Source organism: Mameliella sp. MMSF_3455 (assembly GCF_030733205.1).
In the GTDB taxonomy this organism is placed as follows: Bacteria; Pseudomonadota; Alphaproteobacteria; order Rhodobacterales; family Rhodobacteraceae; genus Antarctobacter.
The window spans coordinates 109,073-154,829 of record NZ_JASHJL010000009.1 but is presented as its reverse complement, the minus strand read 5'-3'; the positions used below and the strand labels follow the sequence as shown (position 1 = coordinate 154,829).

Annotated in this window: 42 protein-coding genes (1 of these 42 only partly in view); 15 read left to right on the top strand and 27 right to left on the bottom strand. The window is 64.4% G+C overall.

All coding sequences use genetic code 11. The annotated features are described in order from the left end of the window. Positions 1–132: 132 nt before the first annotated feature. Positions 133–1,197 (bottom strand): Mrp/NBP35 family ATP-binding protein, encoded by a 1,065-nt coding sequence (locus RBB42_RS09305; RefSeq protein WP_305972087.1) that lies wholly within the window; start codon positions 1,195–1,197, stop codon positions 133–135. Positions 1,198–1,421: 224 nt separating this feature from the next. On the opposite strand from RBB42_RS09305, the gene RBB42_RS09300 reads away from it, so the two are divergent. Both RBB42_RS09300 and RBB42_RS09295 read left to right on the top strand, forming a co-directional pair. Continuing rightward, positions 1,422–1,640, top strand: a complete 219-nt coding sequence (locus RBB42_RS09300; RefSeq protein WP_305972088.1) for a DUF1127 domain-containing protein — start codon at positions 1,422–1,424, stop codon at positions 1,638–1,640. An 823-nt stretch (positions 1,641–2,463) separates the two neighbouring features. Then, positions 2,464–5,643, top strand: a complete 3,180-nt coding sequence (locus RBB42_RS09295) for a valine--tRNA ligase (protein WP_305972089.1) — start codon at positions 2,464–2,466, stop codon at positions 5,641–5,643. A gap of 133 nt (positions 5,644–5,776) precedes the next feature. Here RBB42_RS09295 and RBB42_RS09290 read toward each other — a convergent pair whose 3' ends face one another. From RBB42_RS09290 to metZ, 5 genes are all read right to left on the bottom strand, one after another. Then, entirely contained in the window at positions 5,777–7,363 is a 1,587-nt protein-coding gene (locus RBB42_RS09290) for a 5-guanidino-2-oxopentanoate decarboxylase (protein ID WP_305972099.1), read from the bottom strand. Next, positions 7,363–8,811 carry a TrkH family potassium uptake protein gene (locus RBB42_RS09285; protein ID WP_305972090.1) on the bottom strand — a complete coding sequence of 483 codons (1,449 nt, stop codon included), beginning with the start codon at positions 8,809–8,811 and terminating at the stop codon, positions 7,363–7,365. The genes RBB42_RS09290 and RBB42_RS09285 overlap by 1 nt, the downstream gene beginning before the upstream one ends. 70 nt (positions 8,812–8,881) lie before the next feature. Further along, entirely contained in the window at positions 8,882–9,109 is a 228-nt protein-coding gene (locus RBB42_RS09280) for a hypothetical protein (protein WP_305972091.1), read from the bottom strand. Between the two features lie 155 nt (positions 9,110–9,264). Next, a complete protein-coding gene (gene folE2, locus RBB42_RS09275) occupies positions 9,265–10,365 on the bottom strand; it encodes a GTP cyclohydrolase FolE2 (RefSeq protein WP_305972092.1) in 1,101 nt (366 codons plus the stop codon). 121 nt (positions 10,366–10,486) lie between these two features. Beyond that, positions 10,487–11,680, bottom strand: coding sequence for an O-succinylhomoserine sulfhydrylase (gene metZ, locus RBB42_RS09270; protein ID WP_305972093.1), 1,194 nt, complete (start codon positions 11,678–11,680; stop codon positions 10,487–10,489). Positions 11,681–11,932: 252 nt separating this feature from the next. Here metZ and RBB42_RS09265 point away from each other — a divergent pair, with 252 nt between their 5' ends. Both RBB42_RS09265 and RBB42_RS09260 read left to right on the top strand, forming a co-directional pair. Further along, positions 11,933–12,841, top strand: coding sequence for a T6SS effector phospholipase Tle3 domain-containing protein (locus RBB42_RS09265; RefSeq protein ID WP_305972094.1), 909 nt, complete (start codon positions 11,933–11,935; stop codon positions 12,839–12,841). Between the two features lie 121 nt (positions 12,842–12,962). Beyond that, the gene (locus RBB42_RS09260; RefSeq protein ID WP_305972095.1) at positions 12,963–14,846 is read left to right on the top strand and encodes a monovalent cation:proton antiporter-2 (CPA2) family protein; all 1,884 of its coding nucleotides are present in this window, start codon (positions 12,963–12,965) and stop codon (positions 14,844–14,846) included. A gap of 69 nt (positions 14,847–14,915) precedes the next feature. Here the strand turns inward: RBB42_RS09260 and RBB42_RS09255 are convergent, their stop codons facing one another. From RBB42_RS09255 to RBB42_RS09235, 5 genes are all read right to left on the bottom strand, one after another. Continuing rightward, positions 14,916–15,422: a CarD family transcriptional regulator gene (locus RBB42_RS09255; RefSeq protein WP_305972096.1), complete on the bottom strand. Its 507-nt coding sequence runs from the start codon at positions 15,420–15,422 to the stop codon at positions 14,916–14,918. A gap of 276 nt (positions 15,423–15,698) precedes the next feature. Continuing rightward, the gene (fdxA, locus tag RBB42_RS09250) at positions 15,699–16,037 is read right to left on the bottom strand and encodes a ferredoxin FdxA (protein WP_043137766.1); all 339 of its coding nucleotides are present in this window, start codon (positions 16,035–16,037) and stop codon (positions 15,699–15,701) included. Between the two features lie 55 nt (positions 16,038–16,092). Further along, positions 16,093–16,473 carry an RNA-binding S4 domain-containing protein gene (locus RBB42_RS09245; protein ID WP_305972097.1) on the bottom strand — a complete coding sequence of 127 codons (381 nt, stop codon included), beginning with the start codon at positions 16,471–16,473 and terminating at the stop codon, positions 16,093–16,095. Beyond that, positions 16,474–19,437 carry a helicase-related protein gene (locus tag RBB42_RS09240; RefSeq protein ID WP_306043414.1) on the bottom strand — a complete coding sequence of 988 codons (2,964 nt, stop codon included), beginning with the start codon at positions 19,435–19,437 and terminating at the stop codon, positions 16,474–16,476. A 58-nt stretch (positions 19,438–19,495) separates the two neighbouring features. Next, positions 19,496–20,047, bottom strand: coding sequence for a tetratricopeptide repeat protein (locus RBB42_RS09235; protein ID WP_371931785.1), 552 nt, complete (start codon positions 20,045–20,047; stop codon positions 19,496–19,498). Between the two features lie 89 nt (positions 20,048–20,136). Here RBB42_RS09235 and RBB42_RS09230 point away from each other — a divergent pair, with 89 nt between their 5' ends. Both RBB42_RS09230 and RBB42_RS09225 read left to right on the top strand, forming a co-directional pair. Further along, complete coding sequence (locus tag RBB42_RS09230) at positions 20,137–20,427, top strand: SCP2 sterol-binding domain-containing protein (RefSeq protein ID WP_305971515.1); 291 nt, start codon at positions 20,137–20,139, stop codon at positions 20,425–20,427. After that, the gene (locus tag RBB42_RS09225) at positions 20,427–21,389 is read left to right on the top strand and encodes an alpha/beta fold hydrolase (RefSeq protein ID WP_305971516.1); all 963 of its coding nucleotides are present in this window, start codon (positions 20,427–20,429) and stop codon (positions 21,387–21,389) included. Before RBB42_RS09230 ends, RBB42_RS09225 begins: the two co-directional genes overlap by 1 nt. Before the next feature lie 29 nt (positions 21,390–21,418). Here RBB42_RS09225 and RBB42_RS09220 read toward each other — a convergent pair whose 3' ends face one another. Further along, positions 21,419–22,192 (bottom strand): HpcH/HpaI aldolase family protein, encoded by a 774-nt coding sequence (locus RBB42_RS09220; RefSeq protein WP_305971517.1) that lies wholly within the window; start codon positions 22,190–22,192, stop codon positions 21,419–21,421. 98 nt (positions 22,193–22,290) lie between these two features. On the opposite strand from RBB42_RS09220, the gene RBB42_RS09215 reads away from it, so the two are divergent. The 3 genes from RBB42_RS09215 to RBB42_RS09205 all read left to right on the top strand — a co-directional run bounded on the left by RBB42_RS09215 (position 22,291) and on the right by RBB42_RS09205 (position 25,857). After that, a complete protein-coding gene (locus RBB42_RS09215) occupies positions 22,291–23,301 on the top strand; it encodes a ligase-associated DNA damage response exonuclease (RefSeq protein ID WP_305971518.1) in 1,011 nt (336 codons plus the stop codon). Continuing rightward, positions 23,298–24,890: an ATP-dependent DNA ligase gene (locus RBB42_RS09210; RefSeq protein ID WP_305971519.1), complete on the top strand. Its 1,593-nt coding sequence runs from the start codon at positions 23,298–23,300 to the stop codon at positions 24,888–24,890. Before RBB42_RS09215 ends, RBB42_RS09210 begins: the two co-directional genes overlap by 4 nt. A 67-nt stretch (positions 24,891–24,957) precedes the next feature. Then, on the top strand, positions 24,958–25,857 hold the full coding sequence (locus RBB42_RS09205; RefSeq protein ID WP_306043502.1) for a hypothetical protein: 900 nt from the start codon (positions 24,958–24,960) through the stop codon (positions 25,855–25,857). 40 nt (positions 25,858–25,897) lie between these two features. Here the strand turns inward: RBB42_RS09205 and RBB42_RS09200 are convergent, their stop codons facing one another. Next, complete coding sequence (locus RBB42_RS09200; RefSeq protein WP_305971521.1) at positions 25,898–26,872, bottom strand: hypothetical protein; 975 nt, start codon at positions 26,870–26,872, stop codon at positions 25,898–25,900. A 172-nt stretch (positions 26,873–27,044) separates the two neighbouring features. Here RBB42_RS09200 and RBB42_RS09195 point away from each other — a divergent pair, with 172 nt between their 5' ends. Next, on the top strand, positions 27,045–28,868 hold the full coding sequence (locus RBB42_RS09195) for a M3 family oligoendopeptidase (protein ID WP_305971522.1): 1,824 nt from the start codon (positions 27,045–27,047) through the stop codon (positions 28,866–28,868). Between the two features lie 258 nt (positions 28,869–29,126). On the opposite strand, the gene RBB42_RS09190 is transcribed toward RBB42_RS09195, so the two are convergent. Further along, entirely contained in the window at positions 29,127–29,429 is a 303-nt protein-coding gene (locus RBB42_RS09190) for a DUF4389 domain-containing protein (RefSeq protein WP_305971523.1), read from the bottom strand. A gap of 128 nt (positions 29,430–29,557) precedes the next feature. Between RBB42_RS09190 and RBB42_RS09185 the strand changes: the two genes are divergently transcribed. Continuing rightward, positions 29,558–30,640 carry a dipeptidase gene (locus RBB42_RS09185; protein WP_305971524.1) on the top strand — a complete coding sequence of 361 codons (1,083 nt, stop codon included), beginning with the start codon at positions 29,558–29,560 and terminating at the stop codon, positions 30,638–30,640. A gap of 1 nt (position 30,641) precedes the next feature. Here RBB42_RS09185 and RBB42_RS09180 read toward each other — a convergent pair whose 3' ends face one another. Then, complete coding sequence (locus RBB42_RS09180) at positions 30,642–30,911, bottom strand: DksA/TraR family C4-type zinc finger protein (protein ID WP_305971525.1); 270 nt, start codon at positions 30,909–30,911, stop codon at positions 30,642–30,644. Between the two features lie 143 nt (positions 30,912–31,054). Between RBB42_RS09180 and RBB42_RS09175 the strand changes: the two genes are divergently transcribed. Further along, a complete protein-coding gene (locus RBB42_RS09175) occupies positions 31,055–31,573 on the top strand; it encodes a glutathione peroxidase (RefSeq protein WP_305971526.1) in 519 nt (172 codons plus the stop codon). Between the two features lie 61 nt (positions 31,574–31,634). On the opposite strand, the gene RBB42_RS09170 is transcribed toward RBB42_RS09175, so the two are convergent. The 8 genes from RBB42_RS09170 to RBB42_RS09135 all read right to left on the bottom strand — a co-directional run bounded on the left by RBB42_RS09170 (position 31,635) and on the right by RBB42_RS09135 (position 38,651). Next, complete coding sequence (locus tag RBB42_RS09170) at positions 31,635–31,871, bottom strand: HP1242/YdcH family protein (RefSeq protein ID WP_305971527.1); 237 nt, start codon at positions 31,869–31,871, stop codon at positions 31,635–31,637. 110 nt (positions 31,872–31,981) lie between these two features. Continuing rightward, on the bottom strand, positions 31,982–32,653 hold the full coding sequence (locus RBB42_RS09165) for a thermonuclease family protein (RefSeq protein WP_305971528.1): 672 nt from the start codon (positions 32,651–32,653) through the stop codon (positions 31,982–31,984). Between the two features lie 84 nt (positions 32,654–32,737). Continuing rightward, positions 32,738–34,390, bottom strand: a complete 1,653-nt coding sequence (gene betA / locus RBB42_RS09160) for a choline dehydrogenase (protein WP_305971529.1) — start codon at positions 34,388–34,390, stop codon at positions 32,738–32,740. Positions 34,391–34,428: 38 nt separating this feature from the next. Beyond that, positions 34,429–35,937, bottom strand: coding sequence for a choline-sulfatase (betC, locus tag RBB42_RS09155; protein ID WP_305971530.1), 1,509 nt, complete (start codon positions 35,935–35,937; stop codon positions 34,429–34,431). Next, positions 35,934–36,500: a choline-binding transcriptional repressor BetI gene (betI, locus tag RBB42_RS09150; RefSeq protein ID WP_305971531.1), complete on the bottom strand. Its 567-nt coding sequence runs from the start codon at positions 36,498–36,500 to the stop codon at positions 35,934–35,936. Before betI ends, betC begins: the two co-directional genes overlap by 4 nt. Positions 36,501–36,807: 307 nt before the next feature. Next, positions 36,808–36,987, bottom strand: a complete 180-nt coding sequence (locus RBB42_RS09145) for a hypothetical protein (protein ID WP_371931786.1) — start codon at positions 36,985–36,987, stop codon at positions 36,808–36,810. Positions 36,988–37,118: 131 nt separating this feature from the next. Then, positions 37,119–38,018: a DMT family transporter gene (locus tag RBB42_RS09140; RefSeq protein WP_305971533.1), complete on the bottom strand. Its 900-nt coding sequence runs from the start codon at positions 38,016–38,018 to the stop codon at positions 37,119–37,121. 39 nt (positions 38,019–38,057) lie between these two features. Then, positions 38,058–38,651 (bottom strand): LysE/ArgO family amino acid transporter, encoded by a 594-nt coding sequence (locus RBB42_RS09135; RefSeq protein WP_305971534.1) that lies wholly within the window; start codon positions 38,649–38,651, stop codon positions 38,058–38,060. A 124-nt stretch (positions 38,652–38,775) separates the two neighbouring features. On the opposite strand from RBB42_RS09135, the gene RBB42_RS09130 reads away from it, so the two are divergent. Continuing rightward, entirely contained in the window at positions 38,776–39,486 is a 711-nt protein-coding gene (locus tag RBB42_RS09130; protein WP_305971535.1) for a DUF5765 domain-containing protein, read from the top strand. A 6-nt stretch (positions 39,487–39,492) separates the two neighbouring features. On the opposite strand, the gene RBB42_RS09125 is transcribed toward RBB42_RS09130, so the two are convergent. Next, positions 39,493–40,248, bottom strand: a complete 756-nt coding sequence (locus RBB42_RS09125) for a hypothetical protein (RefSeq protein ID WP_305971536.1) — start codon at positions 40,246–40,248, stop codon at positions 39,493–39,495. Positions 40,249–40,430: 182 nt separating this feature from the next. On the opposite strand from RBB42_RS09125, the gene RBB42_RS09120 reads away from it, so the two are divergent. Continuing rightward, a complete protein-coding gene (locus RBB42_RS09120; RefSeq protein ID WP_305971537.1) occupies positions 40,431–41,528 on the top strand; it encodes a hypothetical protein in 1,098 nt (365 codons plus the stop codon). A 102-nt stretch (positions 41,529–41,630) separates the two neighbouring features. On the opposite strand, the gene RBB42_RS09115 is transcribed toward RBB42_RS09120, so the two are convergent. Then, complete coding sequence (locus tag RBB42_RS09115) at positions 41,631–42,380, bottom strand: YebC/PmpR family DNA-binding transcriptional regulator (protein WP_305971538.1); 750 nt, start codon at positions 42,378–42,380, stop codon at positions 41,631–41,633. 135 nt (positions 42,381–42,515) lie between these two features. On the opposite strand from RBB42_RS09115, the gene RBB42_RS09110 reads away from it, so the two are divergent. After that, entirely contained in the window at positions 42,516–43,250 is a 735-nt protein-coding gene (locus RBB42_RS09110; RefSeq protein WP_305971539.1) for a glutamine amidotransferase, read from the top strand. A 10-nt stretch (positions 43,251–43,260) separates the two neighbouring features. On the opposite strand, the gene RBB42_RS09105 is transcribed toward RBB42_RS09110, so the two are convergent. Both RBB42_RS09105 and RBB42_RS09100 read right to left on the bottom strand, forming a co-directional pair. Continuing rightward, positions 43,261–45,039 carry an SLC13 family permease gene (locus RBB42_RS09105; protein ID WP_305971540.1) on the bottom strand — a complete coding sequence of 593 codons (1,779 nt, stop codon included), beginning with the start codon at positions 45,037–45,039 and terminating at the stop codon, positions 43,261–43,263. Positions 45,040–45,064: 25 nt separating this feature from the next. Beyond that, on the bottom strand, positions 45,065–45,757 hold the 3' portion of the coding sequence (locus RBB42_RS09100) for a DMT family transporter (protein ID WP_305971541.1). 228 nt of this gene lie beyond the right edge of the window; only the last 693 of its 921 coding nucleotides appear in the window; the start codon falls outside the window, past its right edge; its stop codon occupies positions 45,065–45,067.

The window sequence follows — 45,757 nt, the reverse complement described above, 5'->3', positions numbered from 1 at the left end:
GGTCCCAGAACTCACCGGCGTAGCGCCCGGACCCGTCTTGATAAAACCTTGGCCCACCGGGCGCCCCGCCCCGGCTTCTTCTCTCCAAAAATACTCCAACGGCGCGCCGCAGGCGCGCGCCCCGGGCAGGGATCAGACGATCCCGCCCTGGATCAGCCGGTCGGCAAGCTGTGCATAGGCCTGCGAGATCGGCCCGTCGCCCATCGCCACCGGCGTTCCACCGTCGCCGCCCAGCCGCGTGTCCAGGTCGATCGGAAGCTGCGCCAGCAAGGGCACGCCGATCTTCTCGGCCTCTGCCGCCACGCCGCCATGACCGAAGATATGGCTGTCCTTGCCGCAATGCGGACAGGTAAAGACGGCCATGTTCTCGATCAGGCCCAGCACAGGTGTCTTGAGCGTGGCAAAGGCATCCAGCGCCTTGCGCGCATCCAGCAGCGCCACGTCCTGGGGCGTCGACACGACGATGGCCCCCGCCACCTCGGATTTCTGGCACAAGGACAGCTGCACGTCCCCGGTGCCCGGCGGCAGATCGACGATCAGCACATCCTGCGTGCCCCAGTCCACCTGCATCAACATCTGCTGGAGCGCGCCCATCAACATGGGACCACGCCAGACCACCGCCTTGTCCTCGGCCAGCATCGAGCCGATGGACATGACGGTGACCCCATGCGCCTTGAGCGGAATGATCGTCTTGCCGTCCGGGCTGGCGGGCTTGTCGGTCAGGCCAAACATGCGGGGCTGACTGGGGCCGTGAATATCCGCGTCCAACAGGCCCACGCGTTTGCCCGCCCGCGCCAGCGCGACGGCCAGGTTGGCAGAGACGGTGGACTTGCCGACGCCGCCCTTGCCGGAGCCGACGGCCAGGATCGTCTTGACACCTGCCGGTTTCATCACGCTGTCCTGCGGTTTCGGGTGGCCGCCCATCTTCAACTGGGGCGGCGCCTTGGCTTCGGTCGGCGCGCTCAGCACCACGCTGGCCGAGGTCACACCGGGCACCGCTTCCGTCGCCTTCTGCGCGATGGCCCGCAGCGGCTCCATCCGGCGCGCCAGTTCTGCGCTCGGTGCCTCGATGACAAAGCGCACAACCCCGTCCTCGACCCGCAGCGCTCGAATCATGTCCCTGGAAATCAGGTTTCCCCCGTCCGGCAGATCAACCCGCTCCAGCGCCGCCTCGACCGCTTCCTTCATCTCCGACATGTCTTACCCCGTGGTTTTGCCATTTTCAGTGGCGCTTCCCTTGCGTTAGCGCAACCTCAGATCACGCAGCTGCCTAGCAATCAACCTTAACTGCCAAGAATTGAACAGTTTTCATATGCACTTTCTGCATAGCAGAAATGACGCCGTGACCATTGTGCACTTGCAGCATTTGCCCCATCTTTAGCGCAACCAAGGCAACGCACAGACACTGAGGCACGGAAACAATGGCACATGCAACGGCGAACATCACCAATGCCCAAAGCGGTTTGGGCGCCCGCATCTCCGGGCTGGTCGCAACCTTCCAGGCGCGTCGCGCCCGCCGCCGGGTCTACAAGCAGACCTATGCAGAGCTGGCTTCGCTGAGCAACCGCGACCTGGCCGATCTGGGCCTAGCACGCAGCGAAATCTCGCGCATCGCGTGGCAAGCAGCCAACGAGAACTAAGTCTTTCAGGCGGGACGTTCCTCCTCCCAGTCCCTCCTGTTCCGGTGCCGGCTCCACTCTCCTCCCTTCGGAGCCGGCACCCAAAAGTTTCGGGGCATGACCCCAACATCATATGCGGGCCCTCCTCCCATTCGGCCCGCAGACAGAGCGGCGGCACCTCTCCTCCTCCCTAGGTGCCGCCGCACGAAACACCGGGTCTCGTGACCCAAACGCAATGTTGGATCCCTCTCCTCCTCCCTGGGATCTCGCATAAGCGGCGGTGCCTCTCCTCCTCCCTGGCACCGCCGCACAGGAATTCGGGTCACACGGCCCACAGATATGTCTGGTCCCTCTCCTCCTCCCTGGGACCTTTCATAAGCGGCGGCACCTCTCCTCCTCCCTGGTGTCGCCGCACCAGATTTCCGGGCCGCTTGGCCTGAACGATATGTCGGGTCCCTCTCCTCCTCCCTGGGATCTTGCATAAGCGGCGGTGCCTCTCCTCCTCCCTGGCACCGCCGCACAGGAATTCCGGGTCACGCGACCCGACCAAGTTGTCAGGCCCCTCTCCTCCTCCCTGGGGTCTTTCAACGGCAGCGGCGCCTCTCCTCCTCCCTGGCGCCGCTGCCCAAATAAGTTTCGGGGCCCCTCTCCTCCTCCCTGGGGTTCCGTAGCCTCAGCCCGCGATGCATCGCATCGCGGGCTTTTTTCTGTGCCGCGCAAGGTCGACGGGATAGGTGCGTGTCCACATCGTCCGCGGCCCCACGCGCGCGCCTTCACCGGCCCCCTTCCCCTTGGCGCGCCCTTGTCGTAGACCCTCCGCCAACACTGGACGAGGACAAGACCCATGCCCCTGGAAAAGAGCTTCAACGCCGCCGAGGCCGAACCGCGCCTCACCCAGAAATGGCTCGACACTGGCGCCTTCCGCGCCGGCGCCAACAAGAGCCGCGACGAAAGCTTTACCATCATGATCCCGCCGCCGAACGTGACCGGCGCGTTGCATGTGGGTCATGCCTTCAACAACACCCTGCAGGATATCCTGGTCCGCTGGCACCGGATGCGCGGCTTTGACACGCTCTGGCAGCCCGGGCAGGATCACGCCGGCATCGCAACCCAGTTGCAGGTCGAGAAGAAACTAAAGGCCGAAAGCAACCTGCGCCGCACCGACCTGACGCGGCAGGAATTCCTCGACAAGGTCTGGGAATGGAAGGGCCAGTACGGCGGGACGATCGTCAACCAGCTGCAGCGCCTCGGCTGTTCCTGCGATTGGGACCGCAACGCCTTTACGATGGCCGGCGCGCCAGGTGACCCGAAGACCGGGCATGAGAACAGCCCCAACTTCCACGATGCGGTCATCAAGGTCTTTGTCGACATGTACGACAAGGGGCTGATCTACCGGGGCAAGCGGCTGGTCAACTGGGATCCGCATTTCGAAACCGCGATTTCCGATCTCGAGGTCGAGAACATCGAGGTCGCGGGCCACATGTGGCACTTCAAGTACCCCCTCGCCGGCGGCGAGACCTATGAATATGTCGAAAAGGACGAGGACGGAAACGTCACCCTGCGCGAAACTCGCGACTATATCTCGATCGCCACCACCCGCCCGGAAACCATGCTGGGCGATGGCGCCGTGGCCGTGCATCCCGACGACGAGCGTTATGCATCTATCGTGGGCAAGCTGTGCGAGATCCCTGTTGGCCCGAAGGAACACCGCCGCCTGATCCCGATCATCACCGATGAATACCCCGATCCGGACTTCGGGTCCGGTGCGGTCAAGATCACCGGCGCGCATGATTTCAACGACTATCTTGTGGCCAAGCGCGGCGGCATTCCGATGTACCGCCTGATGGACACGCGCGGCCAGATGCGCGCCGACGGCGAGACCTATGCCAAGGCTGCCGAGATCGCCATGCAGGTGGCCGAAGGCGATCGCACTCTGACCGAAGCCGAGGCCGACGCGCTCAACCTTGTGCCCGACCACCTGCGCGGGCTCGACCGTTTCGAAGCCCGCGAAAAGGTCATCGCCGAGATCACCGCCGAAGGGCTGGCGGTCATGACCACCTCTGACGACCCGCGCCTTGGGCCGAAACCCAAGTTGAAGAAGGGAGAGGAAGAGCCGCCCGTCACCGAGGTTCCTCTGGTCGAGGTCAAGCCGATCATGCAGCCCTTTGGCGACCGTTCCAAAGTGGTCATCGAACCGATGCTGACCGATCAGTGGTTCGTCGATGCGCAAAAGGTCGTCGGGCCGGCGCTGGACGCCGTGCGCAACGGCGACATCAAGATCATGCCGGAGTCCGGCGAAAAGACCTATTTCCACTGGCTGGAAAACATCGAACCCTGGTGCATCTCGCGCCAGCTGTGGTGGGGGCATCAGATCCCGGTCTGGTACGGGCTCGACCTCTCCGCCAAGAGCGGCAAGCAATACGACCAGGAAAAGGACGGCGCACTCGACCTCGTCGAGATGCGCGAGCTTCTGGACGACCAGCGCCTGCTGATCGGCGAGGAACGCCACCACGCCGCGCATGACTTCGACGCCGTCCGCGCGAAATTCGAGGATGTTCTGGCGGGCCTGCCCACACCGCTCAACCATGCGCGCGTGACCGAGGTCGAGGACCGCAACGCCGCCGTGCACCAATTCGCCGAGGCGCTGGCCCAGTACGAGGCGACGCAGGACCCGACGCAGCTGATCTACCCGGTCTGGCGCGAATCCGATGTGCTGGACACCTGGTTCTCCTCCGGTCTCTGGCCCATCGGCACGCTGGGCTGGCCCGAGGACACCGAGGAAATGCGCCGCTATTTCCCGACCTCGGTTCTGATCACCGGATTTGACATCCTGTTCTTCTGGGTCGCCCGGATGATCATGATGCAATTGGCCGTCGTGGATGAAAAACCCTTTCACACCGTCTACCTGCACCAGCTCGTCCGCGACGAGAAGGGCAAGAAGATGTCCAAGACCACCGGAAACGTCATCGACCCGCTGGAAATCGTGGACGAATACGGTGCCGACGCCCTGCGCTTCACCAATGCCTCCATGGCCTCCATCGGTGGCGTTCTGAAACTCAGCGTCGACCGGATCGCGGGCTACCGCAACTTCGGCACGAAGCTCTGGAACGCCTGCCGCTTCGCGGAGATGAACCAGGTCTTCGACACCCACAAGTCCAGCAGCGACCCGGCATTCGCCCCGACCGCCCAGCAGACGGTGAACCGCTGGATCGTCGGGGAAACCGCCCGCGTGCGCGAGACCGTCGACGCGGCCCTGACAGACTACCGGTTCAATGACGCGGCAAACGCGCTCTACAGCTTTGTCTGGGGCAAGGTGTGCGACTGGTACGTCGAGTTCTCCAAGCCGCTCTTTGGTTCGGAGGATGCGCAGGTGGTGTCCGAGACCCGCGCCACGATGGCCTGGGTGCTGGATCAGTGCCTGATCATGCTGCACCCGGTCATGCCCTTCATCACCGAAGAACTCTGGGACACGCTGGGCACGCGCGACGGGATGCTGGTTCACACCGACTGGCCGACCTACAGCGCCGCCGAGGTCAGCGACGCCAAGGCCGATGCGGAAATGTCCTGGGTGATCTCTCTGATCGAGGGCGTGCGCTCGGCCCGGTCGCAGATGCATGTTCCGGCGGGACTGTATGTTCCGATGCTGGTCAAGGGCATCGGTGCAGAAGAGCAGGCCGCCTGGGATCGCAACCAGACGCTGATCCTGAAACTGGCCCGGATCGAGGGGCTGACCTCGGTTCAGGACTTCCCCAAGGGCTGCGTGACCGTTCCCGTTGGCCAGGCCACCTTTGGCCTGCCGCTGGCCGATATCATCGACGTGGAGCAGGAAAAGGCGCGGCTGGAGAAGTCGCTGGGCAAGCTGGCCAAGGAGATCGGTGGTCTCAAGGGGCGGCTGAACAACCCGAAGTTCGCGGAAAGCGCCCCAGCGGAAGTGGTCGAGGAAGCCCGTGACAATCTCGCAGCCCGAGAAGGCGAAGAGGCCAAGCTGAAAGAGGCGCTCGCGCGGCTGGCCGAAATCGGCTGAGCCGAGTTGACCGTTGACCGGGCGCCGCCGGCGTCCGGTTCTCCCTTGGTTTCCAGACATTTCGCGGGAGACTTTCACAAGAAGACGGGGGCATAGCCCCTCTCTTGCCAGATCTCCGCGCGGACCGCGGACCCTAGAGCAGCGCTTGCGTCATCCGGATCAGCGTCGGCCCCTCCGCCTCGAAGGCCGAGGTCACTGCCCTTTGCAGCCCGGCAAGGCTTGCCGGTTCCACAGCCTGCGCCCCGTAGGCCCGCGCAAGGGCAAGGAAATCCGGGTTCCGTGCCACAACCGCGTTGGGCTCGATCTGGGCGCTGACCATGTTTTCCCGGATTTCACCCAGCGCGCCATTGTCCCAGACCAGAATGGGCAGCGACAGCCCCAGTTCCACCGCTGTCCCCAGTTCGGGCAGCGTGTATTGCAACCCGTAGTCCCCGAGGATCGCACAGGTCGGCAGGCCCGGACGACCGACGGCGCCACCGATTGCGGCGGGAAGCGCATAGCCAAGCGTGCCGAAACCGCTGGGGTGATGCCAGTGGCCAGACCGGGGCATGTCCCAGACCTCCAAAGCGCCATAGGCGAATTGGGTCATGTCGGAATAGATCATCGCGTCCGCTGGCATGATCTCCTGCAACGCCTCGGCGATCTCCACCACGCCGGGCCGTTCCGCGCGGACCTGTGCCTGCCAGCGCGCCCGCGCCGCTGCCACCTGCGCCGCATCCCAGCAGGGCGGACGGTCGTCGTTGCGCGCCGGGATGGCAATGGTCATTGCCCGGATCAGCGCCGCCGCGTCGCCGATCAGGCCCAGGTCACCCGCCCGCAGCCCCGACAAGACCGTCGGATCCAGGTCCACCCGGATCATCCGTCCCTTGTGGCCCAGTTCGTCGCGCCAGAGGTCGACCTCGGACAGTTCCGTCCCCAGAGCAACCACCAGATCCGCCTGGGCGGCGACTTCTGCGCATTCGGGCCGCGCGAGCGAACTGCCAAAGAACAGAGGATGATCCGAGGGCACGATGCCTCGGCCCGCATAGGTAACAAAACTGGCAGCCCCGGTCTGCTGCAACAGGTCCGGCACATGGGCTGCCCCGGCAACAGCGCCTCCACCAAAGACAAAGAGAGGTTTCTCGGCCTCGCTCAGCGCGTCGATCACCGCGTAGATCTGGTCATGGGTCAGATGCGGACGCTCTGGCCGCAGAGGCGGCTCCGGCGCGGGATCGGCCGATGCCCCCAAGGACGCGATCGGCATGTGCAGGGCCTTTGGCCGGGGACGCGCGCTGGCGAACTCGCCAAAGGCGCGGTCGATCAGAGCATAGACAGCCGCGGGCGTCCCCGCCTCTTCGGACCAGTCGCAGACCGTGGCCCCTGCCGCGCGCTGGTCGCGCATCTGGTGCAATTGCCCGCGTCGGGCCGCGGTTTCATCCAGGCAGGAGGCCAGAGCCAGTACCGAGACACTGTCGGAATAGGCCTGTCCCAGCGCGGTCAGCGCGTTCAGGAATCCCGGCCCGGTGATCAGGTAGCAGACACCGGGCCGTCCGGTCGCCCGCGCATAACCATCGGCCATGAACCCGGCGCCCTGCTCGTGGCGGGCAAGGACATGTGTAATCCCGGCCTCCTCGATGCCGCGATACATCTCGATGTTGTGGACACCTGGAATGCCAAAGATCACCTCGACCCCGCGGGCCTTGAGTGCATGGCTGACCTGTGCGCCAAGGGGTTTCGTCATCATGCCCTCCAGAAGCCGACAGTAAACAGTGCAAAGACCACCAACAGCTCAAGCCGCCCGGCAAGCATGGCGAAACTCAGCATCCATTTTGCGGTATCGCTGAGCGTGGCAAAGTTGCCCGCCGGGCCGATGGTGTCCCCAAGCCCCGGGCCGATGTTGGCAATCGCCGTGGCCGCGCCGGACACCGAGGTGATGAAATCCAGCCCCGTAAGGCTGAGCCCGACCGAAAGCACCCCCAGCGAAACCACGAAGAAGACAAAGAAGCTCATGACCGAACTCATGACATCCGGTCCGATCGGGCGCCCCTGATAACGCGGCACGAATACGCCATGCGGCGAGCGAATGCGCCGCAACTGAACCCGGATCGAAGCGATCAGGAGCTGATAACGGAATATCTTGACCGAACAGGCGGTGGATCCCGCGCAACCGCCGATCAGCCCGATGAAAAAGAACATGGCGATCAGGAACGGCCCCCAGGTCATGTAGTCGACGCTGGAATATCCCGTACCCGTCATGATCGAGGTGATATTGAACAGCGCCTCGCGCACTGCCTGTTCCGGGTGGTGCGGAAAGATCGACAGCAGGGTGAAGGACGTCGCCACCACCAGGATGCCGATGATCCCGACGAAGGCGATCACCTGACTGTCGGAAAACAGCACGTAACGCGCCCCGGCGACCATCTGCACGTAGCGCACGAAGGGCAGCGCGGCCAAAACCATGAAAACAGAGGCCACATATTCCGCCGGCCCCGCGAACGTGCCGAAAGAGGCATCGTAATTGGCAAAGCCCCCTGTCGAAACCGTCGTCATGGCATGAACCGTCGCGTCAAAGGCATTCATGCCGGTCAAAAGATAGCAGATGGTACAGACCAGCGTGAGCGTGATGTAGATCGACGAGATCGAGGCCGAAATCTGTGTCGCTCGGGGCAGGATCTTGCCCATCGTGTCAAAGGCCTCGGAGCGGAAGATCTGCATCCCGCCCACCCGCAATTCCGGCAGAAAGACCATGGCAACGACGATGATCCCGATGCCGCCGAGCCATTGCAGCAAGCCCCGCCACAGCAACAACCCCTTGGGCAGATCGTCCAGACCGATAAAGACCGTCGATCCGGTGGTGGTCAGGCCCGACATGGCCTCGAAATAGGCATCCGTGAGGTTGGCGTCCGTTGCACCCAGCATGAAGGGCATCGCCCCAAAGATCGGCAGCACCGCCCAGACGCCCGTCGTCAGCAGAAAGGTCTGCTGCAGGGTCAACCCTTTCTTGACCCCGTTGGCGCAGGACACCGCGATCAGGCCGCCAGCCAGAATCGTGATGATTGCGCTTTCAAGGAAGACGGGCCATTCGCCCCGGCCCTCTGCCAGGTCGACCACGAGCGGCAGCAACATGCAGGCACCAAGGCAGGCGACCAGCAGGCCGATCACATAGGCAACGGGACGAACATCGAACATGAGACGGAGCGTTGGCCCGCCGGTGCAGGACTGTCAAGCGCCCTGCGCATGCTTGCCGAAACGCCGTCCGTCAGGCGGCCAGCAAGTCGCGAAAGACAAAGGGCAGGATATCGTCACGTCCAATACCCAGAGTGGCAAGTTCTGCGTCCGATGCGCATTCCAGGGCGATGATCTGCCGCAACCTCGCTCTGCGCAGCGCGCCCGGGTTCATGCCGAACCCCACTTCTGTCAGGAAGACATCGATCCGGCTGTTGAGTGACCTGTGCCCCATCCCGATCTGAACATTGTCGCGCGTCATGACTGGAAACCTTATCCTGTATGGTCGGTTTCCTCCCTGAGGTTCACCCTCTCACAAAAGGGGTAACCAAGCCATGAAGGCGACACAGGTTGCCGCGAAGCGCCCCGCACTGCACAAAGCGGCGGCAGGGGCCAGGGCCCGTGCCGCCAATTGCATCAGCCGACGTGGAAAAGGGTCGAGAACAGCTTGGGGTCCAGGCTTTCCGCAGCGAAGAGGTCGCCCTCGGTCAGGACAGAGACCGCGTCGTGGCTGTGCAGGCTCTCCTGGTGGCTCGCCACCACGCGGTAGTCGCCGACCCGCGTATCTGCCTGCAGCTGTTCCGCGAACAGGCGGGCCGCATCCTCGACGAAGATCGGGTTGGCGGCGTTCAATTCGGCAAAGGCCTGTTCGTCCTCACGTTTGACCATGACTTGCGTCTCGGTCGGAACGGCCCGACGGCACATATCCACCACGTCCTCGAACCAGAGACACTCGCCTTCCTTCACCTCGACGGAAATGCGCGCGACGGAACGTTGCGAATGCGGCGTGGCCAACTGCCCGCGCGTCCGCCGGGCATGCTCCGAAAGTTCCAGAGAGCATGGGCAGGTGGAAGAATAGACGTAGTCGAGGTGCATGACCTTGCGGCGCACCCCATCCTGTTCCACCAGCTCCAGCGCGATGTCGTAATATTGATAGCCTGACAGACCGGACCGCAGGCTGTCCACCTTCATCGGAAAGGAGAAGCGCATGTTGATGCGGGCGTCAAAGCTTTCGAGGTCGGACTTGTAATCGTCCAGAGCCGCCTCGATTACCTCGAAGCTGAAGGTCTTGTCCGCATGGGCATAGAACGAGCGCATGATGCGGCTCATGTTGATGCCTTTTTTATCCGCCTCAAGACTGACGGTCCCCGTGACGCTGGTTTCCAGGTGCAGGTCGCCATTGTCCCGGGTGTGATACTGGATCGGCAGGCGAAAATTCGAAATGCCCACATGCTGAATGGCACGATTCGCGCCGCGGATCAGCGAGGAAGGCCCGTTCTGCAGATCCGGCAGCCCCTCCTTGTAGGCCGCGTCGACGTTGAACCCCTCAGGATAGGCCCGCGACAGCGCCGGATAGGAATCCGGGGCCGAATCGGGGGCAAGACGGGCCACCAGGGGATCCAACGCCTCGATCTCGGCGTCCTGCGCCTTCGACGCCCAGCGGCGCAGCAGTTCCAATGCCTCTGCCGCCTCTTCCTGGCTGGGCTTTCGATCGATTTCCGGTGTGTGGACGTTCATGGCCACCCCTTTCGAGCCTGTCTTCGACGCTTAACCTAGGAATTGTTCTCATCAATTCCAATCTCGAAATAGTATACGTCGCTAACCGGACCCCGGATCACTCGCAGGCGGCACTTGTCCGTCAGACCGCGTCCAGCGCCTGCAAAACGTCCCGAACGAGGTCCTCTGGGTCCTCGATGCCCACCGACAGCCGGATCATCCCGTCGCCAATGCCCAATGCAGCCCGTTGTTCCGGCTTCAAGCGCTGGTGCGTGGTGGTGGCCGGGTGGGTGGCGATGGATTTCGCGTCGCCCAGGTTATTCGAGATGATGACCACCTGCAGCGCGTTCAACAGGCGAAAGGCCGCCCCCTTGCCACCCGCGACCTCGAAGGACACCAGCGTGCCTCCCGCGCCAAGCTGCTGCTGCACCAGCGCGTTCTGCGGATGGCTGGCATGTCCCGGATAGATCATCCGAGAGATCTTGGGGTGATCCGCCAGGGCTTCTGCCAGGGCCACGGCGCCCTCGGTCTGGGCGCGCACGCGCAATTTCAGCGTCTCCAGCCCCTTCAGCATCACCCAGGCGTTGAATGGACTCATCGAGCCGCCGGTATGCTTCATGTAGGGTTCGACGACGCCGCGGATATGCTCTCGCGTGCCAAGGATCACGCCGCCCAGGCAGCGGCCCTGGCCGTCGACATGCTTGGTCGTGGAATAGACAACCAGGTCAGCCCCCTGCGCAATGGCCTTGGAATAGACCGGCGTCGAGAACACGTTGTCCACGATGACCGTGGCACCGACCCTGTGCGCCAGTTCCGCGACCCCGGTGATATCCACCAGTTGCAGCGTCGGGTTCGACATGCTTTCGAAAAAGACCGCCTTGGTGTCGGGGCGAATGGCGGCCTCCCATTGAGCGAGGTCCTCGCCATCGACGAAGGTCACCTCGACACCGTAGCGCGTCAACACCTCTTCCAGGACATAGAGGCAGGAACCGAACAGCGCCCTGGCCGAGACGACGTGATCGCCCGCCCGCAGCATCGAGGTCAGCGCACCGCTGACCGCCGCCATGCCGCTGGCACAGGCAAACCCGTCCTCGGCGCCTTCCAGCAGCGCCATGCGCTCTTCGAACATGGCCACGGTGGGGTTGCCGTAGCGGGCATAGATGAACTCGTCCTCGCCCGCCTTGAGAAAGCGCGCCTCTGCCGCCTCGGCGGTGTCATAGACGAACCCCTGCGTGAGAAAGATCGCTTCGCTGACTTCGCCCCACTGACTGCGCTTGGTGCCGCCGTGCACGAGGTTCGTCGCCTTGCCGCGCGCCTGTTTCTCTTCGATGCTCATGGATCCACTCCCAACAAAAAAGCTCCGATCGCGGCCAAGCGAAAGGAGCTTCCGTCTGACCTCTTTAGCGGAATTTAAAGGGGCGATGCCCTTTGTGGCCCGCAATCCGGTAACAAATCGCCACGGGCGTTGGCATAGAGACGTTAAGATCACATTGCAAGGGCGTCACGATGATGTAACCCGCTCTTCACGATACCGTCGCAGCATTCAGGTAGGGCCACGCACAAGATGTAGTGGGACGCTGCCATGCCAATGCTACGGATCACAGTTGCCGAAACCGAGGCCCGCCTGCACGGCGACCCTGCCCCCTTGTTGCCAGCGCTCGCGGCCGCATTGGCGACGGATACGGGCCCGGTCACCATCATGGTGCATGGCTACAAGTACCAACCCGGCCACCCCCAGCACTGTCCGCACGCTTCGCTGATGTCCCCCACCCCGCACGCCGCCGACCGCAGGGTGGTCAGCTGGCCAGCGCGCCTGGGTCTGGACAACCGCGTCGCCATTTCCTTTGGCTGGCAGGCGCGCGGTTCGATCTGGGCGGCACATCGACGAGCGGCCTCGGCAGGAGAGGCGCTGGCCGGACTGGTGCGCGAGGTGCGCCGCCTGGCTCCGCGACGCCCGGTCAACGTCATCGCCCACTCGCTTGGCGCTCGGGTCTCCCTCGCCGCGGTGCGCGCAGGCGCGCCCGGCGCCATCACACGCGCCGTTTTGCTGGCCGCGGCGGAATACGGCGAAGTCGCACGCAGCACGCTCGACAGCGCAAGAGGCTGCCGGACACAGGTGCTCAATGTCACCAGCCGTGAAAACGACCTGTTCGATTTCGTACTGGAACGGCTGGTGCCCCCGATGCATCCGGGCGACCGCATGTTGGGACATGGGGGGGTGGACCTGCCGCACATGGTGACGCTGCAACTTGACGATGCAGAGAGCCTCGCGGCCTTGCGGCGCCTGGGCTATCCGATCGCGCCGCCGGAACGCCTGATCTGCCATTGGTCGCCTTACCTGCGCGACGGGGTCTTTTCGCTCTACCGCGCCATACTGAGCGGCGAGCTACCGCTTGACCGCCTGCGCGCGGTTCTGCCCACGGCCTGCGCCCCACGGTGGTCGCGCCTGCGCCCACGATTGCCGCGCCCGCAGCCGCCAATGGTGCCCGCTGAGTAGTTCGTCCCTGCCCTGCACAGGGCAACCTGCCTGTATCGCAGGCAGATTTCACATGTCTCCGGTTGCCTCTCCGGCCTTCCCCGGCACAATATGGGGTGTTGGCCAATCAGCGGAGAAGCGCGTGGACTCCTTTCTTTTTCAGGCTTCTGTCTTTCTTCTCGCCGCCGTGATCGCGGTCCCCCTCGCGGCGCGCCTGGGACTTGGCTCGGTGCTTGGCTACCTGCTGGCCGGTCTCGTGATCGGTCCCGGCCTCGGGCTGGTCGTGGCCACCGATGATATCCAGCACTTTGCCGAGTTCGGCGTGGTCATGATGCTGTTCATCATCGGGCTGGAATTGGAACCGCGCGCGCTCTGGGACATGCGGCACCGTCTGATCGGGCTCGGGGGCCTGCAGATCCTGCTGACCACCTCCGCGATCTTCGCCGGCGGCATGGCCCTTGGCCTGGCCTGGCCGACCGCCCTGGCCGTGGGCCTCGCGCTGGCGCTGTCCTCGACCGCCATCGTGCTGCAGACGCTGAATGAAAAGAACCTGATGCAAACCAATGGCGGGCGATCCGCCTTCTCCGTCCTGCTGACACAGGACATCGCGGTCATACCGATCCTGGTCATCCTGCCGCTTTTGTCGATTCCCGCCTTCGTCAGCCCCGGGGCATTCCTGGAACAGAACGGTGACCACGGGGACCATGCCGGCGACGCCCATCACGCGGCGATGTCCCTGGTCGAGGGCCTTCCCGGCTGGGGCGCGGCGCTGGTGACGCTGGGCGTGATCGCCGCGATCATCCTGGCCGGAGCCTATGGTGCGAGGCCGCTGTTCCGCTACATCCACGCCGCACGTCTGCCCGAGATGTTCACAGCCGTCGCCCTGCTGATCGTGATCGGCATCGCCTTCCTCATGATCCTTGTCGGCCTGTCGCCGGCACTCGGCACGTTCCTTGCGGGTGTCGTCCTTGCCAACTCCGAATTCCGGCACGAGCTGGAATCCGACATCGAACCCTTCAAGGGGCTGCTGCTGGGGCTTTTCTTCATCACCGTGGGCGCCGGGATCGATGTGGGCGCTCTTTTGGAGGAACCGCTGACGATCCTCGGGCTGGCGTTGGCGGTAATCCTGGTCAAGGGCGCGGTACTTTACGGTCTGGGTCGTGCCTTTGGCCTGCGCAAACGCGGCCTGTGGCTGTTCACGCTGGGACTGGCACAGGCCGGCGAGTTCGGCTTCGTCCTGATCTCCTTCGGTCGCCAGCAAAGCGTCTTTTCCGCCGATCTCGGCGGCCGGCTTCTGCTGATCATCGCCATGACCATGCTGATCACCCCCCTGCTCTTCCTTCTGTTCGACTATCTCAACAAGGGCTTCAGCGCGCGCACCGAAAGCGCCGAAGAAGACGTCATCGACGAGGCTGGCCCGGTGCTGATCGCGGGGATCGGGCGCTTTGGACAGATCGTCAACCGCCTTGTCCGCTCTGCCGGCCACCGTACCGTCGTGCTTGACCATGACATCAAGACGATCCAGTTGATCCGCCGGTTCGGGGTAAAGGGCTTCTTCGGCGATCCCACGCGGCCCGAACTGTTGCACGCCGCCGGGATCGATTCGGCGCGTGTCCTGGTGGCAGCCCTGGACGACCCCAAGGCCACGACAAAGCTGGTGGCCTATGCCCGCCGCGTCCGCCCGGACCTGCACATCGTCGCCCGCGCCCGCGACCGGACGCATGTGTACGCGCTCTACCAGGCCGGGGCGAACGACATCGTCCGAGAGATGTTCGACAGCAGCCTGCGTGCCGGCCGCTATGTGCTGGAAAACGTCGGCATGAGCGAATTCGAGGCCGCCATCGCCGAAGAGACGTTCTACCACCACGACCGTCGCACCATCCGCGATTTGGCCCAGCTCTGGGACCCGTCCATTTCCCCGGCCGAGAACGCGGCTTATGTCGCGCGGTCCAAGGAACTGGAGCGCGAACTGGAGGCAGAACTTTACACCGCACTGACAGAGCGTGGAAAGCAGGACGCCGCATAAGCGCGGACCGGACATGAAAAAACCGCGCCCCGGGGGACGCGGTCAGTTCATTTCCGTTTCGCAGGTCGCTTACGCGGCGCGCAGGCCCAGCACTTCGTCAACCTGCTTGGCCGCGGCGGCCTCATCGCCGGAAACAGCGGCGATTTCGCGGGTCAGGCGCTCCAGCGCGGCCTCGTAGAGCTGTCGCTCGGAGTAGGATTGTTCGCGCTGGTCGTCGGCACGGTGCAGGTCGCGCACCACTTCGGCGATGGCGATCAGGTCACCCGAGTTGATCTTCTGCTCATACTCCTGAGCACGGCGCGACCACATTGCGCGCTTGACCTTGGCCTTCCCCTTGAGCGTCTTCATCGCTTCGTTCACCACGTCCGGGGACGACAGCGACCGCATTCCGACTTCGGTGGCCTTGTGCGTCGGCACGCGCAGGGTCATCTTGTCCTTCTCGAAGGAAATCACGAAGAGTTCGAGGCTGATCCCGGCAATCTCCTGTTTCTCGATCGACATGATCTGGCCGACGCCATGCGCCGGGTAGACCACATAGTCATTGGGACGGAAGTCGTTTTTCTTGGTCTTGGTCATATAGGTCGTTCCTCGCAACTCATCAGTTGACTAGGCGACAAAAAAGACGACCGGGGATCGCTGGATTCCCGCTCATCTCATGTCATACAGTCTGGTTATGCCCCGTGGGGACGTTGGGCAGTACGCCCCGAACGTGCAGTCATCATGTGAAAGACATGTATAGCACAGATTCCGGGCACATCCTAGCGCCCTCACGGATTGAGGTTTACCCGTTGAACATCAGGTATTTATGCAAAAGTTTTCATGTTCTACCGGAACGGACGCGGCGAATCGTTCTCAGCCGCCCTCGCCCGGCGTCTCGGAGAAATACTTCTCCAGCTTGCCGGACTCGCCGTCGCGTTCCTCGGCCTCGGGCAGCGGATCCTTCTTGGAGATGATGACCGGCCAGAGTTCCGCGTACTTGCGGTTGAACTCCACCCACTTCTCCATGTCCGGTTCTGTGTCAGGACGGATGGCGTCGGCGGGGCACTCCGGCTCGCAGACGCCGCAGTCGATGCATTCATCGGGGTGGATCACCAACATGTTCTCACCCTCGTAGAAGCAATCCACAGGGCACACCTCGACGCAGTCGGTGTATTTGCAGGCAATGCAAGCGTCGTTGACGATGTAGGTCATGAGCTTCTGTTTCCTCGCGGCGCGCTTTTGCGCCTAGCTAATCCAGCGGTCCGGATCATTCAAGCGCCGAGGGGCGCGACTTGTCCAATGCACGGCGGTCTTTCTTGGTCGGGCGACCGCCGCCCTCGTAGCGCGGCGCCTGCGGTTCACGCTCGCGTGGCTTGGGCGGGTCGAGGTCCTCGTAGAGTGCCTGCGCCTCTGGCGCAGGCCCACGCCGCTCTCCTGGCGCGACAATTCGGATCACCCGCACATCGCGCTCTTTTGGAAAGGTCACGATGTCCCCTGCCCCCACCAGGAAAGCCGGCTTCGCCACCGGCGTCGCGTTCACCCGGCAATGCCCGCCCGAAACAAGCTTGGCCGACAGCGAGCGGGTCTTGAAGAACCGCGCATGCCAGAGCCACTTGTCCAGGCGGATCTTGGCGGGGCCTTCACCCATTCAGCTCTTGTCCTTGAGCCCCATGAGCGCCGCTGCAAAGGGATTGTCCGGATCGATCGGCTTGTCCTTCTTGGGAGGACGCGACTCGAACTTGCGGCCACCACCATCGCGTGGCGGTTTGCCTTTCGGTTTGCCCCCCTTGCCACGGGGACGGTCGCCGCCCTTGTTGTCCTGCCGATCGCCACGCTGCGGACGTCCGCCACCCTTGGCCCCATCGCCACCGCGCGCCTCGCGCCGGGGCTTGCCGCCACCTCGGCGCTGGTTGCCGCGATTGCCGCCCCAGGTAAAGGAATAAAAAACCTCCATCTCGGGACCGGCCAGCGCCTCATCCGGAGCCTCGCCCGGGGTGAGTTCCTCTTCCGGTGTTTCCGGCACAGGTGTCTCGGCAACGGGTTCCGCCGGCTCGGCAGAAACGGGCGCCTCGCCTTGGTCTTCCAATTGCGCCACAGGCTCGGCCACATCGGCGGGCTGCGGGGGTTCCGCCGCATCCGGCGTCACGCCTGCCGGCTCTTCGCCCGCGGCGTCCATGACAGGCTTGTCCTCGGCCGGGGCACCTGCCTCACTCGCGACCACCGCATCGGCGGGTTTGACCTTTTCGCGTTCACCCTTTTCGGCGCGATAGCCCAGGCCCTGCATCAGGTCGGCAAACTGTTCCAGCGTCATCCCGGTGATCGAGAGCATGTCGGCCTTGGCCTCGAACCCGCCACGGCTGTCCTCGGCGCGCAGCATGTCTGCCAGACGCTCCAGCATGTCGATGCGGATCGCCCGAGCACCAGCCTTGCGATAGCCCGCCAGCGAGTAATGCTGCGCCGGAACTTCTTCCATGTTCGGCACGGTAACCAGCCCCGGCGGCGGCGCCTCGGGGAACTCGTCCAGCCCGTTGGCCAGCGACCACAGCACAAGCCGCAGCCGAGTCGGTGCCGGTTTCAGCAGCAGCGGCATGAAGATCGTGTACTGACCGAAACGCACGCCGTGCTTGCGCAAGGACCCGCGCGCATCCTGATCCAGCGCCTTGACGTCATCCGCCACCTGGGACCGCGGGATCACGCCCATCGCCTCCACCATCTGGAAGGCAAAGCCCCGCGCCAGGCCGGTCAGCGCATCATCGTCGCGCATTTTCAGAAGCGGCTCGAACAGGGCCGCGATCTTGCGGTCCATGAAATGCTGCAAGCGGCGCGTGACCTTCTCGGCCACGTCATGCCCGGCCTCGTCATCGACAAAGGCCACCACGCGCGGCTTGAGCGGATCGTCGCCCTTGGCCAGTTTGCCGACCGCCTGCTCGCCCCACATCAACCCACCTTGTTCGGTAAAGTCGATCTCGGTATCCGGCGCATTGTAGAATCGGTCGGCGCGCAAGTGGAAATGCGGTGTCAGTGCCTGCAGGCTTGCCTGACGCAGCGTCTTGGCCTCCTGGCCCGTCGCATCCTTGTCCTGCCGGAACCGGAACCCCTCTAGCCTGCCGACGAGATGACCTTCGACGGTGACTTCACCCTGATCGTTCACTTCGGCCAAGAGGGCCTCCTTCTGTTTCAACCGGCGCAGTAGAACACTGGTGCGCCGGTCTACAAATCTCTGCGTCAGACGCTCGTGCAAGGCGTCCGACAGGGCGTCTTCTACAGCGCGTGTTCGCCCGCGCCAATGGTCTTCGTCAGCGACCCAGCCCTTTCGCTGAGCCACATAAGTCCATGTGCGGATATACGCCAGCCGTTTCGACAATGTGTCAATGTCGCCATCGGTCCGGTCGATCCTGTTGACCTGTCGAGCCAGGAAATCATCGGGCACGCGTCCGTTTTGATGCAAGTGCCCAAAGATAACGCCCAGGAGGCCCGCGTGTTCCGCCGGCGAAATTCCGCGGAAATCGGGGATTCGGCAAACATCCCACAACAATTGCACCGATGCCGCGTCCGAGGCCCGCGCCCGCACCTCTGCCTCGGAGGCCAGCGCCCTCAGGGCGCGCAGGTCGTCGGCCTCGCGCGCCTTGATCAGCATCTCGTGGTCGGGCGAGGCGTCAAGGCTTGCGTCCAGCGCGTCGATCGAGCCGAACCGCAGCGCCGCGCTGCGCCAGTTCAGTTTCTTCAGCGGTGTGAAGGAATGATTGCAGATCGCCTCTGCCCATTCGTCCGGAATCGGCCCGGTGTCACCGGTGACGCCAAAGGTGCCATTGGACATGCCCCGCCCCGCCCGGCCCGCGATCTGCGCCAGTTCGTTCGGTTGCAGCGGGCGCATCCGCCGCCCATCGAATTTCGTCAGCGAGGAAAAGGCGACATGGTCGATGTCGAGGTTCAGGCCCATGCCGATGGCATCGGTCGCCACGAGATAATCGACCTCGCCATTCTGGTAGAGGTCCACCTGCGCGTTGCGTGTCCGGGGTGACAGCGCCCCCATCACCACGGCCGCGCCCCCCTTTTGCCGTTTCAGCAGTTCCGCGATGGCATAGACGTTGTCGACGCTGAAACCGACGATGGCGGTCCGCGCAGGCAGGCGGCTGATCTTTTTCGAGCCGGTATAGACAAGCTGGCTCATCCGTTCGCGACGGACGTATTCCACCCCCGGAACCAGCGCCCCGATAGGGCCGCGCATGGTGTCAGACCCGAGGAAAAGCGTTTCATGCGTGCCGCGCATCCGCAGCAGGCGGTCGGTAAAGACATGGCCGCGTTCAGGATCCGCACACAACTGGATCTCGTCGATGGCGACGAAATCCGTCCCCATGCCCTCGGGCATCGCCTCGACCGTGCAGACCCAGTACTTCGCCCGCGGCGGAACGATCCGCTCCTCACCCGTCACCAGCGCCACGACAGACGGTCCTCGGATCGCCACGATCTTGTCAAAGACCTCGCGCGCAAGCAGGCGCAGCGGCAGGCCGATCACGCCGGTGCGATACCCAAGCATCCGCTCGATGGCGTAATGGGTCTTGCCTGTGTTGGTCGGGCCGAGAACGGCCGCGATCCGGGAATTCTGGGCCATTGGGCCGCCTATGTCTCGGACGGCGACCGGTCATCAAGGCCGCGCCCCTCTTGCCTCGTCAGAGCGTGATGCCGATGGCCCTGCGCTCGAGCCGCTCCATCGCCTTCTCGACGTCGGGATCATGCGGCCTGAGTTCAAGTACCTTCTCGAAGGCGCGATAGGCAAGGGCCGGTTTTCCGACCTGTTCATTGATCGCCCCGACCCCGCGGAGCGCCGCGAAATGGCTTGGGTTCAGCGCCAGCACCCGTTCCAGGGCATCCATCGCGGGACCGAATTTCTCGGCCCCGAAATAGGCCAGCGCCAGCCCGTGCCAGCCCTCGGCGAAATCCGGCGCATGATCCGTCAGGGCGCGGAAATGCTCGATCGCGGCCTTGTGGTTCTTAACCTCCAAGGCGTCGCGCCCGCGCTTCAGAAGAAGGTCCATGCTGGCCGAACCGGATTTGGACCACTCGGCGATGATCTGGTTTTCCAACCGCTGTGCAGCGGTCGCGGTCTCGGCATCCCGCAGCTCTGCAAGCAGTTCCGTCGCGCGATCTTCCGCCTCCCCGAGGGAAGGTAGGGAAATCATGACTAGGGCGCAAAATGCCGCGAGGATACGTTTGAATTCCATATGTGCCGTCCTCATAACTTGGGCTGAGTGTAGCGTCTGAACGCCAGTTGGCCAGCGCACGATTATGAGAGCAAGCTTTAGGAGCGAAAATGAGCGACACAGTCAACGCGGCCGTCAAAGCCCTGAACGAAAAAATGGGCGGAAACGGGTTCGACGGAACCGCGAAAGTGACCATTGAGGACGAAGGCAGCCTGATCATCGACGAAAACGGCGCACATGCCGGGGATGAGGCGGCAGATGTGACCATGACCGCCAGCGCCGACACCTTCCTTGCCATTGTCGAAGGTGACCTGGACCCGACCTCGGCCTTCATGTCCGGCAAGCTTGCCATCGACGGCGACATGTCCGCCGCCATGCGCCTGGCACAGGTCCTGGCCTGATGACCGCCGTTCCCGCGCCCTTCCACGCCGACCTCGCAGAAGGTCCGGCAGATGCCCGAGCCTGGTGGATGACCACGTCGGACGGGCTGCGTGTGCGCATTGCGCATTACGGGAGCAACGGGGCGCGGGGCACGGTGTTCATGTTCCCAGGCCGGACCGAATACGTCGAGAAATACGGCCGGGTCAGCCGCCATCTTTCGGACGCAGGCTATCATGTCCTGACGATCGATTGGCGCGGCCAGGGCCTGGCCGACCGGATGCTGGACGAACGCCGGACCGGGCATGTCGGTGTCTTCGAGGACTACCAGCGCGATGTCACCAGCATGGTGCAACTGGCCGACGAGTTGGGTCTGCCCGGCCCGCGCCACCTGATCGGCCATTCGATGGGCGGCTGCATCGGGTTCCGCGCCGTGTCCGACGGTCTGGACGTGGCCTCTTGTGTCTTTACCGGCCCGATGTGGGGCATCCGCATCGCCGATCCGGTCCGCCCTGCGGCCTGGGCGATCTCGCGCATGTCGAAATCGGTGGGCCTGGGCCATCTCTTTGCGCCGGGCACCGGGGCCGACAGCTACGTTGCCTCCAACGCCTTCGACGACAATCTGCTGACCACCGACACCGAGCAGTGGGACTACATGCGCCGCCAGGTGCTGGCGATCCCGGAACTGCAACTTGGCGGACCGTCGTTACACTGGCTGCACGAGGCGCTTGCCGAAACCCGCCGCCTCGCCCGACGTCCCTCTCCGAAACAGCCCTGCATCTGCTATTGCGGCACCAACGAACGCATCGTCGACATCGACCGTATCCGCTCGCGCATGGCGCGCTGGCCAAACGGGCGCCTCGACATGGTCGAGGGCGGCGAGCACGAGATCCTGATGGAAAGCCCGCATATCCGCGAGCGTGTCCTCTCTGAGATCGTCACCCATTTCGACAGTGCGACAGACCGGACCGCTCTGCGCGCCTGACCTCTCCGTCGATCAGCACAAAAGGCCGTTCACGACGATCCGATCTCGTGAACTGCGCGCGCCGCCTCTGCGGCACCGGTCCGCATCCAGGCATGTTCCGAGGCGATGCAAAAGACATTGACGCCATAGGTTTCCGCCCAGTCCTGCGCGACGCCGCCGGTTCCCACGAAACTGGCATATCCCTTGCCCGCCGCCTTGCATGCTGCCCCAACACGGGCCAATGCCGCCTTGACCTCGGGATTGTCGGCGGTGTCATGGCCATAGCCCACCGACAGGTCCACGGGCCCGACGAAAAGCCCGTCGATACCGTCCTCCGCCGCGATCTGCTCGCAGATTTCCACCGCGTCGGGTTCCTCGATCTGCGCCAGAACCACGGTTTCCTCGCGGCTTTGCGCCAGCACCTCCGGCATGGGACGCGTGGCATAGCCGGCCCAGCGGGTCGATCCGGCAAAGCCCCGCCCGTGCAGGCCAAAGCGCGCGGCCCGTGCCACCGCCTGTGCCTGTTCCAGCGTCTCGACATGCGGCACGACCACGCCCACCGCACCGTAATCCAGCGCCTGCAGGATCTCGCGCGGGCTGCTGTCGCCCACGCGCACCATGACCGGAAAATCAAGGGCCCGGGCGACCGCCAGGCAACTGTCCAGGGATGCGCGGTCAAAGGGGGCGTGTTCCGCGTCGAGGCACAGGAAATCCAGCCCCGACTGCGCCAGCACCTCGATCACCGGGATCGCAGGCGTCTTGACGAAGGTTCCCGCCAGCGGCGCGCCCTCCCTGACCCGTTTCCTGAAATCCGCATATCCCATGGCACCCTCCCTTTTGCGCGGCAGATTGCGCGGAACGCTGGCAAAGCACAACACGACAACCGCTGGCAGTGGCGAAAAATGCGCCTATCCTCAGAGCCATGAGCCAACCCGTCCTCACCTTCACCGAGCGCGGCATCTATTGCCCCGCGGGAGATTTTCATATCGACCCATGGCGCCCGGTCGACCGGGCCCTGATCACCCACGGCCATGCCGACCATGCCCGCCCGGGCCATGGGGCCTACCTGGCGACCGACGGCGCCCTTCCCGTGATCCGCCACCGCCTGGGCGAGATCGCGGCCGAGGGCATCGCCTACGGCGAGGCGCGGCAGATCGGCGGCGCGGGCGTCTCTTTCCATCCCGCCGGCCACCTTCCCGGGTCGGCCCAGATCCGGGTCGAGGTGGGCGGCCAGGTCTGGGTCGTCTCGGGCGACTACAAGGTGGTGGATGACGGTCTGTCGGAACCGTTCGAGCCGGTTCCCTGCCATGCCTTCATCAGCGAATGCACCTTCGGCCTGCCGGTGTTCACCTGGCCCTCGCAGACAGAGGTCGCGGCAGAAATCAACGCCTGGTGGGCCGCCAATGCCGCCGCGGGCCGCACATCCATGCTGGGGGCCTATTCGCTGGGAAAGGCTCAGCGCCTCATGTCCATGCTGGAGCCTCAGGGCCCGATCCTGACACATGGCGCCGTCGAAGCCACGAATGCCGTGCTGCGTGCGCAAGGTTACTCTCTGCCAGAGACCATTCAGGTCATGCCCGATACGGATGTGAAGGCCCTGAAGGGCGCCCTTGTCATCGCGCCCCCCTCGGCTCTGGGTAGCGCATGGGCGCGTAAATTCGGCCCGGCGTCGACCGGCTTTGCCTCTGGCTGGATGCGCCTGCGCGGTATCCGCCGCCGCCGCGGCATGGACCGGGGCTTCGTCATATCCGACCATGCCGACTGGCCCGGCCTGCAAGAGGCCATCAAATCCACAGGCGCGGAAACCATTTATGTGACACATGGTTACACAGAGATCTTCTCGCGCTGGCTGAAGGAGCAGGGCCATGATGCGGCCATCGTCCCGACCGAATTCGGCGGCGAGGACGGAGCCGAGAGCGAGAGCACGTCATGAAGCGCTTTGCCCGGCTGTTCACCGAGATCGACCAGACCAAGAAAACCACGGTCAAGACAAAAGCCCTTGCCGATTACTTCACCCATGCCCCCGAGAGCGACAAGCTCTGGTGCATCGCCCTTTTCTCGGGGCGTCGTCCGAAACGTGCCGTCACCACCACCAACCTGCGGGAATGGGCGGCCGAACGAGCAGGCATCCCGCTTTGGCTGCTCGAAGAATCCTATCCCATCGTCGGCGACCTGGCCGAAACCATCGCGCTGGTCCTGCCCCCTCCGTCTCAGGCCTCCGATCACAGTTTATCGCATTGGATCAATGTCCTGCGCGGCCTTCATGATATCCCACTGGAGGAACGGAAGCCGCGCATCCTGAACGCCTGGGACCAACTCGACTCCACCGAGCGCTTCCTGTTCAACAAGCTCATCACCGGCGGCTTTCGCATCGGCGTCAGCCGCAAGCTGATGACCCGCGCGCTGGCCAAGGCGACCGGTCAGGACGAGGCGGTGCTGGCGCACAAGCTGATGGGGGGATGGACGCCCGAAACCACCAGCTACCACACCCTGATCGAGGCGGACGACCCCGCCGCCGACCAGAGCCGCCCTTATCCCTTCTACCTTGCCTACCAGTTGGACGAGCCTCCCGAAACGCTGGGCCCCCCGGAAGACTGGCAGGCGGAATGGAAATGGGACGGTATCCGCGGCCAGCTGATCCTGCGCGACCATGCGCATCATGTCTGGTCACGCGGCGAGGAACTGATGACCGACCGCTTCCCGGAATTTGCCCGCGCGGCTGACTTCCTGCCGCCCGGCACAGTGCTGGACGGCGAGATCGTCGCCTGGGAGGGCACGCAGCCCATGCCCTTCAGCGCGCTACAGCCGCGCATCGGGCGCAAGACCGTGCCAAAGAAGCTGCTGCGCGAGGCGCCGGTGATCCTGCTGGCCTATGACCTGCTGGAAGAAAACGGCACCGACCTGCGTGATGCCCCACTGTGCAGGCGGCGCGCCCGCCTCGATGCGCTGCTGGCCGACATGCCCGCAGAGGCGCCGGTGCGGGCCTCCCCCCTCGTGCCTTTCGCGGACTGGGAAGCGCTGGCCAAGACACGCGCGCAGGCGCGCGATTTCCGCGCCGAAGGGCTGATGCTGAAACGCCGCGAAAGCCCCTATCTGTCGGGCCGCAAGAAGGGCGATTGGTGGAAATGGAAGCTCGACCCTTTGACCGTCGACGCGGTGATGATCTACGCCCAGCAGGGTCACGGTCGCCGTGCCAACCTGTTCACCGATTTCACCTTCGCCGTCTGGCAGGGCAACGAGTTGGTCCCCTTTACCAAGGCCTATTCCGGGCTTACCGACAAGGAGTTCGACGAGATCACGGCCTGGGTGCGCAAGAACACGCAGCAGCGGTTCGGCCCCGTACGGCAGGTGCGCCCCCAGCACGTCTTCGAGATCGCCTTTGAGGGCATCCAGCCCAGCCCGCGCCACAAGTCAGGTCTGGCGCTGCGGTTTCCACGGATGTCGCGCTGGCGTCACGACAAGGCCCCGCAAGAGGCCAACACCCTGGACGACCTGCGCGCGCTCCTTGCGGCCTACGGTTGACGCGAAAGCCACATCGGGCCGCATGTCCGGTTTTCCCGACTGGCAAGGCACCTGGCCCTAGGGATAGATGGCCCGGTATTTTCGACTGGACCTTGCCGACATGCTCCGCCCCCTCCTGCTCTGCCTCGGGCTTTTTGTGCCCGCCGCTGCCCATGCGCAGTCCTTCAACGTCGAGGGCAGCGTGGCCATCAGCGCCCATGACGACCACACCCTGTCAGGCATCGGTGTGATCGACGCGACCGCGTCGATCCCGCTCAGCCGCGACTATCCCCTGGCGCTGGAATTCGGCACCTATCTCTTCGGGTTGGATGGCAAGCGGCCGCATGAAACCTACGTCGCCTTCGCATGGGACGACACCTGGCGCGCGGGCGTCGTGCGTCCGGCCTATGATCAGGTGCTGCCCTCGGTCTTTGCGCGCACAGCGCCCTATCTCGCCTATGAGCGCGCCGAGTATACCCGCGCCCACGCCACGGTCGAGGCCATGCGCCGCACCGCCGTGCCCTGGGGCCTGTCGTGGCAGCAGAGCTATGGCCGGACAGATGTGGCCGTGTCACTGCACGACGCGGTCAAGGGTGGCTTTCGCGCCGCCTCTGTCGCGGCGACCTACAACGGTGATGGCTGGCAACTGGCAGGTGCGCTGGAAACCGTGACCTCGCGCACGATGGATCAACACGGCATCAATGCCAAGCTGGGCGCGCGCTTTGACATCGGGCGCGCCGATTTCGGCGTGACCTGGCTGCACCCCGAGGCCAACGACAAGCCGGACGCGATCGCGTTGGACCTCGTCTTTCCCGTGACCTCGACAATGGACATGATGGCCTTTGGAGAGTTCACCGATGGCGGCAAGGATGATGCCTATGGCCTCGCGCTGGACTACAAGCTGCGCCAAGATACCAGCGTCCTCTTCGCCGCCACCGATGGTCCCGGTGGCAGCGGCTTTCACCTGACGCTTGAACGGCGGTTCTGACCCCGCTTCATCGCCCGGGCCGGATTAGGCCCGGCCAGCCTCAGCCGCAGGACCCGTCGAAACCGATCATGCCCTCGCCGATCCCTGTGACGCGCAGCGTGCACGACTGGTCCCCGACCTCGACACCCAGGCTGCTGTCGGCGGAGACACGCTGTGTCTGGACACCGTTCACGGCAATCCGCGCTTCCTGAGCGTCGCTGTCCACGCTAGACACGAAAACACGCAGGGCACCATCGGCAAGGCTGACCGTGTGACCCGGCATGACGCCATTGTCGGGTGCCGTGGCAGTGATCGCGGGCGGGAGCACGCCGCAGTCGGACCCAAGCGTCACCCCCTGGGCGCTCATCGACGCGACCGTGACCGAACAATCCCGACCATCCATCGACACATTGGTCGAGCCACCAGCGCCCAGTGTGACCAGCGATCCGTTCACCGAAAGCCGCACGGAACCGCCCGCCGGGTCGATCCGCGACACAAAGGCCCGCACCGCACCATCTGCAAAAAGCGCCGTATCCCCCACGCCCAACGCATCGGCAGAGGCCATGCCATTCGCGGGTTCCGGCAGTTCTGCCGCATCGGGACCGGCGTCCTCCGGCGCGGCAACCGCGGCGGCGGCCACGCGGGCGGTTTCCTCGATCCCCTTGGACAGGTCCGCAAGCGACGACTTGATCGTCTCGGCCTGCGCTGCCGAGGTCTTGGCAATGTCGTCCCCCAGCTTGGTCCGCAGGTCGTCCAGCTTGGTGGTCATTTCCTTGGACAGGCCCGTGGCCAGCGCCGTCATGTCCGGTGCGTTCTCGGCCAATCCCGTCTCCAGCGCCTCCAGCCGCTTTTGCAAGGCGGCGATCTGTTCCCCATGCGCCTTGGCCGCCTTTTCGGCCGCCTCCTGCGCGGGCACCACGGTATCGTCGATAACCTCGCGCAGGTCGGCTGAACTGTCCGACCCGCTGAAGGCGACGCCGGCCAGGACACCGATCACAAGACCGCCCGCCCCCCAAAGCAGTGAAGCATTCGACATGCTGAAATCTCCTCCCTGAATTCGATTGTTGGTTCTTCCCAGGGAAAGCTTAGCCAGTCTCCCCCGGCGATCCTAAGTCTTTTCTGCGTCAAGACCTCCAAAAATATGGGGCGCCGGTTGCCTTCGCGCGGGCCTGCCCCCTATGTGAAGGGAAACGACAAGAGGGTTCCCCATGCACACGTTCGCCAAAACACCGCTTTTCGACGCCAACGCCAGTGCCGGGGGCAAGAACCTGGGCGATCTGCCCGAATGGGATCTGACCGATCTCTACGCCTCCCCCGACGCGCCCGAGCTGAAACGCGATCTCGACTGGCTCGAAGAAGCCTGCCGCAGCTTTGCCGAGGACTACGAGGGCAAGCTGGATACGCTGGACGCCGAAGGCTTTCTGACGCTGGTGCAGAGAAACGAGCGGATTTCGACCATCGCCGGGCGCATCATGTCTTTTGCCGGGCTGCGCTACTACCAGCTGACCACCGACGCCGAGCGCGCCAAGTTCCTGTCCGACTGCCAGGAAAAGATCACCAACTACACCACGCCGCTGGTCTTCTTCTCACTCGAGGCAAACCGCCTTGGCGACGACCACTACGAGGCACTCTTTGCCGCCAACGCCGACCTGAACCGCTACAAGCGCGCCTTTGACCGGATGCGCGCCATGAAGCCCTACCAGCTGTCCGACGAGCTGGAGAAATTCCTGCATGACCTCGGTGTCGTAGGTGACGCCTGGGAGCGGCTCTTCGACGAGACCATCGCCGGGCTGACCTTCGAGGTGAACGGCGAGGAGCTCAACATCGAGGGCACGCTGAACCTGTTGACCGAACAGGACCGCGACACGCGCGAGGCAGCTGCCCGCGAACTGGCCCGTGTCTTCGCCGAGAACCTGCGCACCTTTGCCCGCGTGCACAACACACAGACCAAAGAGAAAGAGGTGCTGGACCGCTGGCGCGGGATGCCCACGGCCCAGACCGGCCGCCACCTGTCGAACGACGTCGAACCCGAGGTTGTCGAGGCGCTGCGCAACGCGGTCGTCGACGCCTACCCGCGCCTGTCGCACCGCTACTACGAGCTGAAACGCAAATGGCTGGGGCTGGACACCATGCAGGTCTGGGATCGCAACGCCCCCCTGCCGATGGAGGCCACCCGCACCGTCACCTGGGACGAGGCGCGCGAGACGGTGATGAACGCCTACAACGCCTTCGACCCCCGCATGGGCGAGATCGCGACCCCCTTCTTTGAAAAGGGCTGGATCGACGCGGGCGTCAAACCCGGCAAGGCGCCGGGCGCCTTCGCCCATCCCACCGTGACCGAGGTGCACCCCTACGTCATGCTCAACTACCTCGGCAAACCGCGCGACGTGATGACCCTCGCGCATGAGCTGGGCCACGGCGTCCACCAGGTGCTGGCCGCGGGCCAGGGTGAAATGCTGTCCTCGACACCGCTGACCCTGGCCGAAACGGCCAGCGTTTTCGGCGAGATGCTGACCTTCCAGCGCATGCTGGAGAATGCCAAGGACGACGCCGAGCGCAAGGTCCTCTTGGCGGGCAAGGTCGAGGACATGATCAACACCGTCGTCCGCCAGATCGCCTTCTACGACTTTGAATGCAAGCTGCACGAGGCGCGCCGCGGCGGAGAGCTGACCCCGGACGACATCAACGCGCTCTGGATGTCGGTACAGGCGGAATCCTTGGGCGGCGCCTTCGAGTTCATGGAAGGATACGAGACCTTCTGGTGCTACATTCCGCACTTCGTCCACTCGCCCTTCTACGTCTACGCCTATGCCTTTGGTGACGGGCTGGTGAACGCGCTCTACGCCGCCTACCAGGAGGCGCCCGAGGGTTTCCAGGACAAGTATTTCGACATGCTCAAGGCGGGCGGATCGAAACACCATAAGGAGCTGCTGGCGCCCTTTGGGCTGGACGCGACGGACCCGAAGTTCTGGGACAAGGGACTCAGCATGATCGAGGGCTTCATTGATCAACTCGAGGCGATGGAGGGCTGACGGCTTGCTCATCCAAGGCTTCAAACGCTCCGGCGGAGCGTTTGAAGCACGGACCGTGCAATAGCTCGGTGAACCGCTGACAACACTGCCAATGTTTCGCCGAGGGCTGGCGGGACTAGAGTCATGGATTGACGCGGCGGATCCAGAAGACGTCTGAAACGGCCGCTCTTGCTTCGCGGTCCCGGTCGGACCCCGGGGTCGTTCAATCACCCAAGGGGTTGCTCCCGTACTCAAATCCTTGCTGTACCGGATGATAACTCAATCCAGCTCCGTCCAGGGCCAGGGTTTCACCTCGCTCGCCCCGGTCTGGTAGCGCGCGGCCTTGGCCATCCAGATCCCCAGGTCCGTGCCGAATTCCGCGAGCCTCTCGTTCGGTTCGCGCTTGTTGACCAGCAGGATGATCGCCTGCACCACGGTCGTCACCGTCAGCACCGTCTGCGCCAGGCTCAGCATCAGCCAGATCAGCACCATGTAAAGCAGCCGCATCCCCATCGGCTCTGTCTCGACCTCCGGCTGCTCTCCGTGCAGCCGTCCCTCGATCCTGTCGTCGTCGTTCGCCATGACACCCCCGTTTCACCGGCACCGATGGGCAAAGCCTAACCACGCCTTGCGCTGCCGCCAAGAGACATCGCTGATGGACCAGGATCAGCCCTTGCCAAGCCCTTGGCCGATCGGGTCAGATCGCGGCCATGTCCCAGCCCGAAAGTCCGCAGATGCCCATCCCCTTCTTCGACGGTCACAACGATTTCCTGCTTCGGCTGATGAAATCGCCATCCCCGCGCGAGGAGACTTGGCTGGGCACCTCCGCCGGGCACATGGACCTGCGGCGCATGAAACAGGCCGGGTTCGCGGGCGGGCTGTTCGCGATCTTCGTGCCACCGGTGCCGGACGGATCCCCGCCGCCCGACTTCAAGGCGCTCATGGCCGAGCCGCCCTATGCCCTGCCGCTGCCCCCCGCAATGGACCACAAGACCGCCCAGCCCACGGCGCTGGAGATGGCGGGCCTGCTGCACTGGATGGCGCGTGCCGCCCCCGATGACTTTGCCCTTTGCCGCAGCGCGCACGAGATCCGCAGGGCGATGGACGCGGGCCGCATCGCCGGCGTCATGCACATGGAGGGCGCCGAGGCCATCGTCCCCGACCTCGACGCGCTCTACCTGTTTCACGACATGGGACTGCGCTCGCTCGGACCCGTCTGGAGCCGGCCGACCATCTTTGGCCACGGCGTGCCGATGGCCTTTCCCGGCACGCCGGACACGGGCCCCGGCCTGACCGACCAAGGCCGCGACCTTATCCGGCTGTGCAACGACCTGAAAATCCTGGTCGACCTGTCCCACATGAACGAGGCCGGGTTCGACGACGTCGCCCGACTGTCGACCGCGCCGCTTGTGGCCACGCATTCCAACGTCCATGCGCTCTGTGCCTCGCCGCGCAACCTGACGGATCGACAGTTGCACGCGATCCGCGACACGGGCGGCATGGTCGGGTTCAACTATGCCACCTTCTACATCAATGAAGATGGCAGCGCCGATCCCGGCACCTCGTGGGAGACGATGCTGCGCCACCTCGATCACCTGGTTGAAACCTTGGGCGAGGATCACGTCGGGCTGGGGTCGGATTTCGACGGCTGTGTCCTGCCCGACCTCATCGGCGACGTCACAGGTGTTCAGGGCCTGCTGGCGGCCATGTCGGCACATGGCTACGATGACACGCTGATCACCAAACTGGCCCGCGAGAACTGGCAAGCCTGCCTCGCGCGGAGCATCGGCTGACCTACTTCAACTGGCTGTCCTTGGACCCGCGCCGATTGATGCCCCCGCGCTGAGCCGATCGGCCGTCACGTTCGCTGGCACAGTCGATGCACAGCTTGACCCCAGGGATCGCAAGCCGGCGCTCTTCCGGGATCTCCTCGCCGCAGTCGGCGCATTCCTTCAGGCTTTCGCCCCGGGGTCCGCGGCGGAGCTTCATCCGTTCCAGTTCCTCGGCAATGCTGGCCTCGATCTGTTCGCTGACCGCGCCGTCCCGGCTCCATCCGCCTGCCATGTCACACCTCTTTGCCACCAGCGCCAGTTCACGCCAGTCCAGCACAAAAGCCCCGACCGGCGCAAGACGGGGCGGCGGGGGCGATCACGGCCTTGACCGCCCTGACCCTGCGCTATCTCCAGTGCAAAAGGAGTGCCCCCTGAATGATCCGACCCGCCGCCCTATTCCTGTCCGCCATCCTCGCCCTGCCCGCCTGGGCCGCGCAGGGCTTCACCTTTGCCAGTATCGACGGCGGCACCCTGTCGATGGACGATTGGCAGAACCGCCCCGTGCTGGTGGTCAACACCGCCTCGCGCTGCGGATTCACATCGCAATACGACGGTTTGCAGGCGCTTTATGACCGTTATCGCGACCAGGGCCTGATCGTCCTCGCCGTGCCTTCGGACGACTTCCGGCAGGAACTGTCCTCGGAGGAGAAGGTCAAGGAATTCTGCGAGGTGAACTTCGGCCTCGACATGCCGATGACCGACATCACCAATGTACGCGGCGCGGAGGCCCATCCCTTTTACCGCTGGGTCGCGGACCAGACCGGGTTCAGCCCGGCCTGGAATTTCAACAAGATCCTGATCGGTCCCGACGGGACGGTGCGCTCGACCTTCGGCTCAACCACTCGCCCGCTGTCGGACAAGCTGACGCGCGCGATCGAAGAGGCGCTGAACTGAAAGCGCCCCGGACGTCGGACCGGGGCGCATCCTGTCTGACTGACCGGGCCAAGGCCGGGGGTCAGGCGCTCAGCAGCGCGTAGATCTCGTCCTTGAGGGCGGCACGCTGCTTGCGCAGCTGCTCTTCCGCCAGTTGCTCCATCGGCTCGATATTGGTTTCGGCACGGTGCACCTGGCGGTTGACCTCGTGGTACTCGTCCGCAAGCTTGGCAAAATGCGCGTTCGACTGTTTCAGGGTGTGCATCTTGTCGGTGAATTCCGGAAATTCTTCCGACAGTTCATGCGGCGTGTGGGACATTGGCGTCTCCTTCGTTTGTGTCCGCCCTCCAATTTGCACAGCAGGCGGGCACAGACTTTGACGCGGATCAAACCTGATCGCCGTATGTGCTTTTTGGCGAGAATACCCTGTCAGCGCTGTGCTCGGCGCCAGCCTGCCGCCCGCGCCTCCTGTTCGGAGCAGAACCAGCGTTCGCCCTTGTCGAGGCTGATCCGGGTGGCGTCGTACCAGGCCTGTCCCGGAACATGATAGATCCGTGCGCCTGAGTTGGTCGAGATGTTGCCCTTGATCCGGCAACCTGCCGGAGCAGAGGCCAGGTGCTGCGCAGCGTGGCCCCGGCGGCTGTCGGAACGGAAGGCAGAGGGCGATTTCACGCCGGTTGCATGCAGCCCCGCATTGCGCCGCGCTGCGATGCGTTCATGCGGGACATAGGCCTCGGAGTAGCGTTCGTAGGCAAAGGCTAGGCCGCTTTCGACCAGGGTTTCGCCAAGGTCCTTGCCATCGACGCGGCAGCGCGCCACGACGCGGTCATATCGGTCGCGATCCAGTTCTACGCAGGAGGCGGTGCGCCCCTCGTAGCGGGCACGGACCTCGCCGCTGACCCAAGCGCCACAGCCCCACATCGGGGCCCCGCCCCCGCCGCAACGCTGACCGTTCTCGGGCGCGTCGATACCATGCAGGCGGATGTTGGTCTGGCCGATGGCGACCGTGTCGCCGTCGATTACCCGCAACGGACCGCTGAGATCGGAAGAGGCAGCGGTTGCGGAGGCAGCAAGAACAAGAGCGAAACAAAATCTTAACATGCCGTTAAGATCGGCGCGCTCCTGTCCCGTTTCAAGCCAAAAGTTAACGAAAGGTTAACCGCCGATGCCGGCGGTTAACATATCTTAACGCTGCACGTTCTCCCAATCCGGGTGAACCCAGGGCTGCGCATTGTCCGGCGGCAGGCGGCGGCCCAGCACATGATCGGCGATCTTTTCGCCCACCATGATCGAAGGCGCATTGAGATTGCCGTTGGTGATGCGCGGAAAGATCGAACTGTCCGCCACCCGCAACCCGTCCACGCCGATCACCCGCCCCTCGGGATCGACCACCGAGCGCGGATCGTCGGCCCGGCCCATCCGGCAGGTGCCACAAGGATGATAGGCGCTTTCGACGTGTTCGCGGATCACGGCGTCAAGGTCTTCATCCGTCTCTGCCTCGGCGCCCGGCTGCAACTCCTTGCCGCGATAGGGGGCAAAGGCCTCTTGCCCGAAGATCTCGCGCGTCAGGCGGATGCAACGCCGGAAATCCTGCCAGTCCTCTTCGGTGCTCATGTAGTTGAAGAAGATGCGCGGCGCCTCCTCGGGATCGTCCGACCGCAGCGTGACCTCACCCCGAGAGGGCGAGCGCATTGGCCCCACATGCGCCTGGAACCCGTGCCCCTCGGGCGCCACTTGGCCGTCGTAGCGCACCGCGATGGGCAGGAAATGGTACTGGATGTCCGGATATTGAACTCCGGCCTGCGACCGGATGAAGCCACAGCTTTCGAACTGGTTCGAGGCCCCGGGCCCGCTGCGCGCGAACAGCCACTGCGCGCCAACCCAGGCCTTGCCCGCGAGGTTCCAGTATTTCGCAAGGCTGACCGGCTGCGTCGCCGACATCTGGACATACAGTTCCAGGTGATCCTGCAGGTTCTGCCCCACGCCGGGGCGATCCGCCCGCACCCCGATGCCCTGCTCGGCCAGTTGCGCCGCCGGTCCGATCCCCGACAGCATCAGCAGCTTGGGCGAGTTGATGGCGCTGGCCGCAAGGATCACCTCGGCCCGCGCCCGGATCACCTCGACCTTGCCACCGCGCGAGATCTCGACCCCCGTGGCGCGCCCCTCTTCAAAGATGACGCGCCGGGCCAGGGCCCGCACCAGTTCCGCCCCCTGTTTCAGGGCCGGCCGCAGGTAGGCCTTGGCCGCCGACCAGCGTTCGCCCTGCCAGACCGTCATGTCAAAGGCGCCAAAGCCCTCTTGCTGCTCACCATTGTAATCGCCGGTGACCGGATAGCCCGCCTGCCGCCCGGCCTCGACAAAGGCCTGCACCAGCGGATTGTCGCGGCGCCCACGGGTGACATGCAACGGCCCGCCCTGCCCACGCCAGGCCGGATCGCCGCCGTGGCCGCCATCGTGCCAGTCCTCCATCCGCTTGAAATAGGGCAGCACATCCGCGTAGCCCCAGCCGTCACAACCCTCGTCGCGCCAGTGGTCATAGTCCAGCGCGTGCCCGCGCACATAGATCATGCCGTTGATCGAGGACGACCCCCCGATCACCTTGCCACGCGGACAGACCAGCCGCCGCCCGCCCAGGTGCGGCTCGGGCTCTGTCTGGTAGCCCCAGTCGTAGCGCGCCATGTTCATCGGGTAGCTGAGCGCCCCCGGCATGTTGATGAAAGGCCCCCAGTCGCTGCCGCCATGCTCGATGACGATCACCGATTTGCCCGCCTCTGTCAGGCGCCCCGCCACGGCACATCCGCCCGACCCGGCGCCGACGATCACGTAATCCGCTTGCATCGCTTACCCTTGATGAAATTGCCGGCGCGTACGGCGCCTCACTCGCCCCGTGGACAACGCTTGTTTTCCTCCAGCACGTTCAGGTCCATGTGGTTGCGCATGTACCGCTCGCTGGCCTTTTGCAGCGGCTGGAAATCCCAAGGGTAGTAGCCGCCCTGTCGCAGCGCCTCGTAGACCACCCAGCGCCGCGCCTGGCTTTGCCGGACCTCGGCGTCGAACTGCCCCATGTCCCAGCGACGGGCCGCAGCGACACGGAATTCCTCCAAGACCTCGGCCTGTTCCGGATCTTCGGCGAGGTTCACCAGTTCATGCGGATCTGCCTCGAGATCGAAAAGCTGCTCCGGGTCCAGCGTGCAATCGGTGTATTTCCATTTGCCATGCCTCAGGCAGATCAGAGGCGCGTAGGACGCCTCTGCCGCGTATTCCATCGCCACCGGAGAGACCCGGTCGCCGCCCTGCATCACCGGCACCAGGCTTTCGCCCTCGGTCCAGGGCATGACCTCGGACATGTCGACGCCCGCCAGGTCACAAAGCGTCGGGCAGATGTCGATGTTCGACACCGGGGCCGCGACCCGTGCGCCGGCCTGCCCCGGGACAGAGATCATCATCGGCACCCGGGCCGAACCTTCGTAGAAGGACATCTTGAACCACAGGCCCCGCTCTCCCAGCATGTCGCCGTGGTCGCTGACGAAGACGACGATGGCCTCCTGCCGCGTGTCCTCCAGCACCTGCAGCAGCTGCCCGATCTTCTCATCCAGGTACGAGATATTGGCGAAATAGGCCTGACGCGACCGGCGGATGTTCTCCTCGGTGATGTCGTAGCTGCGCCAGTCGTTGGCGTCGAAGATGCGTTTGGAATGCGGATCGTGATCGGCGTAGTCCATCGCCGGGACCTGCGGCAACAGGTGCTCGCAATCCTCGTAGAGATCCCAGAACCGCTTGCGCGCCACATAGGGATCATGCGGATGGGTAAAACTGACGGTCAGACACCAGGGCCTTTCGTCCTGACCACGCGCCAGGTCGTAGAGCTTGGCCGAGGCGTTGTAGGCAACCTCGTCGTCGTATTCCATCTGGTTAGAGGTCTCTGCCACGCCAGCGCCCGTGACCGATCCCATGTTGTGGTACCACCAGTCGATGCGCTCGCCCGGTTTGCGATAGTCCGGCGTCCATCCGAAATCCGCCGGGTAGATATCCGTGGTCAGCCGTTCCTCGAACCCGTGCAACTGGTCCGGCCCGACGAAATGCATCTTGCCGCTAAGACAGGTCTGATACCCGGCGCGGCGCAGATGGTGGGCATAGGTGGGGATGTCGCTCGAGAATTCTGCCGCGTTGTCATAGACGCGCGTCATGCTGGGCAACTGCCCCGACATGAAACTGGCTCGCCCGGGTGCGCAAAGCGGGCTGGCGGTATAGGCATTGGAAAACCGCACCGAGCTCTTGGCCAGCGCCCGAAGGTTGGGCACATGCAGCCAGTCCGCCGGCCCGTCCGGAAACAGCGTGCCGTTCAGCTGGTCGACCATCAGGATCAGGATATTCGGCTTGGTCATTGGGTCCTCAACAGGGCATGGGCGGATTCGGTCACGTTCTGCGCGGCCCCCGAGACGCCCTGCCCGGACAGGGCAGCCCGCAGGTAGACCCCGTCGATGAGCGCCGCGATACGTTCGGCCACCAGCTCGGGGGCGTCGGTGCGCCCGCGCAGCGCATGCACCAGGTTCGCGTGAAGCCGCCGCTGATAAACCCGCAACAGGCGCGCCGCCTCCGGTTCGCGCAGGGCCAGGACGTAGAAATTCAGCCAGGCGGACACGGTTTCGGGGCGGAAAAAGCTCTCGTCGAAATTCGCCGCGATCAGCGCCTCAAGGCGGCGATCCCTTGGGGCCTGCGCCAATGCCGCGCGCACCTCGGCCCCGTATTCCGTCAGGATGTGGCGCATGGCGGCCAGGAAGATCTGCACCTTGCCGCCGAAATAATGATGCGCCAGCGCGCTGGACATGCCCGCACGGCGCGCGATGCGCGACACGGTCACGTCGAGGCTGCCGGCCTCGCCGACCTCGGCCACCGTCGCCGCCAGAAGCGCGGCGCGCCGTATGGGTTCCTGTCCGATCTTGGGCATGGCGACAGGATGGTTTTTATTGACTGGCGAGTCAATCAAGAATGCCGGCCACTCTTCTCCGCCGCTCGACAAGGAAAACCAGCCGTGGTCTCCACCGTGGTACCGCCTGAGACTTCGTCCGCATTCGGCATCGGCCAGTGTTGCAGGTCATTTCGCAGGGCATCCGCCGGGCCCGCGCCGCAATTGGCAGCGCCAGAACTCCGGCCCAGTGGCGCCCGAAACCCGACCTTTCATGCCTGCCCTCCCGTTTTCACGGGACACATCAGGCACGAGCACCCGACAAACTGTCGAGCGCCTTGCAGCAGGATCAGAGTTTCAGCGTGCCCAGCAGCCGGTTCTGCGGCAAGCGTGCCACTTCGACCCCGCCGTCGGTGCGCCGCAGGTTGTAGCCGTATCCGCGCATCCGGAACCGCCATTCCGCCTCTGACAGGACCTTTTCCCGCTCGCTCAGCAGGAAATCCTGAATGTCTTCCATGTTGTCGGTCATCTTTCCCTCTGCAAACATTCCTTTCACTCCACAAATGCTGCCTCTGATTGCTTGAAGCATCGTGAAGGAATGCGGCGCTATTGCGCCCGGAAGGCGGAGATTTGACGATCCGTCGACAATCGGACGGGAAATCAGTTCTTTGTTTCCGAAACCAGCGGTGTGATCCGGCGCTTCAGAACCGCCTCGCGCCAGGTGATAAAGACCACGGCGGCCAGGATCAAAGATCCGCCCGCGATCACCCAGGGGTCAACGGGCTCGGCAAACAGGACCGCGCCCAACACGACCGCCCAGACCAGTTGCAGAAAGGTAACCGGCTGCGTCACGGTCACCGGCGCGGCGGCAAAGGCCAGCGTCATGGTATAATGCCCGGCGGTGGCAAACAGCGCCACGCCCAGCAGGATCAGCAGTTCCCACCAGGTCGGCCAGACCCAGACAGCAATCGCCAAGGGCGCCAGCCCGATGGTCACGCCCACCGACAACAGCCCCACCACCACTGCCGCGCTGACCTCGCCCGAGAGGATCTTGGCCAGCAGGTACGACCCCGCAAAGAACAGGGCCGTCGCCAGCATGGCAAAATGCCCCGGATCCAGTTCACGGAAACCCGGCCGCAGGATCATCACCGCCCCCAGCAGCGCTGCCACGATCGCCAACACGCGCCGCAGCGCGAGCCGTTCGCCAAGGAAAAACACTGCCAGAACGGTCACGTAGACCGGGTTGAGATAGTTCATCGCGGTCACCTCGGCGATGGGAATGCGCGTCATGGCATAGAACCACAGAACCACCCCGCCGGTGTGAAACAGCGCCCGCAGCGAAAACAGCCGCCACAGGCGCGGCGTCAGGCGCACCTGCATCAATTGCCGGGCCATCGGCAGCAAAAAGACCAACCCCAGCACATAGCGAAGAAAGGCGGATTCCTGCGCCGGAATGCGCTGTCCCAGGGACTTGACCAATGCGGTGACCGCGACAAAACACAGCCCCGTTACCACCATCCAGAAAACACCCCGCGCCGGGGCTTGTACCTTGTCGACCATGCCCTTGGCTTAGACCATTGGGCGGCGGGCACAAGGGGGTCACATCCAAAGCAGCTTGGCCGCGATGGCCCACATTGTCAGGCCTACGACAAGATCCAGCACACGCCAGGCCCGCGGCCGCGCAAAGATCGGCGCCAGTGCCCGCGCCCCGTACCCCAGCGAAAAGAAGAACACGAAAGAGGCCGTCATCGCCCCAAGCGCAAAGGCCAGCCGCGCGTCGTACTGTGCCGAGACCGCCCCAAGCAGCACGACCGTGTCCAGGTAGACATGCGGATTGAGCCAGGTCAGCGCGAGGCAGGTCAGCACCGCCGCCCGCAGGCTTTGAGCCCCCTCGCCCGCGGCCAGCGCCTCGCCCCCTTTCCAGGCCGCGTACAGGGTCTTTGCCCCGTACCACCCCAGGAAGGCGGCGCCAAAGATCCGCATCCCCCATTCCAGGCCGGGCACCGCCTCGGCCAGCGCGCCGAACCCGGCAACCCCGGCGGCGATCAGCGCCGCGTCCGAAATGGCGCAAACAAGAACCACTGGCAGCACATGCATCCGCCGCAAACCCTGCCGCAGGACAAAGGCATTCTGCGCCCCGATTGCCAGGATCAGGCTGAACCCCAGTGCAAACCCCGCAATCGCCGCTTCCATACCCGTTCTCCTCGTGACCCGATCCGCCTGATGGCGCGATTTGCCGCCCGGATCAATCCCGCACGACGGCAGCATTGACCACCCCAGAGAAATCCCGAAACTCTCTGTCCAAGGGAGAACGCGCATGTGCTGGAGCGAAACCGCAACCTACTCGATGGCCGCCCTGGGCGCGGCGGCCACCTTCGTCACCTGGCGCAAGGGCGAACCCGCCGGGATCTGGGGCACCCTGGGGTTCTTCACCGCCATGGAGGGGTTGCAGGCCTGGGGATACGGCGTGATCGACCAGTGCGGCACGCCGGGCAACACGACTGTCACGGTGCTGGCCTACCTGCACATCGTTCTGCAACCGATTGTCGTCAATCTCTTCTGCATGGCGCTGGTCGTCCCCGCGATAGAGCCGCGAACAAGACGCTGGGTGCTGGGGCTGGCTTCGCTGGCGTCCCTGACCTTGCTGGCCCGCCTGATCCCGGCCCCCTGGCTGGGCGTCTGTCCGCCCGGGGTGCCGCTCTGCGGGCCAGAGTTCTGCACCATATCCGGCGACTGGCACCTGGGGTGGAGCATGCAACTCAACAATTTCCTCAGCCTCTCGCACTGGCTGGGCGGCATCGGGCATTTCCCGGACTACCTGCTGGCCTGCCTGCTGCTGCCCTGCCTCTACGGCGCCTGGCGGTTCGCCCTGCTCAACGGGCTGGTGGGGCCGCTGATCGCCTCCGGCCTGACCAGCACCCCCAACGAGATGCCGGCGATCTGGTGCCTCTTCTCGGTCATGCTGGTGCTGATCGGGATCAGCCCACTGGTCCGCCGACAGGTCTTTCCCCCCGCGACACCGGCCTGACCGCGCTCAGCGCGGGCGCCGCCCCGGCGGATGAAAGAGGTATTCCGCCAGGAGGCCCAGCTTGAATGGCAAACGCCCCTTGCGCTCGACCAGCTGCTTCAGCGTCATGCGCCGCCGCCGCACGATGGCCCGGGCGATGCGGAATTCCATCCTTCGTTTGCGTTCCAGCACCGAGGCGGGCAAGAGCCGCTTGATCCCCTTCCACAGCCAGCCCAGTTGCAGGAAGGCCAGCGCCTTGAACAGGCCCTTTTGCAGGCTGGTCCAGGTCATGCGCACCGTCGCGCCAAAGGCCGCCACCAGCCACAGCGGCAGTTGCACCGAAAAGAGGATCAACCACAGCCCCATCGACGTGACCGACAACGCTAGAGTGGCAAAGAGGATCACCAGCCAGGCCACCCCTCTCTCGACACGGCTCAGACCGTTGAACCACTCCATCAGCCGCGCGTATCGTTGCTGCACGATCTGCAGATAGCCCTTCACCAGCAACTGGATGCGCCGCAGGATCGCCTTGCCCAGCATCAGCGGCACGACAGAGGTGGTGATCCATTTCTTGATCAGCTCGACGCGAAAGAACATCGCGCCCTGGGTCTTGAGCCAGCTCAGGACCGCCGGCAGGTCGAGCGCCGCCAGTTTCTTCAGCAGAACCTTGGCCTGGGTCAGGATCAGCCCCAGCGCGATCAGCACCTCGTGCCCGAAATACCAGGTGGCCGCGCCGGACAGCGCGACGACAAGCCCCAGAAGAATGAGTGCCCGGAGAAGCATACCAAGGCTTAGGCGGTTTCGAGGCAGCCCCGCAAGGCGGGATAACCGGAACGGCGAGACGGCCGGTGGCGAGCCAACTCCCTAAATCTGATGCCTTCTTGACCGGCCACAGGCATGAAGCTTGCGAAAATAATCAAATTGTCGCAAACTTACCGAAGGAAGCGCGCACTCAGGAGGCTAAGATGGCCAAGAGTGCATATAGAAATCCGAATTCCCGAATTTCCACCTTCTACAGATCGGACCTAGCCGCGAAGGTGCGCCTCCGGCGTCGTTTGCGATGTTGCAGAACGCCGCGAAAACCGGTCCGCCCTGTGCTCGTGGCGGCACTTGTCCTCTTGGGGGCGGTCAACGCATTCCCCGATCCTGGCAGCGCTCAGGACATTGGACGCAAGACCTTTGGTCTATCCCATGGCTACGTCGCCAAGAACTGCACCTGGAACGAGGCCATGGTGCTCAAGCAGTCCCACGACATCCTGTTCACCGCGATCACCACTGGCTACGGAAACCTCGTGAATTGCATGACCTCGGCCGCTCTGGTCGAGTTCAGCTGCCACAGTGCCCAAAGCGCAATGGATGCGGCTTCTCAGCTTAGGAACTACCAAGCCTACACCACGATAGAATGCGCGAACCTGGGACCGAATATTCTCGGTCAAGCGCCAGTCAGCATCGAGGGCGAACGTCTCAAGATGAGCCGCGCCTTCCTCGCCACGGGCACCCCGCGGGCCATCGCCGCAACGATCGCGCACGAGATCATGCACAACCGGGGATGGCGCCACAAACAAAACGATTTCGGATCGCTCTATTATGCCAACACGATCCCCGAACAGATGGAGGCCTGCATTCAATTCAACACGCCGAACGCCGCCATGGGGCCGGCGGCGACGACCTGGATCACCGAATCCTGCGACGGGCCGATCGGCGTCAGCGGATATACCCAGCGGCAAGGCATGCACGCCTGCCCCGTGGGCAGGTATCTTTCTGGCGTCCGGCTCGACCACAACATGTTTCTATGTCGCCAGCAGCCGGGTTTCACCTACACCACGGGCGCGGAGTTCATCCGCCGATCAGGCGGTTACTCCGAGGCCAACATGGCGGCTTGCCCGCCCGGACATGCAGTCACCGGACTGCACGAAAGCAAGAACCTCTTGCTATGCGCGCCCTATGCGACGGCGAACCGGATGGTCGATCCATCGACACAACGGGCTGGAATGCACAGCTGCCCCCAGGGGCGGGTGATGACGGGGCTGCACGCGGGCAACAACCAGTTGTTGTGCCAGTGATATCCAGCCCAAGGCGCGCAGTTTCATCCCTGATACGGTGTCTTCGACGCAAACAAAAAGCCCCCGCCAAAGCGGGGGCCATCTTGACTGACAGGACGGGCGTCAGGCGCCTTCCAGCTGCGCCATGACCTCGTCGGACGCTTCGAAATTGGTGGTCACTCGCTGGACGTCGTCGTCATCTTCCAGCGCCTCGACCAACCGCATCAGCGACTGCATGCCTTCAAGATCCAGTTCGGTCGTCGTCGTGGGCTTCCACACCAGCTTGGTCGACTCGGACTCGCCCAGGTCGGCCTCCAGCGCGGTCGAAACCTCGTTCAGGTCGGTGTCCGCGCAATAGATCACATGCCCGTCCTCGGAGGATTCGACATCCTCGGCACCGGCCTCGATCGCCGCCATCATGACGTCGTCCGCGTCGCCCGCATCCGCCGGGTAGACGATCTCGCCCTTGCGCTCGAACATGAAGCCGACAGAGCCGGTCTCGCCAAGGTTGCCGCCGTTCTTGGTAAAGGTCGACCGCACGGTCGAGGCGGTGCGGTTGCGGTTGTCGGTCATCGCCTCGACGATCACCGCCACGCCATTGGGGCCGTAGCCCTCATAGCGGATTTCCTCGTAATCCTCGGCATCGCCGCCCACCGCCTTCTTGATGGCGCGTTCGATGTTGTCCTTGGGCATCGACTGGCCCTTGGCCTCTTTCACGGCCAGGCGCAGGCGCGGGTTCTTGTCCGGGTCGGGATCGCCCATCTTGGCGGCGATGGTGATCTCTTTCGACAGTTTCGAGAAGATCTTGGCCCGGATCTTGTCCTGACGGCCCTTGCGGTGCTGGATGTTTGCCCATTTGGAATGGCCGGCCATGTCGCGTTGCCTCTTTTCGGGTGCTTTGTGTATTCGCGCCTCTATAAGTCACGCCCGCCCCCCTTGCCAAGTCCACGCGCCACGTCCGGGCCATGTGGCGTTGCGCGCCGCCCCTCCGTGGGGTAGCGCAAGAACATGAGCCGATTCCTCCTCCTCCAGTTGCGCCCCGAACCCGAGGCCAGCGACTCCGAGTACCGCGCCGTCCTGGACAAGTCCGGCCTGAGCGACGACCGCGTCCACCGGATGCGCCTTGAACAGGAAGACCCGCCGCGCAATCTGGACCCGGGCAATTATGCCGGTGTGATCGTCGGCGGCGGCCCCGGCTGCGTCAGCGACAAGCCCGGCGACAAGGACCCTGTGGAACGCCGCATCGAAGAGGCGATCCTGCGCCTGATGCCCCGCATCACGGCACAGGACATCCCCTTCATGGGCTGCTGTTACGGCATCGGCATCCTGGCGCACCACCTCGGCGCCGAGGTGGCCAAGGACCGGTTCAACGAACCGGTTGGCGCGGTGACCTGCTACACCACGCCCGAGGGCGCAAAGGACCCGCTGACCGCCAGCCTGCCCGAGCAGTTCGACGCCTTCGTCGGCCACAAGGAAGCGGTGCAGCACCTGCCCAAGGGCGCCGTGCACCTGGTGTCATCCGGCCCCTGCCCCTACCAGATGATCCGCTACGGTCAGAACGTCTACGCGACGCAATTCCACCCCGAAGCCGATGCCGCCGAGTTCGAGACCCGCATCCGCATCTACCGCCACAAGGGCTATTTCGCGCCCGAGACAGCGGATGAATTGATCGAGATGTGCCGCGCGGCGGACGTCACCGAACCGCCGCGCCTGCTCGAAGGTTTCGTCGAGCGTTACGGGTGACACGACCCGTTCAGAGCGGAAAGAAGTAAGGGATCAGCAGCGCCGAAAGAACGCCGATGCTAAGGTTCAGCGGCAGGCCCACCTTGAAGAAATCCGAGAACTTGTAGCCCCCCGGACCATAGACCAGCGTGTTGGTCTGGTAGCCGATGGGCGTGGCGAAACTGCACGAGGCCGCCACCATGACCGCCACCACCAGCGGACGCGGGTCCACCCCGATGGCGCTGGCCAGTCCGATGGCGATAGGGGTCACCACGACGGCCACGGCGTTATTGGACACGGTTTCCGTAAGGATGCTGGTCAGCAGGTAGACCGCCCAGATCACCAGCGGCGCCGGCAGTTTGGCCATCAGGGGGGCCACCGCGCCCACGATCAGTTCGACCGCGCCGCTTGCCTCCAGCGCCGCGCCGATCGCCAGCATGGCAAAGATCAGCGCCAGGAGTTGCCCCTCGACAAAGGAAAACGCCTCGTCCGCGTCGATGCATCGGGTCAGCAGCACCAGCGCCACCGCAACCACCGCAAGCGCCAGGATCGGCGCCACACCCAGCGCCGACAGCGCGACGATCCCGCCCAATGCCCCCAGCGCCACCGGCGCATGGCCGCGGCGAAAGGCGCGCGCCGACGGATGCGCCACGTCGACCAGGTCCATCTCGTCCGCCAGCCGCTTGATATCCTCTGCGTTGCCTTCCAGCAGCAGCGTGTCGCCCACGCGCACCACCAGGTCGTCCAGTTGGCGCCCGATGTTCTGGTTCCGCCGGTGTACCGCCAGCGGGTAGACCCCGAACCGGCGCCGCAGCCGCAGCGCGCCTAGGGACCGGCCCACCATCTTGCAGCCGGGCGTGATCAGCACCTCGACGGTCGTGGTTTCCTTGGAGGACACCTGGTCGACGCGCTTCAGTTCCTTGTTGCGCTGCAGCGACAGCAGTTCGGTCATCTGTGTGCGCAGCACAACCCGGTCGCCCAGTTGCAGTTCGACCCCCTGCAGGTTGCGGCGCAGCGATTCATCGCCCCGGATCACGTCGACCAGCCGCACGCCGTCGCGCTTGAACAGCTGAACGCCCAGCACCTCGCGCCCGATCAGGTTGGAATCCGGCGGGATCACCGCCTCGGTAAAGAACTTCATCCGCGAGCGATCCGACAGCATCCCCGCCATCGAGGTCCGTTCGGGCAGCAGAAAGCGACCCACGAAATAGAGATAGACCATGCCCCAGGCCACAAGGATGATTGCCAGCGGGGTGACCTCGAAGATGGTGAAGGGCTGCAAGCCCTGGGTCCGCGCCACCCCGTCGACCAGCAGGTTGGTCGAGGTCCCGATCAGCGTCAGCGTACCGCCCAGGATCGCCGCGTAACTCAGCGGGATCAACAGCTTGGACGGTGCAATGCCCATCGTCTTGGCGATCTGCACGAAAATCGGCAGCATCACTACCACAACCGGCGTATTGTTCATGAAGGCCGAGGCGACAATCACCACCAGAAGGATGCCGCCGATGGCCCGCTTGGGTCTGAGCTCGACCTGCTCTTGTGCGTAGCCGGTAAAGGCATCCAGCGCCCCGGTCCGCACCAGGGCCCCCATCACCAGGAACATCGCCGCGATGGTCCAGGGGGCCGGGTTCGACAGGACGTCCAGCGCCGCGTCATAGGGCAGGACGCCGAGAACCAGCAGCACCGCGACGCCGCCAATGGCCGTGACCTCAGTCGGGTAGGTCTCGCGGACGAAAAGCACGAACATCCCGATCACCACGGCAAGCGTCAGCACCGCCTGGCTAGTCTGGCTCAGCTCGATTCCGATCATGTATTGCTCAGCCTATCGCCCGCCCTCAACCGGCCGCATTCTGACCCCTCACAGACACGGGCACAAGCGGTTTACGCTGCGGCTGCACAAGAGCCATGCCCGCCATCATCAGCGTCAGCGCCGCCCAGACCCAGCCCGAGTAGGCCTCGGCCAGGAACAGCATCGCCCAGCAGACGCCGAACAGCGTGACAAGATAGCTCACCTGCGCGGCAAAGACGGCCCCCGCCCGGCCCACCAGCCAGACATAGGCCGAATAGGCAAAGGCATGCAGCGCCGCGCTGGCGATCACCGCCCGGTCCGGCCCAGTCAAAGGCAGGGCTGGCGTGATGAACTGGCCGCTGGCCAGCGCCAGAGGCAGGCTCAGCCCGACACCCAGGATCGAGGCCCCGGCCAGCACCTGCACCGCGTCCAACCCCTGGGTGCCCCATTTCGACACCATGTTGCCTTCCAGGGCGTAGCAAGCCGAGGCAATCAGCGCGACCGCAATCCAGACCGCCTGCGTGCCCTCCGGCAGGCTCGCCTCTGGCAGCACCAGCACCGCCACCCCGCCCAGCCCCAGCAACAGGCCCAGGATGCGCCGCGGCGCGGGCCGGTCGATGCCCAGCGCCAGGGCAATCGGAAGGGCGAACATGGGGACGGAACTCAGCAGGATCGACAACACTCCGGACGGCAGATGTACCGCCGCCTGGTAAGAGGCGATTCCCGGCACCACGGTGCC

Coding starts and splice junctions, on each gene's coding strand:
- RBB42_RS09285 (WP_305972090.1), bottom strand. CDS start 8,811: ATGTTCGATGTTCGTCCCGTTGCCTATGTGATCGGCCTGCTGGTCGCC.
- metZ (WP_305972093.1), bottom strand. CDS start 11,680: ATGAGCATCGAAGAGAAACAGGCGCGCGGCAAGGCGACGAACCTCGTG.
- RBB42_RS09235 (WP_371931785.1), bottom strand. CDS start 20,047: ATGGAATTCAAACGTATCCTCGCGGCATTTTGCGCCCTAGTCATGATT.
- RBB42_RS09220 (WP_305971517.1), bottom strand. CDS start 22,192: ATGGGATATGCGGATTTCAGGAAACGGGTCAGGGAGGGCGCGCCGCTG.
- RBB42_RS09225 (WP_305971516.1), top strand. CDS start 20,427: ATGACCGCCGTTCCCGCGCCCTTCCACGCCGACCTCGCAGAAGGTCCG.
- betI (WP_305971531.1), bottom strand. CDS start 36,500: ATGCCCAAGATCGGACAGGAACCCATACGGCGCGCCGCGCTTCTGGCG.
- RBB42_RS09145 (WP_371931786.1), bottom strand. CDS start 36,987: ATGACCGACAACATGGAAGACATTCAGGATTTCCTGCTGAGCGAGCGG.
- RBB42_RS09165 (WP_305971528.1), bottom strand. CDS start 32,653: ATGTTAAGATTTTGTTTCGCTCTTGTTCTTGCTGCCTCCGCAACCGCT.
- RBB42_RS09115 (WP_305971538.1), bottom strand. CDS start 42,380: ATGGCCGGCCATTCCAAATGGGCAAACATCCAGCACCGCAAGGGCCGT.
- RBB42_RS09140 (WP_305971533.1), bottom strand. CDS start 38,018: ATGGTCGACAAGGTACAAGCCCCGGCGCGGGGTGTTTTCTGGATGGTG.
- folE2 (WP_305972092.1), bottom strand. CDS start 10,365: ATGAACGTCCACACACCGGAAATCGATCGAAAGCCCAGCCAGGAAGAG.
- fdxA (WP_043137766.1), bottom strand. CDS start 16,037: ATGACCTACATCGTCAACGACGCTTGCATTGCCTGCAAATACACCGAC.
- RBB42_RS09295 (WP_305972089.1), top strand. CDS start 2,464: ATGCCCCTGGAAAAGAGCTTCAACGCCGCCGAGGCCGAACCGCGCCTC.
- RBB42_RS09245 (WP_305972097.1), bottom strand. CDS start 16,473: ATGGGTGAAGGCCCCGCCAAGATCCGCCTGGACAAGTGGCTCTGGCAT.
- betC (WP_305971530.1), bottom strand. CDS start 35,937: ATGACCAAGCCGAATATCCTGATCCTGATGGTCGACCAGCTGAACGGC.
- RBB42_RS09135 (WP_305971534.1), bottom strand. CDS start 38,651: ATGGAAGCGGCGATTGCGGGGTTTGCACTGGGGTTCAGCCTGATCCTG.
- RBB42_RS09305 (WP_305972087.1), bottom strand. CDS start 1,197: ATGTCGGAGATGAAGGAAGCGGTCGAGGCGGCGCTGGAGCGGGTTGAT.
- RBB42_RS09185 (WP_305971524.1), top strand. CDS start 29,558: ATGTCCCAGCCCGAAAGTCCGCAGATGCCCATCCCCTTCTTCGACGGT.
- RBB42_RS09105 (WP_305971540.1), bottom strand. CDS start 45,039: ATGATCGGAATCGAGCTGAGCCAGACTAGCCAGGCGGTGCTGACGCTT.
- RBB42_RS09255 (WP_305972096.1), bottom strand. CDS start 15,422: ATGACCAAGACCAAGAAAAACGACTTCCGTCCCAATGACTATGTGGTC.
- RBB42_RS09175 (WP_305971526.1), top strand. CDS start 31,055: ATGATCCGACCCGCCGCCCTATTCCTGTCCGCCATCCTCGCCCTGCCC.
- RBB42_RS09170 (WP_305971527.1), bottom strand. CDS start 31,871: ATGTCCCACACGCCGCATGAACTGTCGGAAGAATTTCCGGAATTCACC.
- RBB42_RS09180 (WP_305971525.1), bottom strand. CDS start 30,911: ATGGCAGGCGGATGGAGCCGGGACGGCGCGGTCAGCGAACAGATCGAG.
- RBB42_RS09205 (WP_306043502.1), top strand. CDS start 24,958: ATGGCCCGGTATTTTCGACTGGACCTTGCCGACATGCTCCGCCCCCTC.
- RBB42_RS09195 (WP_305971522.1), top strand. CDS start 27,045: ATGCACACGTTCGCCAAAACACCGCTTTTCGACGCCAACGCCAGTGCC.
- RBB42_RS09290 (WP_305972099.1), bottom strand. CDS start 7,363: ATGACGAAACCCCTTGGCGCACAGGTCAGCCATGCACTCAAGGCCCGC.
- RBB42_RS09120 (WP_305971537.1), top strand. CDS start 40,431: ATGGCCAAGAGTGCATATAGAAATCCGAATTCCCGAATTTCCACCTTC.
- RBB42_RS09240 (WP_306043414.1), bottom strand. CDS start 19,437: ATGGCCCAGAATTCCCGGATCGCGGCCGTTCTCGGCCCGACCAACACA.
- RBB42_RS09265 (WP_305972094.1), top strand. CDS start 11,933: ATGCTACGGATCACAGTTGCCGAAACCGAGGCCCGCCTGCACGGCGAC.
- RBB42_RS09110 (WP_305971539.1), top strand. CDS start 42,516: ATGAGCCGATTCCTCCTCCTCCAGTTGCGCCCCGAACCCGAGGCCAGC.
- RBB42_RS09210 (WP_305971519.1), top strand. CDS start 23,298: ATGAAGCGCTTTGCCCGGCTGTTCACCGAGATCGACCAGACCAAGAAA.
- RBB42_RS09130 (WP_305971535.1), top strand. CDS start 38,776: ATGTGCTGGAGCGAAACCGCAACCTACTCGATGGCCGCCCTGGGCGCG.
- RBB42_RS09190 (WP_305971523.1), bottom strand. CDS start 29,429: ATGGCGAACGACGACGACAGGATCGAGGGACGGCTGCACGGAGAGCAG.
- RBB42_RS09230 (WP_305971515.1), top strand. CDS start 20,137: ATGAGCGACACAGTCAACGCGGCCGTCAAAGCCCTGAACGAAAAAATG.
- RBB42_RS09125 (WP_305971536.1), bottom strand. CDS start 40,248: ATGCTTCTCCGGGCACTCATTCTTCTGGGGCTTGTCGTCGCGCTGTCC.
- RBB42_RS09200 (WP_305971521.1), bottom strand. CDS start 26,872: ATGTCGAATGCTTCACTGCTTTGGGGGGCGGGCGGTCTTGTGATCGGT.
- RBB42_RS09280 (WP_305972091.1), bottom strand. CDS start 9,109: ATGACGCGCGACAATGTTCAGATCGGGATGGGGCACAGGTCACTCAAC.
- RBB42_RS09215 (WP_305971518.1), top strand. CDS start 22,291: ATGAGCCAACCCGTCCTCACCTTCACCGAGCGCGGCATCTATTGCCCC.
- betA (WP_305971529.1), bottom strand. CDS start 34,390: ATGCAAGCGGATTACGTGATCGTCGGCGCCGGGTCGGGCGGATGTGCC.
- RBB42_RS09300 (WP_305972088.1), top strand. CDS start 1,422: ATGGCACATGCAACGGCGAACATCACCAATGCCCAAAGCGGTTTGGGC.